This is a genomic window from Microcoleus sp. T3_B1 (genome assembly GCF_036700445.1).
Classification (GTDB): Bacteria; Cyanobacteriota; Cyanobacteriia; order Cyanobacteriales; family Microcoleaceae; genus Microcoleus.
On the sequence record NZ_JAUBOX010000007.1, the window covers coordinates 11,400 to 69,070 of the forward strand.

44 protein-coding genes and 2 pseudogenes are annotated in these 57,671 nt (G+C 46.1%); 27 read left to right on the forward strand and 19 right to left on the reverse strand.

What is annotated here, in order from left to right:
- The first annotated feature begins 245 nt into the window (after positions 1–245).
- Complete coding sequence (locus QT990_RS06130; protein WP_333139156.1) at positions 246–1,295, forward strand: chemotaxis response regulator protein-glutamate methylesterase; 1,050 nt, start codon at positions 246–248, stop codon at positions 1,293–1,295.
- Between the two features lie 84 nt (positions 1,296–1,379).
- Positions 1,380–2,906, forward strand: a complete 1,527-nt coding sequence (locus QT990_RS06135) for a response regulator (protein ID WP_333139158.1) — start codon at positions 1,380–1,382, stop codon at positions 2,904–2,906.
- 1,010 nt (positions 2,907–3,916) lie between these two features.
- Here QT990_RS06135 and QT990_RS06140 read toward each other — a convergent pair.
- Together QT990_RS06140 and QT990_RS06145 are read right to left on the reverse strand one after the other, a co-directional pair.
- Positions 3,917–5,593 (reverse strand): mechanosensitive ion channel, encoded by a 1,677-nt coding sequence (locus tag QT990_RS06140; protein ID WP_333139161.1) that lies wholly within the window; start codon positions 5,591–5,593, stop codon positions 3,917–3,919.
- 101 nt (positions 5,594–5,694) lie between these two features.
- Positions 5,695–6,894, reverse strand: coding sequence for a transposase (locus tag QT990_RS06145; RefSeq protein ID WP_333139163.1), 1,200 nt, complete (start codon positions 6,892–6,894; stop codon positions 5,695–5,697).
- A gap of 147 nt (positions 6,895–7,041) precedes the next feature.
- Between QT990_RS06145 and QT990_RS06150 the strand changes: the two genes are divergently transcribed.
- Positions 7,042–7,506 carry an SRPBCC family protein gene (locus tag QT990_RS06150; protein WP_333139165.1) on the forward strand — a complete coding sequence of 155 codons (465 nt, stop codon included), beginning with the start codon at positions 7,042–7,044 and terminating at the stop codon, positions 7,504–7,506.
- A gap of 311 nt (positions 7,507–7,817) precedes the next feature.
- Here QT990_RS06150 and QT990_RS06155 read toward each other — a convergent pair whose 3' ends face one another.
- From QT990_RS06155 to QT990_RS06190, 8 genes are all read right to left on the reverse strand, one after another.
- The gene (locus tag QT990_RS06155) at positions 7,818–8,504 is read right to left on the reverse strand and encodes an alpha/beta hydrolase (protein WP_333139167.1); all 687 of its coding nucleotides are present in this window, start codon (positions 8,502–8,504) and stop codon (positions 7,818–7,820) included.
- Positions 8,505–9,103: 599 nt separating this feature from the next.
- Complete coding sequence (locus QT990_RS06160; RefSeq protein WP_333139169.1) at positions 9,104–9,928, reverse strand: SirB1 family protein; 825 nt, start codon at positions 9,926–9,928, stop codon at positions 9,104–9,106.
- A gap of 401 nt (positions 9,929–10,329) precedes the next feature.
- Complete coding sequence (mutL, locus tag QT990_RS06165; protein ID WP_333139172.1) at positions 10,330–12,228, reverse strand: DNA mismatch repair endonuclease MutL; 1,899 nt, start codon at positions 12,226–12,228, stop codon at positions 10,330–10,332.
- Positions 12,229–12,410: 182 nt separating this feature from the next.
- The gene (locus QT990_RS06170; protein ID WP_333139173.1) at positions 12,411–13,520 is read right to left on the reverse strand and encodes an ATP-binding protein; all 1,110 of its coding nucleotides are present in this window, start codon (positions 13,518–13,520) and stop codon (positions 12,411–12,413) included.
- A 335-nt stretch (positions 13,521–13,855) separates the two neighbouring features.
- Complete coding sequence (locus QT990_RS06175) at positions 13,856–15,169, reverse strand: beta-ketoacyl synthase N-terminal-like domain-containing protein (protein ID WP_333139175.1); 1,314 nt, start codon at positions 15,167–15,169, stop codon at positions 13,856–13,858.
- Between the two features lie 247 nt (positions 15,170–15,416).
- Positions 15,417–16,202 carry a peptidylprolyl isomerase gene (locus QT990_RS06180; protein ID WP_445252062.1) on the reverse strand — a complete coding sequence of 262 codons (786 nt, stop codon included), beginning with the start codon at positions 16,200–16,202 and terminating at the stop codon, positions 15,417–15,419.
- A gap of 316 nt (positions 16,203–16,518) precedes the next feature.
- The gene (locus QT990_RS06185) at positions 16,519–17,085 is read right to left on the reverse strand and encodes a photosystem I assembly protein Ycf4 (RefSeq protein WP_333139179.1); all 567 of its coding nucleotides are present in this window, start codon (positions 17,083–17,085) and stop codon (positions 16,519–16,521) included.
- A gap of 32 nt (positions 17,086–17,117) precedes the next feature.
- Positions 17,118–17,288 carry a hypothetical protein gene (locus QT990_RS06190; RefSeq protein ID WP_333139181.1) on the reverse strand — a complete coding sequence of 57 codons (171 nt, stop codon included), beginning with the start codon at positions 17,286–17,288 and terminating at the stop codon, positions 17,118–17,120.
- 124 nt (positions 17,289–17,412) lie between these two features.
- Here QT990_RS06190 and psbD point away from each other — a divergent pair, with 124 nt between their 5' ends.
- The 3 genes from psbD to QT990_RS06205 all read left to right on the forward strand — a co-directional run bounded on the left by psbD (position 17,413) and on the right by QT990_RS06205 (position 24,383).
- Positions 17,413–18,471: a photosystem II D2 protein (photosystem q(a) protein) gene (gene psbD, locus QT990_RS06195; protein ID WP_333080069.1), complete on the forward strand. Its 1,059-nt coding sequence runs from the start codon at positions 17,413–17,415 to the stop codon at positions 18,469–18,471.
- Positions 18,472–18,627: 156 nt separating this feature from the next.
- Positions 18,628–20,007, forward strand: coding sequence for a photosystem II reaction center protein CP43 (gene psbC / locus QT990_RS06200; protein WP_333139183.1), 1,380 nt, complete (start codon positions 18,628–18,630; stop codon positions 20,005–20,007).
- 515 nt (positions 20,008–20,522) lie between these two features.
- On the forward strand, positions 20,523–24,383 hold the full coding sequence (locus QT990_RS06205; RefSeq protein WP_333465039.1) for a GAF domain-containing protein: 3,861 nt from the start codon (positions 20,523–20,525) through the stop codon (positions 24,381–24,383).
- Between the two features lie 415 nt (positions 24,384–24,798).
- Here the strand turns inward: QT990_RS06205 and QT990_RS06210 are convergent, their stop codons facing one another.
- The 4 genes from QT990_RS06210 to QT990_RS06225 form a co-directional block, all read right to left on the reverse strand.
- Positions 24,799–30,798, reverse strand: a complete 6,000-nt coding sequence (locus tag QT990_RS06210; protein ID WP_333465040.1) for a response regulator — start codon at positions 30,796–30,798, stop codon at positions 24,799–24,801.
- Positions 30,799–30,948: 150 nt separating this feature from the next.
- Positions 30,949–31,353: a hemerythrin family protein gene (locus tag QT990_RS06215; RefSeq protein ID WP_333139192.1), complete on the reverse strand. Its 405-nt coding sequence runs from the start codon at positions 31,351–31,353 to the stop codon at positions 30,949–30,951.
- A gap of 18 nt (positions 31,354–31,371) precedes the next feature.
- On the reverse strand, positions 31,372–32,385 hold the full coding sequence (locus tag QT990_RS06220; RefSeq protein ID WP_333139194.1) for a PleD family two-component system response regulator: 1,014 nt from the start codon (positions 32,383–32,385) through the stop codon (positions 31,372–31,374).
- 348 nt (positions 32,386–32,733) lie between these two features.
- Entirely contained in the window at positions 32,734–32,907 is a 174-nt protein-coding gene (locus QT990_RS06225; protein WP_333139196.1) for a hypothetical protein, read from the reverse strand.
- A 312-nt stretch (positions 32,908–33,219) separates the two neighbouring features.
- Here QT990_RS06225 and QT990_RS06230 point away from each other — a divergent pair, with 312 nt between their 5' ends.
- The 6 genes from QT990_RS06230 to folP all read left to right on the forward strand — a co-directional run bounded on the left by QT990_RS06230 (position 33,220) and on the right by folP (position 37,110).
- Entirely contained in the window at positions 33,220–33,600 is a 381-nt protein-coding gene (locus QT990_RS06230; protein WP_333273341.1) for a hypothetical protein, read from the forward strand.
- 75 nt (positions 33,601–33,675) lie between these two features.
- Positions 33,676–34,341, forward strand: coding sequence for a hypothetical protein (locus tag QT990_RS06235; RefSeq protein ID WP_333411442.1), 666 nt, complete (start codon positions 33,676–33,678; stop codon positions 34,339–34,341).
- 100 nt (positions 34,342–34,441) lie between these two features.
- Entirely contained in the window at positions 34,442–34,627 is a 186-nt protein-coding gene (locus QT990_RS06240) for a PCP reductase family protein (RefSeq protein ID WP_006633749.1), read from the forward strand.
- A 68-nt stretch (positions 34,628–34,695) separates the two neighbouring features.
- Entirely contained in the window at positions 34,696–35,421 is a 726-nt protein-coding gene (gene tpiA, locus QT990_RS06245) for a triose-phosphate isomerase (protein WP_445301036.1), read from the forward strand.
- Positions 35,422–35,543: 122 nt separating this feature from the next.
- Entirely contained in the window at positions 35,544–36,104 is a 561-nt protein-coding gene (locus tag QT990_RS06250; protein ID WP_333139206.1) for a Uma2 family endonuclease, read from the forward strand.
- Between the two features lie 136 nt (positions 36,105–36,240).
- Positions 36,241–37,110 carry a dihydropteroate synthase gene (folP, locus tag QT990_RS06255; RefSeq protein WP_333139208.1) on the forward strand — a complete coding sequence of 290 codons (870 nt, stop codon included), beginning with the start codon at positions 36,241–36,243 and terminating at the stop codon, positions 37,108–37,110.
- On the opposite strand, the gene QT990_RS06260 is transcribed toward folP, so the two are convergent.
- Positions 37,101–37,937: a stomatin-like protein gene (locus QT990_RS06260; RefSeq protein WP_333139210.1), complete on the reverse strand. Its 837-nt coding sequence runs from the start codon at positions 37,935–37,937 to the stop codon at positions 37,101–37,103. The genes folP and QT990_RS06260 overlap by 10 nt on opposite strands.
- Before the next feature lie 196 nt (positions 37,938–38,133).
- Here QT990_RS06260 and QT990_RS06265 point away from each other — a divergent pair.
- The 3 genes and pseudogenes from QT990_RS06265 to QT990_RS06275 all read left to right on the forward strand — a co-directional run.
- Positions 38,134–38,739 (forward strand): annotated as a pseudogene (locus tag QT990_RS06265) (IS607 family transposase); the annotation flags it as partial.
- A complete protein-coding gene (locus QT990_RS06270; RefSeq protein ID WP_333139377.1) occupies positions 38,681–39,820 on the forward strand; it encodes a transposase in 1,140 nt (379 codons plus the stop codon). The pseudogene QT990_RS06265 and the gene QT990_RS06270, both read left to right, overlap by 59 nt.
- 106 nt (positions 39,821–39,926) lie before the next feature.
- A complete protein-coding gene (locus tag QT990_RS06275; protein ID WP_333139212.1) occupies positions 39,927–40,697 on the forward strand; it encodes a tetratricopeptide repeat protein in 771 nt (256 codons plus the stop codon).
- A gap of 96 nt (positions 40,698–40,793) precedes the next feature.
- Here the strand turns inward: QT990_RS06275 and aroB are convergent, their stop codons facing one another.
- Entirely contained in the window at positions 40,794–41,888 is a 1,095-nt protein-coding gene (aroB, locus tag QT990_RS06280; protein ID WP_333139214.1) for a 3-dehydroquinate synthase, read from the reverse strand.
- Positions 41,889–42,057: 169 nt separating this feature from the next.
- On the opposite strand from aroB, the pseudogene QT990_RS06285 reads away from it, so the two are divergent.
- Both QT990_RS06285 and petL read left to right on the forward strand, forming a co-directional pair.
- Positions 42,058–43,249 (forward strand): annotated as a pseudogene (locus tag QT990_RS06285) (RNA-guided endonuclease InsQ/TnpB family protein).
- A gap of 496 nt (positions 43,250–43,745) precedes the next feature.
- Positions 43,746–43,847 carry a cytochrome b6-f complex subunit PetL gene (petL, locus tag QT990_RS06290; RefSeq protein WP_333139216.1) on the forward strand — a complete coding sequence of 34 codons (102 nt, stop codon included), beginning with the start codon at positions 43,746–43,748 and terminating at the stop codon, positions 43,845–43,847.
- A gap of 181 nt (positions 43,848–44,028) precedes the next feature.
- On the opposite strand, the gene QT990_RS06295 is transcribed toward petL, so the two are convergent.
- On the reverse strand, positions 44,029–44,442 hold the full coding sequence (locus QT990_RS06295) for an SET domain-containing protein-lysine N-methyltransferase (protein WP_333139218.1): 414 nt from the start codon (positions 44,440–44,442) through the stop codon (positions 44,029–44,031).
- 284 nt (positions 44,443–44,726) lie between these two features.
- Positions 44,727–44,960, reverse strand: a complete 234-nt coding sequence (locus QT990_RS06300; RefSeq protein WP_333139220.1) for a hypothetical protein — start codon at positions 44,958–44,960, stop codon at positions 44,727–44,729.
- A gap of 135 nt (positions 44,961–45,095) precedes the next feature.
- Between QT990_RS06300 and QT990_RS06305 the strand changes: the two genes are divergently transcribed.
- On the forward strand, positions 45,096–45,308 hold the full coding sequence (locus QT990_RS06305) for a helix-turn-helix transcriptional regulator (RefSeq protein ID WP_333139222.1): 213 nt from the start codon (positions 45,096–45,098) through the stop codon (positions 45,306–45,308).
- 210 nt (positions 45,309–45,518) lie between these two features.
- On the opposite strand, the gene QT990_RS06310 is transcribed toward QT990_RS06305, so the two are convergent.
- Positions 45,519–46,715 (reverse strand): transposase, encoded by a 1,197-nt coding sequence (locus QT990_RS06310; protein WP_333139224.1) that lies wholly within the window; start codon positions 46,713–46,715, stop codon positions 45,519–45,521.
- A 382-nt stretch (positions 46,716–47,097) separates the two neighbouring features.
- Here QT990_RS06310 and QT990_RS06315 point away from each other — a divergent pair, with 382 nt between their 5' ends.
- From QT990_RS06315 to QT990_RS06355, 9 genes are all read left to right on the forward strand, one after another.
- A complete protein-coding gene (locus QT990_RS06315; RefSeq protein WP_333139226.1) occupies positions 47,098–47,310 on the forward strand; it encodes a helix-turn-helix transcriptional regulator in 213 nt (70 codons plus the stop codon).
- 222 nt (positions 47,311–47,532) lie between these two features.
- The gene (locus QT990_RS06320) at positions 47,533–48,123 is read left to right on the forward strand and encodes a chromophore lyase CpcT/CpeT (RefSeq protein ID WP_333139228.1); all 591 of its coding nucleotides are present in this window, start codon (positions 47,533–47,535) and stop codon (positions 48,121–48,123) included.
- 110 nt (positions 48,124–48,233) lie between these two features.
- Positions 48,234–49,382 (forward strand): NAD-dependent epimerase/dehydratase family protein, encoded by a 1,149-nt coding sequence (locus QT990_RS06325; protein WP_333139230.1) that lies wholly within the window; start codon positions 48,234–48,236, stop codon positions 49,380–49,382.
- Between the two features lie 377 nt (positions 49,383–49,759).
- Positions 49,760–50,404 (forward strand): DUF4291 domain-containing protein, encoded by a 645-nt coding sequence (locus QT990_RS06330; protein WP_333465041.1) that lies wholly within the window; start codon positions 49,760–49,762, stop codon positions 50,402–50,404.
- 10 nt (positions 50,405–50,414) lie between these two features.
- Positions 50,415–51,548: a glycosyltransferase gene (locus tag QT990_RS06335; protein ID WP_333465042.1), complete on the forward strand. Its 1,134-nt coding sequence runs from the start codon at positions 50,415–50,417 to the stop codon at positions 51,546–51,548.
- An 852-nt stretch (positions 51,549–52,400) separates the two neighbouring features.
- Positions 52,401–52,616 carry a hypothetical protein gene (locus tag QT990_RS06340; RefSeq protein ID WP_333139235.1) on the forward strand — a complete coding sequence of 72 codons (216 nt, stop codon included), beginning with the start codon at positions 52,401–52,403 and terminating at the stop codon, positions 52,614–52,616.
- A gap of 14 nt (positions 52,617–52,630) precedes the next feature.
- Positions 52,631–55,303 (forward strand): GAF domain-containing protein, encoded by a 2,673-nt coding sequence (locus QT990_RS06345; protein ID WP_333465043.1) that lies wholly within the window; start codon positions 52,631–52,633, stop codon positions 55,301–55,303.
- Positions 55,304–55,453: 150 nt separating this feature from the next.
- A complete protein-coding gene (locus QT990_RS06350; RefSeq protein WP_333139239.1) occupies positions 55,454–56,596 on the forward strand; it encodes a hybrid sensor histidine kinase/response regulator in 1,143 nt (380 codons plus the stop codon).
- Positions 56,597–56,746: 150 nt separating this feature from the next.
- A complete protein-coding gene (locus QT990_RS06355) occupies positions 56,747–57,577 on the forward strand; it encodes a GUN4 domain-containing protein (protein WP_333465044.1) in 831 nt (276 codons plus the stop codon).
- Positions 57,578–57,671 lie beyond the last annotated feature (94 nt).

Sequence of the window (57,671 nt, forward strand, 5' to 3'; positions counted from 1 at the left end):
AAGTTCAAGATCCCTGATTTATCTGTGGGGTAAATCTAAAATCTAAAATCTAAAATCTAAAATCGACTGATGACCCAGCCCAAAAACGGATACCGTGCCACGTACTTAAGCCGTGGAAAGATAAAAAATTTAGACCAAAGTTCAAGCTTCCTGATTTTTCTGTGGGTAAATCTAAAATCTAAAATCTAAAATCTAAAATCGACTGACTCATCCGTGTTTTACGTTTAATTTAGGGGGATTTGCTGATGAGAATTGCAATTGTTAATGATTTGGCGATCGCAACTGCTGCACTCCGACGGGTTTTGCAGACAGTTTCTGACTACCAGGTGATTTGGACTGCACGGGATGGAGCCGAAGCAGTTGCTAAGTGCGCTCAAGATACGCCAGACATGATCTTAATGGATTTGTTGATGCCTGTCATGGATGGAGTAGAAGCAACCCGTCAGATTATGAAACACTCTCCCTGCCGTATTCTGATTGTTACAGCCAGTGCTGATAAAAATCTTGCAAAAGTTTATGAAGCGATGGGATACGGCGCTTTAGATGCAGTTGATACACCTGTTTTGAGTGGCACAGATACCGCTAATACAGCAAACGCGCTACTCGCTAAAGTTGGCACAATTCGCAAACTGCTAAAACAGCCTTCTTCAACAAAGATACAAGCAAAAAAGTCCATTTCATCGCTGGAATTGGATCGACGAAGTGGACTTTCATCTACTGTATCTACTGTCCCGTTAGTGGCGATTGGATCGTCTACAGGTGGCCCGAAAGCATTAGCAACCATCCTTTCGCAGCTACCTGCTAGTTTTGGTGCAGCGATCGCGATCGTCCAACACATAGACGATCAGTTTTCTAGTGGATTGGTTGATTGGTTGAGACAACAAACAGTATTGCCCATAAGAATTGCGGTTGCGGGCGATCGATTGGAAAAGGGAACTATTTTAGTGGCAGGTACTAACGATCATTTGTATTTAAAACCGGACTTGACTCTCGGCTACACCAAAGAGCCGATTAATTATCCCTATCGTCCATCAGTTGACGTATTTTTCAAGAGTGTTGCTCAACATTGGACGCGCAAGGGAACTGCGATTCTGCTAACAGGAATGGGTAGAGATGGGGCGGAGGGATTAAGCGTATTGAAGCTTCAAGGTTGGCACACGATTGCTCAAAATAAGGACAGTTGTGTGGTATATGGAATGCCTAAAGCAGCGGTTGAGTTGAATGCTGCTGTAGAGGTTTTATCACCAGATGCGATCGGCACTACCCTCCGCCAAAATCTCATACTAAACCGCTAATTAAGTAAATACATCTAATAAAACGTCAAACACGGATTAGTTAAAAGCTGGCTCTCTATACTGACTTTATTCTTTTTACCACTTATGACAACTTTGATACACGAGCAAATAACAGTTTTATTAATTGACGATCAACCCATCATTAGTGAAGCCATTCGTCGAATGTTGGCTTCCGAACCGGACATCGTATTTCACTACTGTAGCGATCCAACTCAAGCTTTTGACATTGCGGAGGAGTGCCAGCCAACTGTCATACTGCAAGACCTGGTTATGCCCCAAATGGATGGCTTGCTGTTAGTTCGATTTCTACGATCCAAAGACAGTTTTACCTGTAATATTCCGCTAATTGTGCTGTCCAGTAAAGAAGACCCTACTATCAAAGCTAAGGCCTTTGGACTTGGCGCCAATGACTACCTAGTGAAACTGCCAGATCGCATGGAACTGATCGCTCGCATCCGCTATCACTCCAATGCCTATTTGAATTTCCTCAAGCGACAGGAAGCTGAAGGACTTTTCAAAGCTGAAATTTTACGTCAAGCAGCATATATTGAGCAAGTTGGTAAGGTGACAAGTGCTGCTTCTGAGGTGGAACGAGATGCTTTTCAACCGGATGCACTAACAGAGGTTGCTAAACGCAGTGACGAACTAGGACAACTGGCACGAGTCTTTACTCAGATGGTCAATACGGTCAAAGCACGAGAGAAGGAATTGACCAGGGCAAATCAAAATTTGGAAGAGCTGCTGACAGCTTATGGTCGCTTTGTTCCTCATGATTATCTGCGTTTTCTGCGGAAGAAAAGTATTACTAATGTGCAATTAGGGGATCATGTCAGCAAAGTTATGGCAGTGATGTTTTCTGATATTCGCTCCTTTACTACGCTGTCTGAAAAAATGACTCCCAAGGAAAATTTTGCTTTTGTCAATACTTATTTGCAGAAAGTTAGTCCAGAAATTCGTACTAATCATGGTTTGATTGTCAAGTTTCTGGGGGACGGTATGATGGCTGTTTTTCCAGATGGAGGCAATGATGCTTTGGCGGCGGGCGTTGCTATGTTTAGAGTCGTTGAGCAATTTAATCAGGGGCGACTTCAGGCAGGTGAGCAACCTATTAAGATTGGGATTGGTATTCATGTGGGTCACATGATGCTGGGCATGGTCGGCGAAGAGAACCGGATGCAGGGTGATGCTTTTTCTGACAATGTTAATTTAACGGCACGGTTGGAAGGGCTAACAAAGTTTTACGGCGTTTCTCTTCTGATTTCTCAGCAAGTGCTAGACGATTCAACTAATGCCGATGAATACCAATTGCGCTTTTTAGACCGGGCGATTGTGAAGGGACGAAATGAGCCGATTGCGGTTTATGAGGTCCTGGATGCAGAACATGAGGATGTCAGGGTACTGAAGTTGAAAACCAAACTGGATTTTGAACAAGGATTGGAATTATATCGGCACAAAGATCGGCTGGAATCTGCGAGAGAAAGTTTTGAGAAGGTGATTGCTGTACATCCTGCTGATAAAACTGCTCTCCTTTATTTGGAGAGGATTGAGCAATTGATGAGGGAGGGTGTGCCTGATAACTGGAATGGTGTTTGGAGTTTTACAGAAAAGTGATTTGTGAGGATTGAATTAAATTTATCTGAACGTAATAAATACTTCCTTAATTTGATGGACCTGAAAGTTGAAAAAATTGTCAAAAAGCGGCCTAAGAATGGTTGAGTTGCTCTACCTCAACTTTTGCGCTGGTCAATCTAAAATCAAAAATTACCCAACCCTCCCAAAGGCTCGCTCCAAACGGGCTAATAAAAACCACTGATTATGGTGATTTGACACTCCCCACGGCTGAAGCCTGGGGATTCTCCAAGCTAAACTTGGAAGGGACAGGCAAAAGTCCCCCTAGACGCTCAAAACAATACCCGTATCAAAGATATTGCAATTGCGCTTACTTTTAGAGTTTTTCTTACTTTCAGAGTCCATCGCACGAGCCAGATAGGTACGCTCCTCACCCTGCCATTATTCGCCCTTTAAGTATTCCGCATCAAAGGCGGATGTCTCCGTTGCCGGGATTTCTCCGCACGCTTGATGATTCTTCGCGTAGATGGTTATTCTTACTTGCTGTTTGAATTATATCAAAAACTGAAGGCGGTTGAAACCGCTACCGACTTATCCCCCCGTCTAAAGCCAGGGGCCAGGCGGGCTCGTTCTTCGGTCAAAAATGCTGAGGGTGTCTTACTGCCCGGAATTTCACCGTTCTAGGAATGGTTCAACACGTAGTTGATACGCCTACTTGTTCCGCATTGTTAGATTATAACACAGATTACTCGCAGCCTAAAGGCTGCAACTGCGTTTCATACCCTGCGGGAAAGACCGGGGTTCTCACGCGACGCGCTATAGCAATCCTAAATGATTCAGATAAATTTGTACGGGTAGTGCTAAGAGTGCCTACCCCCTATCTATCGGGCAACCGGGCGTGGGATTGCCCCTACAATAATTATGCAAATGATGCGAGGATTGCTATAGCTGTATCCTCAAATTCAAAGGCTTTGCGATTGGTTCGCGACCCTTACAATGAAATTAATCATAAAAAAATGGCGTTTGTACTTGACAAACGCCATTTTATAGAGTTACGAACGCGGCGTCTTATCTTGTTTAAACGACGCTAACAATTCGCGAATTTGGTCGGCCGCAATCTCGCGCCCGCCCAAACCAAAAGCTAGAGCAATACCAACTGCGATCGCCCCAAGCAGCAGCCCGAAAGCCAAATTCACAATATCGCTGCCAATGCCCATCTGTTGCAGCGCCAAGGCCGAAACAAAGGCAATAATAGCAATCCGAGCCGCTTGGCCCAAAAGCCGCGCTTGACGAGTTCCAGAACTGGCAATCAAACTAAACGCCAGATTCGCCAAATACAAGCCGATCGCAAATACCACCAAACCGGCGAGCACCCGACCTGCAACCAGGACAATACCGCTAACAATCGCCGTCAGCGCGGGAATTTGCAGCACGTCGGTAGCTGCCACCACAGCAAACAGGATGATGCCCACCTGCACCACAATACCGACAAACTCAGAAGGTGTGCGGGCCGGAAGTTCCGGTTCCTGAAGAATCGTTGCCTCCGGATCGATCGAACTTGGCGGTAGCCTCAGCGACTGTTTCGGTGCCTGCACTCCCAACCAAGAAAAGACATTGTTAAAGCCAATTCCGGTCAGGATATTAGTAACCAAATCGCCTACCCAGCGCCCCAAAATGTAAGCAAGCGCCAGAATCAGGGCTGCCGTGAAGATTTTGGGTACCGCGCCCAAAATGTCGTTGAGCATCGCGATTGCCGGCTGCGAAATCGCTTGAATGTCCAAAGCGTTGAGAGCTGCGATCGCGGTTGGAATCAAAATCAAAACATAGACGATCGTCCCGGCAATCCACGACAGCGATTGTCCGCCAGAAGTCCGCGAAATTCCAAACCGAGCGCCCAAACCGTCCGCCCCAGCAGCAGCCAACAGATTCGTGACAATCCGCCGCACCACCATAGCCAGTAGCCAGCCCACAAACCCAATCAGCACAGCTTCCAGAATTTTCGGAATTGCCGCCAGAATTTGGTTGAGTAAATTATTAACCGGCAGCAGAGCCTGCTGCATTTCCAGTGAGTCGAGAATCAGCGGCAAAAACAGCAGAAAAATGAACCAGTACAGCGCATTCGCCACAGTATCGCTCAGCAGCAAAGGGCGCTCAGTGGGCGCTGCGCCCACCTCCTGATTCAAGCGCTCGTCTACGCTAAAAGTCCGCATCACGCGCGATACGGCCATTTTGGCGACTGTCGCCAACACCCAAGCAATCCCCAACCAAATTAGCGCGCCGGCTAACTTCGGCAAGAAACCGGTAATTTGATTGAGAAAAGTATTGAGCGGTTGCGAGACAGCCGTTAGATTCAGGCGATCGAAAAAGGCAATTAGGAAAAAGATAAAAATGATCCAGAACACCGCTGTGGAAATCCATTTTTCCACTTGCGGGGTTTCAGCTCCTTCCGGGCGGCCGGTAATCCAAGCCGCCAGCCGATTGTCGATCGTCGTCTTCTTGAGCAATCCCCCGACTATAGATGAGACGACGGCTGATACTATCAAGCCAACTAGCAGGATACCGACGGCCCAGAGGAGATTTTCAATGTTTGAGCCCTGAAAGAGATTGTTAATTCCGCGTTCGGCTTGTGCCAGCGGATTTGCGGGCTGGGCCTGTGCCAAAAGGCGATCGGACAAAGCCGCTATGGGGCCCGATATCGGTTGAGTTATTTCTTGCCAAGTTTCATTCATTTTTTTCTCAGGTTAACGTCACATTTGACAAGGAGAAGACGAAACTTTAATAATAGTTCCAAAAAATCTAGACATCGCCTAAATTTAATGTTTGTACACTTTTAATGTACTGGGTTAACTACAAAACCCTCTATCGAATTTGGGATCAACCCATCTCCGACTGCTTTTGTGCCAATATTCAAAGAACCGTTTACATCGGCCTTTATGAAGTGTCCAGTTTGGGTTCTGAACAATCCTCTTTTTACCCTACTGCCAATGTAGTCGGAATGTTGTTGAATTGGTTCCAAATCCCAAGCTGAACATTTGGATGTGTAACTCTCCTCAACTAACACAACTTTAATTCCCGCAAGTTGTCCTTTGTACTGCAACATTTGCACGAATCGGCGATGGGGAATACAGGCAAAATTTTGATTATTAACCTTACCAGTATTAATCCCATCTTGAAAATCATGGTTCCAGCCTATCGCTAGCAAGCCCCTTTGATGATTAACGAGTTCTTTAATAATTGCGGAACTCGTCGTGTGGAGGTAGTAATCCACTTTACAGTTAGGCTTGTGCCACAATGGGGCAAGTTTTTTACTGTTTTTTTGCGCTGCGGGCAGCAATGATTTCAATGCCGATGAAACTTGATTGCAGTATTGGTTGGTTGACTTAACAGCCCGTCCATCGAAGATTGTCGGTACTAACCCAGGAACATTGTAAGTTAATGTTGCCAGATTGTTTAATCCTAAATCTATGGCTGCTGCTCTCTGATTAACTTGTAAAGGCTGTTCTAACTTTTCATAGACCACCTCGACAACATAACAACCTACTTTGGGAACAATCCGGATTTCCAGAATCGAGCTGACTTTTGAGGGCAACCAAATATTAGTCCCAGAGGGACGAGCATATCCTTTTTTTAAGGCTCTTTTGCTGACAGCTTGACAATTAAATACAACTACATAGCGCCCGTCCTCTCTTTTTCGCTCTCTTGAACCTTTGTAATGAGGGATTTTCGGGGCGGCTTTAAATTTAGTTGGGTATTCCTGATAGTTTCGCACCGCCAGATAATAGCTAGTCCATGCTTTGAGGACTAAGCCGATCGTGCTTTGTGCTACCTTTGCGGGCAGTGCTTTGTAATCAGGACTTATTTTGAGCGCGAGATAAACAGCCAGAGCATTTGTTTGTTGGCTGGCGAAAAAGTTTTGACGGTAGATGTAGTTAGCGCTATTGTAAAGATTTTTGCACAGCCAAGACAGTCGATCGCCTTCTCGATAAAACCTATGATTTGGTTTAATGATGTGCCTTTCGACTAACTCCATAATCAGTATATATACTTTATTTGAAGATGATACACTGTATTTATGAGTGTGTCAATCTTTTAATTTCTGGAAAAATTGACGTTACAAGTAAATAAAGGACTATCAAGTAAGCAAAGTTTTGTAATACCCTCGTTGTTGCAGGTTCTCATGTCAATTCGTCAAGTTTTCGAGCAATCCATTGAAATTCAGGCTGCTGCTACTCTGGTGGAGCGCTGTATAGTCGATCGTACTTTAATGCACAAGTGGCTCAATCCCTTGCTACGCTGCGATCCCCAGGGCGAATGGGATACTGCCGTAGGAAGTCGCAGCTTGTTTATCATAAAAATTCCTGTTTTGCAACCCTCTTTAGAGAGTGTTGTGTTGGAGCGACAACCAGGTTTAATTGTTTGGGGGTTTGACGGATTTTTCAAAGGATGCGATCGTTGGGAATGCCAGCCGCAAATCCAAGGAACTCTCTTGATTAACCGCTTTGAATTTCAAATTCCCAATCGTTTAATTAGATTTGGTTTCAATCGCTTTGCCGCCCCTTGGACGGAAAAAGATATGAAAGACCAACTCCGCCGACTCAAGCGGGTAGCCGAGCAACTATCTCAAAGAATGGGTAAGGGGTAATGGATAATGGGTAATGGGAAACGGGAGCATCTCAATGAAAGCAGCAAAGCTCGAAATTGGAATTAGGAGTCAGGAGTCAGGAGCCAGGAGAAAAGAGTCAGAAGGAAGAAGAAAGAAGTGTTTTTGCAAATATGAGATGCTCCCTGGGAAACTATTACCCTCGCGTAGCCGAATAATTGGTAATTGGTCATGAGTAATTGGTAATAGCTGAAAGCTAGAGCTAATAGGAAAAAAAGCACCAATTCCCAATTCCCAATTCCCAATTCCCAATTCCCAATTCCCAATTCCCAATTCCCTCCAACTTCAGTTATTTATTTCGCACTTCCTGATGGACTGGGCTGACAAATCATTTGTCGGGCCGAATTCACCGCTTGGCCGGCGGTATTTTGCAAAGCAGGGGAATTCTGATACATAGCTTGCAAATTTTGCAAGTCTTTAATCACTCGTTGGTAAATAGCCATAGCTTGATTCCCGTCAACTTCTAAGGCCGCAGGGCCGTAATTTTGCATCACTTCAATCAGCGATATTTTGCCATCTTTGGAAGCTGCGACTAAAGCATCGCGCAGTGCGGGCGCGCTTTGAAGACGAGTGGCCGGCGTATAAGCAACCTCCCCCAATTGTTTGAAAACAATTTCCCCAAAATAAGTATTTGCCAGCCCCGCTACTAATTGGGAATCTAAAGGGACTTCTTGCGTTAATATTTGGCGCACCGACTCGGGAGTTTGTTTCGCAAGACTCAGAACGCTTTGCAGTTGAGATGATGGTTTGCCGGTTTGTGCAAAGCTTTGTAAGTCGCTCATCGGTAATGTTACGTCAACAGCACCGTATTTTACGGTGACATTATCTAATGCCAAGGCTTTGCCGCTGCTTAGGAATACTGCACTTGTTCCCAACAAAAGCGCCAAACCAAATGATAAAGACTTTGACATTCTTTTGGTTAAATTGGCTGACAGCGGTTGCATTCCGTTGAGATAACCTTGTTGAAACTGAAAGTTCATGAGTTTGTGCCTCTTTACGTCAAAATACTTTTTCGATCGCTCGTCATTGCGGGTATCAGTGCAGGTATCAGTGCGGGTATCAGTCGGGAAAGTGGACTCGGAAGTTCGGTAAATGACCTATGATTTTACAGTCATGTCAAGCAAATTTAACCTATCAAAAGATAGGTATTAATTGAGAATTAATATGTTATAATTAGCTGTTTGACAATTTTAGATACCTTTGCAAAAATTATAAAAGCGAAATTTGGTCGTCGGTCAGCAGTTTATTGAGTCTCACTTTTATGTCTTATAGTGTGCTGTGCGACATATACCAAATTTAACTACCAGCCGGGAAGTCCCGGGCGTATATTTAGAGGGGATTAATCTGAGCGCGGAGCCCCGTAGCCCGAATAAATTACGCCCGCGTGATGAAAGGCTCGTCGGGTGTAGGGACCCAAAGCGACAATTATTCTTTTATACCCCTTCATGATCGGGAAATACTCTGATACTATATTAGCAAGTGGGGGTGGAACTACCTCACTATAAAAAGCATGAGAAAAAAAAGGAAAAAGAAGCCTGCAGTCTAACTGTACTCAGTTGACCGTCAGGTTTGTTCACGTTCACAGATCCCGATCGAGCCGATCGACCAATTGGCGAATTCTAGCAGCATCAGGAGCATTCGGAGCATTTCTCAGGTATAGTTCCAAATCGTGGCGCGCTTCGACCAAGCGTCCCAGTTGATAATAGAGAATTCCGCGATCGCGCCGTTCCCCCAGCGCCTCGGGAAACAGCAGCAAAATCCTTTCGATCGCCCAGAGTACCCTCACAGCATCTCCCTGTTGCAAGTAAATCGCCTTCAGATTTCCCAGCATTCGCCCCAACAAATGTCGGCGACTTACCGGGGCGAGAAAAGCCGGCTGCAACTCCATAGGTTGACCATAAATTTGAGAAAGTCTGGCTTGACAATCTTCAGGAAACAAGATTTCGCCGCCGTTAAACGCATCAACAAAAATACCAGCATCTTCAAAATCCGGTCTAATTAAAAAATGTCCTGGCATCCCAATTCCCACCATCGGAAAATCAATGCGCTTAGCAACCTCCAAATAAACCAAAGATAAAGAGATGGGAATGCCAGTACGCCGATCGATCACTTCATTCAAAAAGCTATTGCGGGGGTCGTAATAATCCGCATCATTGCCCCCAAACTGCAACTCCCCGTATAAATAGCTATTAATAGTTTGAATAATCCGCAGCGGATAATTCTGTGCCGGCAGGCGTGAGCGCACCTCATCTGCGATCGTGTCGAGAGCGTTGAGATACTCGTGTGGATCTAAATTTGGGTATTCTTCCAAAGCCATGTAAAGAGCAGCTTTCGCCAGGTCAATCGAGCCATCAGGCTGATTTATTTCTCGATAAAAGAGTTGTCGGGCGATCGGAAAATCCATATTTATTGATTTATTTTTAATTTACTTATTGGACTAATATCATGAACAGGCAAGATGCCTGTTCCACAACAAAGATTATTCGGGTAAATCGGCATTTTTTTGTAGTATAATTAACCTTTTTCATGGTAAAGCAGGAACTTTTTCTTGTGGAACAGGCATCTTGCCTGTTGCAGCTTTTTGTAGTACAATGAAACTTTTTATGCTGGTAATAGAGGCATTTTTTCTTGTGGAACAGGCATCTTGCCTGTTGCCCAAAAGATATTAAAAACACTGCATTATTTAAATTTTAATATATTCTAAGTTGTTTTATCTAAATCAGCCCCTATTTTTAATAAAGCTTCACGATGTTTTTTTCGATCGAGCCAGATTGACGTGAACGCCCTCGGATGTCAAATGAACTTTCAAATCCCGTGACTTTTACCAATCACCCAACTGCGGCGAAAAATCCGAGCCAGAGTCGATTCTTCCAAAGCAAAATAGATAGGGCGGCCGTGAGGACAAGTGCGCGGATTGCGAGTTTGCTGCCATTCATCCAACAAATTTTGCATTTGGGAAAGACTCAAAGGAGTACCGTTTCGCATAGCGCTACGGCAAGCAGTCGCAACTTGAGCCGCTTGTAAATCTGCGACTTTACTGAGCTCAAACAGCGCATCCGCACAGTCATCTCGCTCGGCTAACAATTCAGGAACTTCGCGGGCAGCCCATAGCTGTTCGCCAAAACTTTCTACTTCCAAACCCAAGCGGGATAAATTCTCAATTTGCAGCGCCGATAATTGACTGAGAATTACTGGTTTTTCCAGATATTTTAGCTGCCAAGCCGCGCATAATTGCTCGTATAAAACGCGCTCGTGAGCGATGTGTTGTTCCACCAACCACATGCCGCTGGAATGTTCTGCAACAATGTAAGTATTGTGAACTTGAGCGATCGCCCTCAATTCCATCAATCCTATTTTATTAGCTTTTTCCTGTTCGTCGCCTTCCTCATTTTGTATAGCCGAAATCCCGACACTGTAAGCACTTTTTTGTTCCGATGCCTTCAGCAATTTTCCCACTCGATCGGGAATTGGGGCAGACGGCAAAACTTCATCGTTCAGGTGCAAAGCACGAGCAATTGCCGCGCTAACTTGTTCTTGCCAAAAACTCGGATCGTGCAGATAAATTTCAACCTTAGCCGGGTGGCGGTTCCAGTCGATTTCCGAAGGGGAGATTTGCAGGTGAACAAAACACACGGGATAGCGATCGCGCGGACAAGTGCGGGCAAAGGCGCTGAGAATAGTTTGCTCTAATTCGGGCGATCGCACAACTCGCCGATTTACCCCAACCTTCACCCAATCCGGCCGCCTGCGGTGACAGCGATCGGGCAAACCAATTACTAATTCTAAAAACTGGGAATTGGGAATTGGGCATGGGGCATTGGGCATTGGGCATTGGGCATCGGGAATTGGGCATGGGTAACTCGGCTGTGTTTTTGACAAAAACAATTGCGTGTGTGCGAAATAATCTGGCGATTTATTCCTTTCAGGAAATGAAGGCAAATTTACTTTTAAATACTGCAAATCATTCAAGCGAATTCCCCGCACGAATTGAGGTAAAAGTTGTTCCGCTGTGCTACCAGGAGTTACGTGCAAACAAGGCGTATTTCCTTGACGCAACTGCCAATTAACGTGCGGGTGACAAATAGCAATTTGCTGAAGGGTTAATTGGATCGATCGCATTTGCTGTGCCGGCGACAAAAAACTGCGGCGCACAGGCCAATTGCCAAACAAATTATCAACAGTCACCACCGTACCAGGAGCGATCGCCGCTGTTTCCAGCTCTACAGCAACGCCTGCGTTATTGTAAACCACCCGCCAGCCCGATCGAGCATTTTCAACTCCCCCCTTGTTAAAGGAAGATTTAGCGGGGGTTTGCGCCGAATCTCGATTTTCCGAAAAATCCCCTAATCCCAAATCATTCGATCGGCTCAAAACCTCCAAACAGCCCAACTGAGCTAAACTGTGCAAAGCTTCCCCACGAAATCCCAAAGTATCAATTTTGTAAAGGTCAGCTTCAGTGGTAATTTTGCTCGTACTGTGAGGGGAAGCCGCCTGCCGCAAATTTTCCAGATCCATTCCTGTACCATTATCTGCAACTTGCACCCGCCACTGTTCGGGCCAGACAGAAACAACGATGCGAGTTGCGCCAGCATCCAGAGAATTTTCAACTAATTCTCGTACCGCTGCGGCGATCGAGTCAATCACTTCGCCGGCGGCAATTAAATTGATAACTTCTGTGGGTAAGGTTTGAATAGTAACTGGCATCAGATTTTTAGCATTTCGTTAATTCAATTCTACTTTATTCTGCAAGTCGCTACACAGTATTAGGACTTACGCTCTTCCAGCCGGTTTCTTAGAAAAATATTGTTTGATTACAAAATATCTACTCATCAACCAAGTCTCTGAGGCTTAGTGAAAAAGTCCTCAGTATATATCTTCTAACCTACTTAATTTTGATCTGCTAAAGCCTCGGTTTTCGGCAAGCGGATGTAAAAAGTTGTCCCTTTTCCGTCCTCCGACTCATAAGTAATTTGCCCTTTGTGAGCCTCAACCATCGACTTAACAATTGCCGTTCCCAACCCAGTACCAGTCCGTTTACCATAGGTCACAAACGGTTCAAATAACTTTTCCTTAATTGCAGGTGGAATGCCGGGGCCGTTATCGTAAATGCTAATTTCTGCCCAATCCTCACTTTGCCACGCAGCAATCTCCACCCGCCCCCCTCGTCCGCCAAAAGCCTCAACAGCATTCCCAACTAAATTTTGTAAAACGCGCAAAATCTTATTTTCATCCGCTTCCACTATCACTTCTGTCACCCGTACTACCAAATCTACTTTTGCTGCTTCAAAATAAACTCGGTTCAACTTTTGAAACTGCTGCAACGTCTGAATTAGATTAACTGGTTTTTTATTTAATACAGAATTGCCGCGCGAAAATTCTAACACTTCTTCAGCCATCCCCAACATTCGCTGAACCTGCAATTGAATAAGTTCGCACCACTCCTGAGTTTCCTCATCCGGGTGCATTTCTTTGAGCACTTCACTGGAGAGTTTAATTCCGGTAAAAGGACTTTTGAAATCGTGAATAATTGTACTCACCATTTCTCCTACCAATACCATTTTTTGTTTGTGTACCAACTGGCTAACATATTGATCCGTGGTATCCCGTAAATTTTTAGTAATGAAACTAAACATTTGCAGTACCGAACTGCCTTTAGCAAACTGGAGAGTTGTTATTAGTTCTTCACGGTCTATTTTGGCCAAAGTCGAGCCGGTAACTGCCACAGCTCTAGCACTGCGAGGCTCTCCGTCTAAAACTCCGAGTTCGCCAAAATAATCGTCTGGGTTAGCGACAGCAACAGTTTGATATTTATGATTTTCGATCCGCTTGCTAAACTCGACTTTACCTTCTAAAACTAGATATAAAAAATCCGCTGTTTCTCCTTCTTCAAAAACCAGCGTTTCCTCAGCAAAACTCTCCAAAACAGCTATTTGGCAAAGGTGAGCAGCTTGCTCTGGTTCAAAATAAGACATAAATCGATGAGAGGCCAGATCCATGTGAAAATACCTGAGACTTAATTTAAACAGTTTCTTTCTTCTATTTTCGCTGATCACCATCGGTGCGTTAATAAAATACAATACTGCTTTAATCTGGCTCTCTTTTCTAGCCTCCGAGGCTTTGACGCAAGGATTAGCGTCGGGATGCAGAGCCAGACTAGCATAGCAGCACCAGCAATCTCACCAAAATTCTCAGTTAATTGACTAAAATACATAAGTATTGTAGTATTTTTGAGATTTAAATTGGATGTGCGGGGGTTCTCCGGCCTCCTCAGAAGATTTTAACTGTAGAGAGATCGTGTAATTTAAATGCCGATCGACCGAGTTTACAAAAATTAACGATCGCCCGCTAAAACGATCGCAGCATTCTGCCCGCCAAAGCCAAAACTTAAACAAACCGCATTTCTGACAATAGCCGATCGCGCACAGCGAACAAAATCTAATTCAAACCCCGGTTTTTTCATTCCCACGCAAGGCGGCAACATCTGATATTTAATACTCATCAAACAAAAAGCCACGCCCAAAGCTCCCGAAGCTCCCAAAGTATGACCCGTCGCCCCCTTAGTCGAACTAACAGCAACTCCTGGGTGAAATAACTTCTCAATTAACAGTGCTTCGTGTCGGTCGTTTAACTCAGTTGCAGTACCGTGAGCATGAATAAAATCTATATCAATCGCCGATAAATTGCTGCGTTTCAAACATTGATTTACCGCCGCGATCGCACTTTTCCCCCCCAGCTCCGGGGCATTAGCATGGCAAGCATCATTTGTCAAGCCAAAACCGGAAACTCGACCGTAAATTTTAGCGCCACGACGCCTTGCCAACTCGGCAGATTCTAATACAAATAAAGCCCCGCCTTCACCGAGCACAAAGCCTTCCCGATTTTCATCAAAGGGATAGCACCCATTGTTTGCCAAAGCACCCATCCGGCTAAATCCAGCCAGAGTAAGCGGTGTGATAGGCGCTTCCACAGCACCTGCGATCGCCCGCTGACACTCACCAGTGCGGATTAAATCAACAGCACGGGCGATCGACTGTAGGCCGGTCGCACAAGCAGCCATCGGCGCCAGCACCGGCCCCATTGAGCCAATTGCCCTCGCCGCCGCCATCGCCCCCATGTGAGGCAAAAAATTCACAAATTGAGAATTGGGAATCGGGCATAGGGCATGGGGCATGGGGCATAGGACATGGGGCATAGGGAATTGAGAATCGGTAATTGAGAATTCTCTTTCCTCTTCCTTCTCCCCTCTTCCTTCTTCCAACTTCGGTCTTCCAACTTCGGTCTTCCATCCATCCGTTACATCTTGTACAGTGCTCGTTGCTGAACTTCCTTCTTCCTTCTTCCCTCTTCCTTCCCTCGCCAACAGTTCCAAATTTGCCTGGAAACCTCGGCTAGAACCGATCGCAATCCCGCAATCTGGCAAAGGCAAAGTCAAATTAGCATCTTGCAAAGCATCTGCTAAAACCTGCCGAATTAAAGTTATTAAATCCGCAGGTTTTGTGCGAATTAAAGCCAAAGGTTGCGGCTCAATTTTTAGAAAAGGTTGATGTTCCCGAATTCCCGACTCTGCAGACAGCAGTCTTATCCAGCTAGTTTCCAGACTGCCTAAACTCGAAACTAGACCAATTCCAGTAACAACAACATCCATTCACTAATGACTAATGACTGATGACTAATGATATCTATTCCGGTTACACCGGAATGGTATAGAGGACACGGCAGTGCCGTTTCTTGCGCGCCAGATTAATTGTAGGGACACGGCAGTGCCGTGTCCTGACTGTGGGTAAGATTAATTCCGATGCTACCGGATTTGATATGACTAATGACTAATGACTAATCACTAATGACTAATCACTAATGACTAATCACTAATGACTAATCACTAATGACTACCTTCAGCTAACCGGCTTAAAATTTTCCAAACCCTGAGTAACAGTAGCCTTCTCAATGCGATCGCCCGCTTCAATCTTATCAATCACATCCATCCCTTGCTTCACGTACCCAAAAACCGCATAGCTACCGTCCAAAAACGGTACATCGGTCAAAGTAATGTAAAACTGAGAAGAAGCCGAATCAGGACTTTGCGATCGAGCCATAGCAACAGCCCCACGACTGTGCATCAACACGGGTTTTTCCTTAACCCCAGCTTCTTGTAGCGTCGCGCTGTAAGTCGGATTGGCAGCACCTTTAGCTTTAATTTCCAGAGGAATCCTGCGTTCTACAGTAGTTTTCGGGTCAATAAAACCACCAGTTCCCAGCCGCGCCGTAGGGAATTTAGGGTCTTTACCCTGGGGGTCGCCGCCCTGAACTACAAAAGGCTGAGGTTCCCGCACGACTCGGTGAAATACCAGCCCGTCGTAGACTCCTTTCTGAACCAAATCGACAAAATTGCCCGCAGTAATTGGCGCATTTGTGCCGTCGAGCTCGATCGTAATTGGAGCACCTTTAACCGTCATCACCACCGTTGCTTTTCCTTGCAATCGTGGCAAATTGCTAAATTGCGAACTCGCCGCTACAGCAGCAGGAGAAGGAGACGGAGACAAAGAAATATTTTCACCCGACACCGGATTCGGTGTCGGAGTCGAGTTTGCCACAGGGGAACTACTGCATCCTCCGACAAACAACGCGCCAATTATTAAAAGTGAGAACAACCACCGCTGAATTTTGATTTGCATTTGCATTTGTATTTTCACTTTGAGTCAATTACGGACTTTGCAACTAAAGATTTTAATTCAATAGTCCGAACTGTTTTTAGTTCGTAGTCTAAAACCAGCGATTTTCCTTGGATAGCGAACTTGCTTTGGAGCCTTGAAACCCTTATTCTACGGTTTGCAATCAAAAACTTTCGCAAGTATGGTTAATTGATAGATTCCAAAATTGGTAACGGGCTTACTCGCCGATCAATCTTTTTCACTTACCAGGTAGGTAAGGTGCGCGGCCCGGCGCACCCTACGAGACATTACCAATCTCAGATATCAAATCGCCAATCGAAAATCCCTAAAGTCCTTCTAGGGGAACTTGCAAAAATCGAGCCAATTCGGCCGCTTGATTTTCCACTTCAGACAAAGCAATCGGCTGTCCGACTCTAGTCAGGGGAAACTGACGGCGGTCTTTGAGCTTAAGATAAATACTGCGGCGGGGATTGAGACCTTCTTTAATGTCCACCCGCACAGATTGCACGTCCGATGTCTTGCAAGTAAAATCAACTTTGCGGTTTTTGCCGGGAAATCCCCAGCGAAAGATCCGAATGTTACCAGTTTGTCGATCGAACTCGTTGTAACCGCCACCGACATCCCAGAGAATAGTCAGCCACAGGTAAAGCGCCAACAGCACGCCACAGACACCGTAGAAACCCATCGCAATGCCTTGGGGGATGAAAACAAGCTGAGTCGGGTCAGCAAAAGGCAGCAGGTTAACGTGCAAGTAGCTGGAAATGCCCGACAGCAGGAAACCAGTCCCTCCAATGCTGACCACCGTCGCCCACCAGTAATTGCTGAAGCGGCGGGAGCCCAAAACCGGGTAGCGCAGGACAGGATCGATCGAGGTCATTGTTTTTGCAGTCATAAAATTAAACAGCCTTAAAGCCAAATCTTAATTCAATTAGTCCACCGAGCGTGACGCTTCGCTGAGGCGATCGCGATCGACTGATCGGGATTGTGTATCAACTCCTCAACCACCGCCACCTCGCCGCTTGGCGACGAAGGGTCAGTTGGATTGTTGCTGAGCATCGTCAACCAAGATGGCCTTCCTCTCAACCACGCTTTCATCGACTACGCCTCTAGTGGGGGAACTCTACTGTTCTAGTTGAAAAATTATGAACTTCTAATATATAGTTATGTTAACTTTAATTAGAAACCTTGGTCTTTTAACAAGCAAAAGGATTTTACCCCAATGACAATCGCAGTCGGACGCGCCCAGAACGAAAGAGGCATCTTTGATGTCCTCGACGACTGGCTCAAACGCGATCGCTTCGTCTTCGTAGGCTGGTCTGGCATCCTGCTATTCCCCTGCGCCTACCTAGCCATCGGTGGCTGGTTAACAGGCACCACCTTCGTCACATCTTGGTACACCCACGGTTTGGCAAGCTCCTACCTCGAAGGAGCCAACTTCCTCACCGTAGCAGTCTCCACCCCAGCCAACAGCCTCGGACACTCCCTGCTGTTCCTGTGGGGCCCCGAAGCACAGTGGGACTTCACTCGCTGGTTCCAACTCGGTGGGCTGTGGACATTTGTCGCCCTCCACGGCGCCTTCGCACTGATCGGCTTTTGCCTGCGTCAGATTGAAATCGCCCGTTTAGTCGGCATCCGTCCCTACAACGCCCTAGCATTCACCGGCCCCATCGCCGTGTTTGTTTCGGTGTTCCTGCTTTACCCCTTGGGTCAATCAGGCTGGTTCTTCGCCCCCAGTTTCGGCGTCGCAGCAATTTTCCGCTTTTTGCTATTCCTGCAAGGCTTCCACAACTGGACGCTCAACCCCTTCCACATGATGGGCGTTGCAGGCATCTTGGGCGGTGCGCTGTTGTGCGCTATCCACGGTGCAACCGTAGAAAACACCTTGTTTGAAGACGGCGAAGGCTCAAACACCTTCCGCGCCTTCAACCCAACTCAGTCAGAAGAAACCTACTCGATGGTTACAGCTAACCGCTTTTGGTCGCAAATCTTCGGAATTGCCTTCTCCAACAAACGCTGGTTACACTTCTTCATGCTGTTCGTACCTGTCACAGGCTTGTGGATGAGCTCCATTGGCATCGTCGGTTTAGCATTAAACCTGCGCGCCTATGACTTCGTATCACAAGAATTACGCGCTGCTGAAGATCCTGAGTTTGAAACGTTCTACACTAAGAACATTCTGCTTAACGAAGGCATTCGTGCTTGGATGGCTCCGACAGACCAACCTCACGAAAACTTCATCTTCCCTGAAGAAGTTCTGCCTCGCGGTAACGCACTTTAAAAAAATCAGGATTTGGATTTCAGATTAATTTACTTTTTTTAAATTAATCTGAAATCCAAATCCCAATTCCCCGGCGCAGGTGCGGTACTCCCGTGTCCTACTGGGGAACAAAAAAACCCAAAATCCAAAATCTAAAATCGTTGGAGGTTCTACCGGGTGGTAACGCTCTCTAATTCCTACGCAAGCGGTCGCGACCAAGAATCCTCCGGGTTCGCTTGGTGGTCTGGCAACGCTCGTTTAATCAATCTCTCCGGCAAACTGCTGGGCGCACACGTCGCTCACTCTGGTTTGATCGTGTTCTGGGCCGGTGCAATGACTTTGTTTGAAGTCGCTCACTTTATCCCAGAAAAGCCCATGTACGAACAGGGCTTAATTTTGATGCCCCACGTCGCTACTTTGGGTTGGGGTGTAGGCCCCGGCGGTGAAGTCACTGATATCTTCCCGTTCTTCGTAGTCGGCGTTCTTCACTTGATTTCATCTGCAGTTCTCGGTTTGGGCGGCATTTATCACGCCGTTCGCGGCCCGGAAGTTCTCGAAGAATACTCTTCTTTCTTCGGCTACGACTGGAAAGACAAGAACCAGATGACCAACATCATCGGCTATCACCTAATTTTGTTGGGTGGCGGTTGCTTGCTGTTGGTAGCTAAGGCCATGTTTTTCGGCGGTGTCTATGACACTTGGGCTCCGGGCGGCGGCGACGTGCGTATTATCACGAACCCCACTCTGAATCCGGCTGTGATTTTTGGCTACTTGGTGCGCTCTCCTTTTGGTGGCGAAGGCTGGATTGTCAGCGTCAACAACATGGAAGACATCATCGGCGGTCACATCTGGCTGGGCCTGATTTGTATCGCTGGCGGTGTTTGGCACATTTTGACCAAGCCTTTCGGCTGGGCTCGCCGCGCCTTAATCTGGTCTGGCGAAGCTTACCTGTCTTACAGCTTGGGCGCTTTGTCCCTGATGGGCTTCATCGCTTGCTGCTTTGTCTGGTTCAACAACACTGCTTACCCCAGCGAATTCTACGGCCCGACGGGCCCGGAAGCTTCTCAAGCGCAAGCTTTGACCTTCCTGATCCGCGACCAACGCTTGGGTGCTAACGTCGGTTCTGCACAAGGCCCCACCGGTCTGGGTAAATACCTGATGCGCTCTCCTACTGGCGAAATCATTTTCGGCGGTGAAACGATGCGTTTCTGGGATTTCCAAGGCCCTTGGTTGGAGCCCTTACGCGGTACTAACGGTTTGGACTTGAACAAAATCAAGAATGACATTCAGCCTTGGCAAGCTCGGCGCGCGGCTGAGTACATGACTCACGCTCCTTTGGGTTCTTTGAACTCTGTGGGCGGTGTGGCGACTGAAGTTAACTCGTTTAACTTCACTTCTCCTCGTTCTTGGCTGTCCTGTTTCCACTTTGTGATGGGTTTCTTCTTCTTGGTCGGCCACTTGTGGCACGCTGGTCGCGCTCGCGCGGCTGTCGCTGGCTTTGAGAAGGGTATCGATCGCGAAAATGAACCAGTGCTGGCTATGCCAGACTTAGACTAATCGATCGAATTTATTTCTGATTTGATTGTCTAATCAAAAAAGGCTCCTGCTTAACGGCAGGAGCTTTTTTTTGATCTAAAAATATCTGAAAAAGCTGCGGATTGTCGATCGACCTTTCTCTGAGTGACATCGTTTCCGGTTGGATGGGAACGATCAAGTCAAAGTCAATAATTCCACATTCCCCCACTCCCCACTCCCCACTCCCCACTCCCATCATTCCGGTGCAACCGGAATTGATATGACTCTGCAAGTCTTGAAACTTGACAATTTTAATCCGTTGGGGTAAAGATATTGCAAGGCAGGCTCTACAAAGTTTATATTTAAAGTACAAAAGTTGTAATCCCACACAATGGAAAGTTGCAATTTTAGGGCAGATCGCTACAGGTGCAAAACTAATCGACGATCGCCCTCAGCATATTTATATTTTATTAAATGGCTGTGCTTGCCGAATTTTTTAACAGGCACAAAAGTTTTGGGCAGCTTACTATTATTGCTAGGAAAGCAAAAGATTAATAATGGACTCATTAAAGATCGAAAATGTCAAGGTGAGGTTCGATCGAGCAAATTTGCTCGAACGCATCGCCAAGCGCATTCGCCACTCTCTAGAACTACCCGAAATTCTGAGCGCAACAGCAGCCGAAGTTCAATCGTTCTTGGGAACAGACAGAGTAAAAATCTACAAATTTCATAGCGACGGTAGCGGTGAAGTGATTGCCGAATCAATTAACGGCAACCGCTTGCCATCCCTATTGGGGCTGCATTTTCCCGCAGACGATATTCCCCCTCACGCCCGCGAAATGTTCGCGCAACTACAGGTGCGATCGATCGTCGATATAGATTCCGGGCTGCTAGGCCAAAGTCCGCGTCGCGAGGGGGTTTCCGGCCAACTGCTGCCCGACGACGAAATGCGCTTTCGCGCGGTTGACCCCTGCCACGCTGAATACTTGACTGCACTGGGCGTCAAGGCTTGCTTGGTAATACCAATTTTTCACGGCGAAGAATTCTGGGGGTTGTTGGTATCTCACCACTCCGAGTCCCGGAGTGTGGCAGAAAACGAACTCCAAGGCGTTCAGATGGTGGCAGATCAGCTCGGCGTCGCCATAGCCCAATCAAGCCTCCTCGCCCAAGCAAGGGCGAAAGCCCAACGGGAAGCTGCCGTCAACCGCGTCGCCGCAGCCCTTAACTCCCCGCCGGCGATGGAACTCCAAACAGCTTTGGCAGAATCGGTAGCAGCACTAGATGCAGCCGGCGGCAGGCTGTGCATTTTCGCCACGCCATTCGTTTGCGACAGCAGCAAAGTTACGAATCTAGTTCCCTATTCGGATAACTCGAATCGGGAACTCACAGTCTACACTTGCGGCTCAGGGCCGAAGATGCCAATTTCGGCCAAATACCCGCAGGTTGAGCAATACAGCGTCTGGCACGAATATTTTAAATCCGGCGAGCAACAGGTTTGGGCAATTCCCGATTTGTACCAAATTAGCAGTTTGAGAAGCCTGCAACCTGCATTTCGATCGACCAAAATTCGCAGCATTTTAATCGTACCGCTCATAACCCGCCAGCAAATATTCGGTTACTTGACCATTTTTCGAGAAGAATTTGACACCGAAACTCTCTGGGCTAGACAGTTTGATAGCGACGAGCGGCTCGCCCAATCTCGGATATCTTTTGAAGCGTGGAAAGAGTCAAAAGCTGCCCAAATTCGCGAATGGAAGGCTGAAGAAATTGAATTGCTCCAAATTTTGGGCAACCACTTTTCTAATGCTATTAACCACTACCAACTCGATCAACAAATAGAGGAACTTAACACAAATTTAGAAAATCAAGTTCAAAAGCGCACTGCTCAACTACAGCAGTTGACCCAACACCAACGAGTGCTGTTTGAAGTGGTGGCAAAAATGCGGCAATCCCTCGACTTAAACAAGATTTTTAGCACGATGTCCCAGGAAGTGCGGCGGGCTTTAAATGCAGAGAGAGTGGCAGTTTACCGCTTCGATTCCGCATCAGAATTTAAGGACGGCGAATTCGTTGCCGAAGATGTTTTGCCAGATTTTCGGTCAGCAATGGCAGTCAAAGTGCACGATCGCTGCTTTGGAGAAAACTACGCCAATCTCTACTCTCAGGGGCGAGTTCACGCCATGTCTGACATCACACAAGCCGGACTGGAAGATTGCTTTGAGCAAGTCTTGGAGCAATTTCAGGTCAAAGCTACTTTAGTTGCACCGATTATGAAAGGCAACGACCTTTGGGGGTTGCTGTGCGTACACCAATGTTCGGCTCCCCGCAACTGGGAATCTTCCGAAATTAAGTTTGCTACCCAAATTTCGGCTCAGCTAAGCATCGCTTTAGAACAAGCAGATTTGCTCGCTCAAACTCAGCAGCAAGCAGTTGAGTTGCAGCGGGTAGCAGAGCAGGAGCGAATACTGTTTGAGGTAGTTGCTAAGATTCGACAATCTCTCGATTTAGATACAATTTTTCGTACTACAACTACAGAATTGCGGCGGATATTAAAGGCCGATAGAGTTGGCATTTATCGCTTCGATCCTAGTTTAAACTTTAATGAAGGCGAATTTATTACCGAAGATGTTTTGCCTGGTTTTTCTTCGGCAATGAATGTAAAAGTTCGCGATCATTTCTTTAGCGAAAACTATGCTAAAAAATATAGTCAGGGACAGATTCAAGTGCTACAAGATGTCGAAAATGCTGGACTTTCAGACTGCCATGTTGCTCTTTTAGCTCAATTTCAAATTAGAGCTCAGGTGATTATGCCACTGATGAATGGCAGCCAACTTTGGGGTTTGCTGTGCGTGCACCAGTGCAGCGGTTTGCGCCATTGGAACACTTCGGAAATTCAGTTTGCTACGCAAGTGGGAATTCAGTTGAGTGTAGGATTAGAACAAGCAGATTTGTTGGCTAAAACGCGGCAGCAATCAGTTGATTTGCAGTGGGCAGCCGAGCAACAGCGGATACTGTTTGAAGTGGTGGCTAAGATTCGAGAATCTCTCGATATCAACGCGATTTTTCAGACTGCCACCCAAGAAGTGTGTCAGTTTATGCAAGTTGATAGAATTGCTGTCTATCAATTTAATCCTGATTGGAGCGGCCATTATGTGGCAGAGTTTGTGAAAGATGGCTGGATAAAATTGGTAGGGGAAGGTATCAGTACGGTTTGGCAAGATACTTATTTGCAGTCAAACCGAGGCGGCAGATATGCCAATAATGAAACTCTAGCCGTTGACGATATCTATCAAGTTTGCCACTCGGAGTGTGACCTTGGTATTTTAGAGCAATTTCAGGTGAAGGCTTATGCGATCGCGCCGATTTTTGTAGGACAAGAACTTTGGGGTTTGCTGACAGCGTATCAACATTCTGGGCCACGCTATTGGGAAAGTTCAGAAGTCAACTTTTTAGCTCAGATTGCCAATCAATTAGGCGTTGCTATCCAACAAGCCGATTTGCTGGCTCAAACCAGACGCCAAGCAGAACAAATCGCTCAAAGTTTAAAAGATTTGCAACACACTCAAGCTCAATTGATTCAAACTGAAAAAATGTCGGGTTTGGGGCAACTGGTAGCCGGGATTGCTCACGAAATTAACAATCCGGTTAATTTTATTTACGGCAATCTCAATCACGCTAGTGAATATACTGCTAGCTTACTGAGTTTGCTGGAACTTTACCAGCAGCAATATCCCGATTATAGTCCTGAAATAGAAAAATTGAGTGAAGATATTGACTTGGAATTTCTGCTAGAAGATTTGCCAAAATTGCTATCGTCAATGAAGGTGGGAGCCGATCGCATCCGTCAAATAGTTCTGTCTTTAAGGAATTTCTCTCGTCTTGACGAAAGTCAAATGAAGGCGGTTGATATTCACGAGGGCATTGACAGCACGCTGTTAATTTTACAGCACAGACTGAAATCTAATGCGGACGGTGCAAACATTGTGCTAGTGAAAGAATACGGCATTTTGCCTCGAGTTGAGTGTTATGCTGGACAGTTGAATCAGGTGTTTATGAATGTAATCGGGAATGCGATCGATGCTTTGGAATCGCACAAGTTGCTCGCAGGTCAATCTGGAGCTCCTCAAATTAAAATCTCGACTGCTGTCGGTCAACTTAATGGTACTATTCCTAGCGCGGTGATTCGGATTTCTGATAACGGTACTGGAATTTCGGAATCTATGAGACAACGCATATTTGACCCTTTTTTCACGACTAAGGCAGTGGGAAAAGGTACTGGATTGGGCCTGTCAATTAGTTACCAAATTGTGGTAGAAAAACACGGCGGTGTTTTAAAATGCAATTCGGAAGTGGGGAAAGGTACTGAGTTTGCGATCGAAATTCCGCTTCGACAGCAGTCATTAGTCATTAGTCATTAGTCATTAGTCATTAGTCATGAGACCTCTTGCAAAAATAATTAGGACGGGCTCTGGGGCCCATCCCACAAGAAAAAATAACTCTTGTGGGATGGGCCCCAGAACCCGTCCCATCAATTGAGGAAAAGGATTTTTGCAAGAGGTCTATTATTTTAAAATCCAGCCAACAGTCAACACTCAACAATCACGCAGGGTGCAGCCGGAATTGATCTCATTCATCTGCGTTAATCTGTGTTTATCTGCCCTCATCTGCTGTTAAAAAAAGAAAATTTCTTAACCGCAGATGACAATGGATTGACGCCCATTTACGCAGATGCAGATGCGATCGCATAACCCGGTTGCGGCATCGCGTGTGACAGTTGCCTAAGTCCTGATGCCAAAAGATGCCTATTTAAGTGACTTTCATAGATTAGTTTCGCTATGCTTGTAGTTCTTGTTGGAGAGTATTCTTGACACGATCGTACTCAACCTCGATTTGAGCAAATAGGGAGGAGGCTCGATCGAGTTGACCAGAGGTACTGATGACTTCTAACGTGGCACAAAGGTGGGCCAGAGGAGCCGCGCTTAGATTCGCACTACTGCCTTTGAGGGTATGGGCCGCTCGGTTTAGGGCTTGAGTATCCCCTTGGGCGATCGCTAATTTCATAGCTTCTAGCAACTTTACGGCTTCCTCCAAGTAGCAGTTAGCTAGCAAGCTCAAAATCTCGGTTGAATCTTGATCGATGCTGCTACAGAAGGCTTGCAGTTCAGTGAGGTTAACCGCTGGCCTATCAATTTTTGGCTTGTTACTATCTGATTCCTCCTTTTGGGCCTGTTGCGGTTCCGGGTTGGGTTGACACTGACTCAGCGCTTGGTTGAGAGCCTCTAGTCGAATTGGTTTACTGATATAGTCATTCATGCCAGCATCAAGACAAACTTGGCGATCGCCCTGCATGGCATTTGCCGTCATTGCAATAATCCAGGGACGAGTAGGAGCCGGCCACTCCTGGCAAATACGACGGCTGGCTTCTAGTCCATCCATCTCTGGCATTTGTACATCCATCAGCACTACATCATAAGGCTGGCGATTCAGGGCTTCCAAAACTTCCAATCCATTGGCAGCAATATCGGCCCGGTATCCCAAACGCTCTAACAGCAGCAGTGCCACCTTCTGATTTACCAGATGATCTTCTGCTAAAAGAATTCGCAGTGGGAGTCTCTGGGCAAGTTTCATATCATCCTCCACAGATATAGGAAGCTGTTGTTGAACTTTTTTCGGTTGAGCTTGTAGCACATGGATCAGTATTTGATAGAGCTGGGATTGTTTGATCGGTTTGCTTAAAAAAGCCGCAAAGTGGGTGGAGAGCGCTGAAGAACTCGCTTCTGGGTAGCCCATTGAAGTCAGCAACACTAGGGGTAAACGGTGGCACTTAGGATGCTGGTGGATGGCTGAGGCGAGTGTGAGGCCGTCCATTTGTGGCATTTGCATATCTAAAATAGCCAGATCAAACGCTTCTCCACTCTCAAGCCAGTTGAGCGCTTCCGCACCCGATGGGGCAGCCAGACTCTGCATCCCCCAACTCTCTGCTTGCAACGTCAGAATTTGTCGGTTAGTGGGCTGGTCATCCACGATTAATAAACGCTTGCCAGATAGTTCTGGTAGCATTTCCATCGGTTCCGCTAACTCAGTAGCAACAGAGGATGCGACAATCGTGAAGTAGAAGGTGGAACCCATTGTGACTCGATTAAGCTTAGCGGCTTGCCATTTTGGTGAAGGGGTTCCTCCGACGTGGCCTCCGCTCTCAACCCAGATCGTGCCGTTCATCGTTTCACTAAGTCGCTTACTAATCGCCAGACCTAAACCAGTCCCTCCATACTGCCGAGTCGTCGAAGCATCTACTTGACTAAAAGACTTGAACAGTCGATCGAGCCGATTGGCGGGAATACCAATGCCTGTGTCTTGAATGGCAAACTGGATTTCGTACAAGCTTTCTGACAAGTTCCCAGGCTCAGAAATTGTTTTGTCAGAATCAACTAGAGAGGCTTCCACGGAAATGGTAACTTCCCCAGTTTCAGTAAACTTAATCGCATTGTTGAGCAAGTTAACTAGAATCTGACGGAGACGGGTGACATCACCCAAAATGAACTTAGGAGTCTGAGGCTGGATGAGGTAGCCCAACTCAATATCCTTCTCATCTGCTTTAACTGCAAGTTGGTCGATCGCACCTTCTATGCAATCTCTCAAGCTCAAGGGATGCATTTCTAGCTCCAGCTTGCCCGACTCAATTTTGGAGAAGTCCAGGATGTCGTTGATGATACTCAGCAGGGTATCCCCACTATTGCGAATCGTCTCGATAAAGTCTCGCTGTTGAGCCTTGAGTTCTGTATCCAGCAGTAGTCCCGTCATACCAATAACCGCATTCATGGGAGTGCGAATTTCATGGCTCATCATCGCCAGAAACTCAGTTTTGGCTCGGCTCGCTGCTTCTGCTTCCCGTCTAGTTTGCTCCAGGGCAAAGTTTTTCAGAGTTAATTCTTCTCGTTGTCGAGTTTCTTGCTCTAGTAATTGGGCTTGAGCTAGGGCAATTCCTACTTGAGTCGCCACTGATTCTAGCAACTCCACTTGATCGGCAGTCCAACGACGGTAGCGATCGCACTGGTGCAAACAAATGGCACCATTCGGTTCTCCTTGGTAAGAGGTTCGCACTGCTAATGTCGATCTCAAATTGAGACTGGTACAAATTGAATGAGCACAGGTGAGCAATGAATCGCAGTAGACATCCGGGGAGGCGATCGCTTCATCTTGAGCCATCAACCGTTTTGTATAAGCAGGACTGGCCGCCAGAATGTCATGCTCCCCGCTGGGCCCATATCCCACTGCTAGATACTCTGCAACGACAGGAAACTGAGGCAGTGGATTGTCCTGGTATGTGCTAATTAAGCAGCGACTGACACCAAAAGTTTGCCCAATCTGAATAGCAGCCGTTTCAAATATCTGCTCAGCATTGAGGCTTTGACGAATTTCTTGGGTAATTTGCTTCAGCAGTAGGGCTTTTTGCAATTGTCGTTGTAGTGCTTCTTCTGCCTCCTTGCGATCGGTAATATCCTTCATGAAGCAGTGATGCCCCACAAAGACATTTTGCTCGTCATAAGCAGAAACCATCACCAGTTGTTTATAGAAGCTAGAGCCATCTTTTCGGATTCCCCTAGCTTCCGCTTCGACTCTACCGTCTCTCAACATTTGCTCATAAGCAGCCACCATCTTCTCAACATCTTCAGGATGAACGGTGTTTTGCCAGTCCCTCCCTAGCAGTTCTTCAGGCTGATATCCGCAGATGGCAGCATAAGTCACATTGACAGAGATATAGCGTCCTTGAGGGTCAAGCCTAGAAATGCCTGCCACGGCATTTTCTAGGGCCGCACTCATTTGTTGCAGTTCCGCTTCGGCTCGTTTGCGATCGCTAATTTCAATTAGAATGCAACCCACTGCTATACCCTGCTCTGCATCCTTGAAAATGGGAAAGTGAGAAACGAGCCAGTGGCGCTTGACACCCGTTTGACTGGATAGTGCTGTGCTAATTTCCAAGTTGATCGAAGGTTTTCCTGTCGTTAAAACTTGTTGTAACAGTGCATTTACACTAGGCGCAAATTCTCCCAAAATATCATCGGTTGTCTTATCTAAGTGAGCCTCCACAGAGTGGCCATTAAATTCAGCTAGTGCCTCATTGATTTGTAAAAATTTAAACTGCCGATCGTGGATACACAGCCCCACCCCTGCTAGGGAAGCTCCTTTAAAGAAAGCATTCAATAATTGCTCTCTTGCTTGAATTTCCTGCTCTAAGTTTTTGCGATCGGTAATATCGCTCTGAGAACCAGTCATACGGACAACTTTGCCCGCTTCATCCGAAAGCGCCTGCCCTCGAGCCAGAATCCACTTGTAGCTCCCATCCTTACAAAGAACTCGATGTTCTGTAATATAAAAAGAAGTTTTGCCCTCAAAGTGATCTTGAATTATTTGCAAGACGCAACCGAGATCATCGGGATGCACCCGCTTGCTCCATTCGTCCAGGTGATGGGAAATTTCATGGTCTTCGTAGCCCAACATTTCTTTCCAGCGAGCCGAGAAGAATACTTCATTAGTGTTGACGTTCCAATCCCATACCCCTTCATTACTACCACGTAGGGCGAGTTCCCACCGCTCTTCACTCGCTTGCAGAGCGACTTCTGCCTGATGCCGTTCGATTTCACTACCAATCCACTGAGCCATCAGCTTCAGTAATTCCACATGGGCAGATTTAAAGCTGTCTGCACGGGGAGATTTACTAGAAAAGCTGAGGGTACTGTAGACTTTGCCTGCAACTAAAACTCGTGTTCCAATATAAGCTTCCATGCCAAAGGCAAGATAGGCAGGATGGTGACGCCATTTTGAGGTGCCTGTATGTTGGATGGTTAGGGGTTCATTTGTGTCTAAAGCTTCACAGCACAAAGTTTGCTTAATATCAAAGACATCACCTGGTTTCAGGACTTCATCGGGCGATCGCACAACCATCACTTCATAACGGTTATCTTGCACACGAGCCAAGACGCCACTTTCCAGCCCAAAATTCTGACATCCCATGTCAATCAAAGCTTGAATGCGCTGCTCAAAATTGAGATTTTGGGTAGCAGTGACTTCATATAAAGCTCGTATCGCCGCCTCTCTCGTTCTTAGTTCAGTTTCGGCTTGTTTACGTCTCTTAATTTCAGCTTTCAGAGAGCGATTGATTATGGATAATTTTTGCGTTCGTTCTTGAACCCGCTGTTCTAATGTAGCGTTGGCGTGTTTAATCTCCCTAAATTTTTGATAAAGCGCGATCGCCATCAATTGAAAATTGCCAGCAAGCTCATTGATTTCACTAACAGAGCTATGTTTCCATTCAAATGTTTCTTCTGAAAGCTTGTTGGGTAAGTCAGTAGTCGCACGAGCTAAATAGGATAATGGCTGGACCAGTCGTTCGCTAACCAGCGTTGCAAACAAAAATGCCAACATTGTGACGAGGAGTAGAATACTCAAGTCAGCCTTGTAGCGATTTTGTAAATTTTCTACATAGGGATCGGCTGGAATTTCTAAGCGTAATTTCCAGTCCAGAGCGGGGCTAATGGTAAATTCCTGTATATACAGAGAATTTTTCCAACGGATCATCGGATTCTTGCCCTTGCTAGGAAGCCACTGCTGCAAGGTTCCCTCTAAGGTGCGAGTGCTGCCGTCCTTTGACCCCGGAACACTGGTCAAAAGCTTTTGGTCGGATTGATTACTGGCAATGACTCGGTTGTTTTGATCTAGCAATGTAATGCCTAGTTGCTGATTGTTTCTCTGGAAAATGTAGAGAGCTTTGATCTGGCTCAATCCTAATGAACCGTGGACCAGCCCAAGAAAATTACCTTGAAGTTGCAGGGGTACATTCAATCCTACATGAGGTTCGTCCAGTAATATATCTTTGTGGATAGGAGTCATCCAAGGTCTCAACCGCTCTTGAGCCAGGGGAATTAGAGATTGATGTTCCGTGCTTTGTTCCATCAACCGCCGGCGGGTTGGATTTAAAAGAGAAGAAGTAGCTAAAATGGTTCCCGATGAATCGGCAACATAAATTTTGTCGAAATCTGGCAACACCTGCTCGATCAGGCTAATGTTTTGTTGTAGATCCTCGGATGATTTAATCGCTGTATTAGCAGCAGTGCCGGCTTCAGGCATGAGCGATTTTTCAGCTAATGTATTCAAAGCTAAGAGATGTCGCTGATGCCATCTAGATATTGCGCTAGTGAGACTTTTTGCGTTTGTTCGTAACTCCGTTTGCACCGTCGTTTGGATTTGACCTACCAAGGATCTACCATCAAAAACTAATAGCATCAGTCCTGGAAGAAAGACAAAAGCTACCAACAGATGAAAAATAGTTTGTTGTAAAGAGAGGGCGAGATGCTTTGAAGCACCAATCCACCGATAAATCGGCGCATACGAAATGATTAAGCTGGCAACTAAGGCATTAAAAATGCCGTTGACTGCTTGCTTGCACATAACGAGGATGGTCTGATTCGCCTCCATGTGCATCATTTGACCGTAGAAAAGCCAGAGGAGGGGCATTCCAATTAAGAACCAGTAAATCCCATCGAATAAAAGGATATTTGGCTGTTTGCGCTTCTTGCAAAGAAACCCTACAAACAGAGCCTCAATTACCAAAATAATCGTGGCGTATGGATGATGCCACAGGATATAAGTATAGCTGCCTGCAATTAGACCAGCCAAGCCTCCCCAGCCCAAGCCGAAGTAGTAAGTAATAATCAGTATGGGAATACTGCCAAAGAGGAAATCAACCCCAAAGAAAAGAGACAAACTGAAATAGTTGCCCAGAATACCCGCACCAGTGAGAAGGGCGATCGCACCTAACCATCTTTTATTACGCATTGAGCTAGCCCCTCCCATAAACTTTTATAATCGCTAGTTGCTGAATATGACCTGATTCCGATAAAAAAAGCGCCATAGAGCCGATCTGTTATTTACCTGACAGTTTCCCTGAAGATCGCACCACCGATTATTTAAGCTTTCAAGCAGCAATCAAGGCTTACTCATACACGACTTGAGTTCTCGATCGACTTTTTTAATATGGTTCACGAACCAATCTAGCAATTGTTCATTAACCTTAATGGCTAAGGAAAGGCTCGACCCTTTGGTTTGTAGCTCTTGTTTAACTTCACTCAGTGTTTTAATAAATTTGGTATGCCCCGCTGCATTGTTAGATGCAACTGGGCATTTGTATCTTTGCATACAATTTTCTTCAAATCCGAAATGTTGGGCTACATACAAGTCTAAAAAATCTACAATACCTTTTATTTCTTCCTTCCCACGGTTTGCCAACATGGCATCCACTAAGGTATTGAGTTGATCGATCAATTGTTTATGCTGGCGGTCTATTTCGGGAATACCAATAGTTAACGAGTCATTCCAAATGACGAGAGGCATAGTTTTTACCCTTAGGATTTAACGGGTGAATTCATTAACTGTATGAATGTTGGTACAAAAAGTATTACGACCTTTGTCTTTGGCTTGATAAAGTGCTGCATCGGCAGCAGTAATTAAAGTTTCTGGTAAGCTTTCTTGGTTAGGAATCACACTGGTAATACCGAAGCTGAGCGTAATACAATGATGCGGAGAACTCTTATGAACTATTGCTAAATCTTGGATGCGAGCCTGCATTTGCTTAACGATTTGGACGGCTCCCTCAAGCTCGGTGTCCGATAAAATCACTACAAATTCTTCACCTCCATAACGTGCTACTAAATCTCCCGCTCGATTAATACTGCGATTGAGAGCTGTCGCAACTTGCTGTAAACATAGATCCCCTGCTTGGTGTCCATAAGTATCGTTGTAAGGCTTGAAGAAATCGATATCACACAAAATCAGTGACAAAGGAGTTTGCTGCCTCGTCATGCGTCGCCACTCCTCCTCTAGCTGTTGGTCAAACTGACGGCGATTGGCAATCTGAGTCAAACCGTCAATTGACGCGAGGTATTTTAATTGTCGATTGGCGGCCTCTAGCTGGTTGTAAAGTAGGGTTTGTTGCTGTTGCAAGTGGAATTGCTTAATCAACCGTCGCACTCTCTGTCGCAAAACAGCCCAGTGAATCGGCTTAGTGATATAGTCAGCCGCTCCCGCTGCAAACGCTCGATCGACAGATTCTTTGTCTTCTAAGCTAGTAATCATCAAAATAGGTGGGCGAGCGCTCTCAGGCACTTCAGATAATTTTTGACAACAAGCAAAACCATCCATAGTAGGCATCACTGCATCTAGCAGGATGAGGTCTGGATGTACTTCCTCATAGGCTACTAGCCCTGTCAACCCATCTGTAGCTTCGGCCACTCGGTATTTTTCCTTCTGTAAATACAGTCGCAGTTGCAAACGAATCAAGGCATCGTCATCCACAATGAGAATTAGAGAGGACGGTTCCATAGATGGGTTAGTCGAAATGGCTGAGTCTTCTAATGATTGATACATACGTCATGGTGTATCTTAAGCTTTGGAAACATTCTACCCTAGCATATTTTGAGGTTGGGATGGAAAGTGAAAATTTGGCAAATATGTCATAAATTATACACCATCTAAGCTTCCGCCACAACCTTTTAGGCAGCGTCCGGTTTGTTAAACCAACAGCCACAGTCTACTTAAAATTTATAGCTTTTTTTCGGAGATATAAAGTCTGGTAACTTGCGCTAATTTTTGTAAATATGTCATTATTTTTGGGGGCGTTAAACAGTTTTTACAACGCCGAGCGAGCTTTGACGAACGATCGCCAGTTATCCCGCGATCGTCGCTGGGATAATAGGCTATATTTCTCAACTTAATTCAGACTTTTTCAGGTGCATCAAATTCCTGCCTCATATTTGAGCGATCGTCCGCTCTATTTTTGGGAAATACATCTGATGTCACACTCTCACGTATAGCTTCGCCCTGGGTTGAGCGTTTGTTCGCACCAGGAAGCTCTGACTGCACAAAAGCGTAAGCTTTGTTAAGAAACATTTACAGCATTCTGCGCGCTCTGGGATAGGTTTTTGGTCTCTTTTCTCCCAATAATTCCCTAGATAGTGTATAAACTCGTGTCTTTGGGCTTGAGTAGGGAACACATCGTCAAAGCGTTGGCACCATCTTTCAAAGCATGGGGGTATGGAAGCTATACTATAGCAATTCTCGCATCATTTGTGAATTTCTTACGGACTCCCCGCGAGTTCGGGGAGGGTTGGAGTGGGGTAAAAAATTTATGACTCCTGCAAGCATTGCTATATACTATAATCACTGGGAAAGAGTCAATTAACTTGATGGAGATCACTTACTATGGCAGTAGCACTCCCTGATTTTTCTCAAAATTTTTCTCAAAGCGTTCAAAAAACGAAAGAAGTTTGGACGGAACAAGTCGGAAAAGCAGTGAATTCTGTTTCCGAAGCAACAGCAGAAGCTAAATCTTCGGGAGCATCTCACCTTTGCAGCCCTCCGCTAGAAATTGGAGTTTTGAGGCAGGAGGCAGGAGGCAGGAGGCAGGAGGCAGGAGGCAGAAGGAAAGAGGCAGAAGGAAGGAGCCAGAAGAAGTATTTTTACAAATATGAGATGCTCCCAAATCTTCTCTCTCCGAAACTGAATCTCAGGCAAAAGAAGCTCTCACTCAAACTACGAATTCTGCCGTTAATACTGTTAATCAAGCTACGAACAATGCTTTAGGTACTGTAGCGGAAAAAACAGAAAAAACTAGAATTTCTATATCGGAAGTCGCGAATCAAGCAGTTAGTCGCGTCAGTGAAAGTACCAACAAAGCTGTTGATGCTGTTTCTCACTCTGTGGCAACAGAAGAAAGAAACTATTAATCAAACTACTAACTCTGCGGTCAATACTCTGAATCAAAGCACTAGCCAAGCTGTAGAGAGTGTAAATCAAGCTACAGAAAAGGCTAAGGCTTCATTAGAAGATAGCATTAACAAGGCGGGAAATATGAGTGATGCCGCTTCCAATGCCATCCAAAGTGCTATCAATGGTAATATTAAAGATTGGATTTATTCTCACCCTCTCGTCTTCTGGTTGGTGAATCACCCCTTGGTATCTTTAGCAATTTTGCTGCTATTTATATTGAGTATCTTAGGTTTTTTTCAGGCTTTAGGTAGCTTGTTTGCAAAAGGCTGGTTATTTATTCTGCAAAGGCCTGGAAAATTTATGCAAGGGGTTTTGAGTGTCGGCTCTAAATCTGTAAGTAATTTCGGTGGAGTGGCTGTAAACTCATTGGTTTCAAAGAATCCCGAATACAAAAATAATTCAGGTTTACAATTGAGGGGAGTTGAATCAAACAGTGTGGAGTCTCAAGAACGACTTGCTAATATTTTGACAAGGTTGGAGGCAATTCGACAAGAGCAGAATCAGCTTTTACAAGAGGCGTCGGCGATTTTAGGCAAGCAATGGAATGCAGAGTGAGAAGGTGTGGCGCGATCGCAACTCGTGGTAAATTTAATACATCCAGGCTTTCCATCAAAGCCTGATACATGAAGGCTTGTAGTCGATCGCTCAAAACGCCATGCCCGATTCCGAATTTTCCGATGATCTAAAATGGACGCCAGAAGCCAAGGCGAAGCTGAAAAATATTCCCTATTTTGTCCGGGGACAAGCTCGCGTCCGCATCGAGCAGTTGGCCCGCGAAGCCGAAACCGAAGTCGTCACCGTTGACTTAGTTGAGCAAGCTCGAATCGAGTTTGGGCAATGAAGGATCGAAAGGTACGCTAAAGCTTTAGACTATAAATTGCGTTGTAAGGACAAGGACTGAAAGAAATAGTGCGGAAAATAGTTATAGCTGGCAACTGGAAAATGTACAAAACTAGGGCAGAATCCCTAGAGTTTCTTCAAGGATTCATGTCCTGCCTGACGGAAACCCCAGAGGAACGGGAAGTCGTGCTTTGCGTTCCCTTCACTTCCTTGGCTGTCCTCTCGAAAAATTTGCACGGCAGCCGGATCAGACTCGGTGCTCAGAACGTTCACTGGCAAGAGTCTGGAGCTTTTACTGGGGAAATTTCCGGGCCAATGCTGAGTGAACTTGGTGTCCGTTATGTCATTATCGGCCACAGCGAGCGGCGCCAATATTTTGGGGAAACTGACGAAACGGTGAATTTGCGGCTGAAAGCGGCTCAGAAATACGATTTAATTCCGATTCTGTGTGTTGGGGAAACCAAGCAGCAGCGAGATGCAGGCGAAACTGAAGCTCACATTTTTTCTCAGTTGGCAAAAGATTTGGTTGATGTTGACCAAAATAAGTTAGTCATTGCTTACGAACCGATTTGGGCGATTGGCACTGGCGATACTTGCGAAGCTAAGGAAGCTAACCGAGTTATTGGTTTGATTCGCAGTAAATTGACTAATCCTGACGTGCCAATTCAGTACGGTGGCTCTGTTAAACCGGAGAATATTGATGAAGTTATGGCGATGCCTGAGATTGACGGGGTTCTGGTAGGCGGTGCGAGTTTGGAAGCTGCGAGTTTTGCTCGAATTGTCAATTATCAGTAATTAGGTAATTGCTAATGGGTAATTGTTAATTGGTAATTGGAACAAGGCAGCGGGAATTAAACAGCGATCGCCTACAATTGTGATGTGCCGTTCAGTGTTTCTCGGATCGGGAGAATTAACCTATGACTGCGATCGTTAAACCCAAACCCGCCTTAGACGAGTTCCTCAAACTTCCTGAAACTGAACCGGCCTCAGAATTTCTTGAGGGACAAATCATTCAGAAGCCCATGCCTCAAGGTGAACACAGCGTACTTCAAGGTGAGCTCTGCAAGACTATCAATCAAGTAGCGAAAACTCGGAAAATTGCCAATGCTTTTCCCGAGTTGCGCTGCACTTTTGGCGGCGCATCAATCGTGCCAGATGTAGCAGTATTCCGATGGGAAAGAATTCCTTTTTTGCCGTCTGGTAGAATTGCTAACCGCTTTGACATTAATCCCGACTGGTCGATAGAAATTCTCTCTCCAAACCAAAGCCAAACAAAAGTGCTGAGTAACTTACTCCACTGTTCGCGAAACGGCACTGAGTTGGGGTGGTTACTAGATCCAGAAGAAGAGAGTATTTTGGCAGTATTTCCAGGACAAAAAGTAGAACTGTATAAAGGTGCTGCTCTGTTGCCAATAATTGATAAAATTGAATTAGAATTGACAGTTGATACTGTTTTTAGCTGGTTAAGTTTTGGTTGAACAGTCTTGGACGCATTAAGACTCAAAGAAACCGGGTTTTTTACAGAATCTGTGGGTGGCAACGAAATATTGTCGTGAAAAAACCCGGTTTCTGGCTACCCGTGCGTTCAGTCAGATATCAAATCCCACGATCGCCATGACACATAACCCAAAAATTACACTTAGAAATCAAGCTTTCGAGTGGGGGAAACGCACTTATTTAATGGGCGTTTTGAACGTAACCCCTGACAGTTTTAGCGACGGCGGAGATTTCAATACCATAGAATCTGCTTTAGCGCAAGCGGAAAATATGGTAAAGTCGGGGGGGGTAGATATTATTGATATTGGCGGTCAATCTACTCGGCCTGGTGCAGTGGAAATATCCTTAGCAGAGGAGATCGATCGCGTTATACCTCTCGTACAAATACTGCGACAAAAAGCCGATATTTTTGGCTCAGTTCCTATTTCGATCGATACTACCAGAGCGCAGGTTGCGAAAGCTGCGGTTGAGGCGGGAGCGGATATAATTAACGATATTTCGGGAGCAACTTTTGATTCGGAAATGCTGTCAACCGTTGCTCAGTTAAAAGTTCCAATAATTTTGATGCACATTCGGGGCACTCCCCAGACGATGCAAAAACTGACAGATTATCGCGATTTAATGGGGGATATTGGGGAATTTTTCGAGAGTCGAATTGCGGCAGCAGTTGCTGCGGGGATTGACAAATCTCAAATAATTCTCGACCCTGGTATTGGCTTTGCTAAGAATTACAGTCAAAACTTAGAAATTCTGCGAGAGTTGCGAAAATTCCGTGTTTTAAACTGTCCGATTTTAGTCGGAGTATCGCGAAAAAGCTTCATCGGTCATATTTTGAATCAGCCAGAAGCGAAACAAAGAGTTTGGGGGACAGCGGCGGCTTGTACAGGTGCGATCGCAAATTTGGCCGATATCTTACGAGTTCACGATGTCAGAGAAATGCACGATGTTTGTCTGGTTGCCGACGCTATCTTCAGAAATCAGTCTTGAGAAGTGGGAGTATCAATAACTTTCATTTCCCCGCCCTCAGAATGAACCACATCGGGCATAGAACCCATCAGCTCGCCCAGAGCTTCGCTCATGCTCCGGGGGTCCATAAACAGAATTTTGGCATTGTCGCTTTCGCCCAATTTTTGTTGAGCGTCTAAGTATTTTTCCGTTACTAAGTAATTCAAAACTTGCTTGCTATTCGGATGGGAGTCTAAAGCTTCAACTAAGAGCCTCATATACTCCTTAGTGCCGATCGCCTTATTGACCATTGCTTGCCACTCGCTCTTGGTAGCGCGCTCCAATTCCATAGCTTCTTGCACCCTTTTCGGAGGTGTAATGCTTTGAATTTCTACCCGAATTACTTTGACACCCCAAGTTTCGGTAGCTTCGTCCAACTTCTTGAGTAACTTTTTATTCATGTCATCTCGGGAACCCAAGATGTCTTGCATGGGCAATCGACCAATTTCAGCGCGAAACGTCGTTAAAACTAAGTTGGCGATCGCATTTTCAATTTGATCGATTCCATAATAAGCTTTCTGTAAATTCACAACCCGCCAATACACAACGGCATCGACTTCGAGAGCCACATTATCTCCCGTGATTGCTGACTGAGGTTTAATGTCTAAAACTCTTTCACGGCTTGTGTCCACGCAGACGACTTTTTCGACCAGGGGACTGATAAAGTGGAATCCTGGCTTGAGGGTGCGCTTGTATTGACCCAAACGTTCCACTAAAGCTTCGTCGCCACCGCTGACTATTTTGACGCTTGAGTTAACAGCGTAGCCGAGGATGAGCGCAAAGAGCATGGTAAGAATAGACTGCCCCATTTCTATTTTCCTGCTAAGGTTGACTGAGAATCGATCGGAATTCTACTCTAATTTAACTCAAACTCGACCCCACAGTGCTAAAATATCTCGACTGTTGCGACAAGGTAAATTATTTTTTGTAAATTCCCGGAACAACCCGACCAAACAGGATACCATAGGAGATGCCAGCAAAAAACAACCATCATGACTCGCTTGAGTCACCCCCCGAGAAGCCTGTAAACTCCTCTCGGTTTCCCAAAAGACCCTTAGAAACTGGGACGAAGCAGGGAAAATCAAGACAATTAGAACTCCTACCAACCAGCGACGTTACGACATTGACTCAGTGTTCAGTGACGGACTCCATCCAAGAATCACCGCCCTCTACTGCCGAGTTAGCAGGGCCACACAAAAAGAAGACCTCAACCGACAAATCAGCTACCTCCAAGGAATCTACCCGCAAGGCCAAGTCTTCAAAGATATCGGAGGGGGACTCAATTTCAAAAGAAAAAGTCTTCTTGCCCTTTTGGGACAAGTCATGTCAGGAACTATCAGCCCAATTGTGGTCTGCCACCTTGACCGACTCGCAAGGTTTGGTTGTGACCTCATCAGAGGGGTGTGCGAACAAAACGATTGCAAACTCGTGGTTCTCGGTCGCACAGAACTATCTCCAGAAAGAGAAATCATTGAAGATATCCTTGCCATCATCCACGTATTCAGTTGCCGATTGTACGGACTCCGCAAGTACAAATCTACTATCAAAGAAGATCCGAGTTTACCCGGAAACGAAATTAGCAGCAACCTGGAGAACTTGGATAGCTGCTAGTCGGTGGTGTTACAACCAAGCAATTGCTATCCTCAAAACCCAGAAAATTGGTAAATACGCTCTGCGAAAGCAGATTATGGATAGCGCGCCAGATTGGGTAAAACTACAACCTTACAATCCCAGACAGCTAGCAGTATTTCAAGCATTTGAAGCCCACAAAGCTGCTAAAAAGTCGGGAGGTTCAGCTAAATTCAGAACCTGTCGAGATACGTCTCAAACCATTAGATTTCAAACTGACAACTGGAAATCAAGTACGTTTTACCCTCAAGGGACCAAAGGCTTAAGCTTTAAGTCAGCAGAACCAATTTTGGATGTCATGCAGCACGAGCCAAGCCTAAGCTTAATTAACGGTCAGTGGTTTGTAAGTTATGCAGTCAAGGAAAGCAAGCCTGCTGCGACAGACTCAAGACTGGCTGTGGCACTCGACCCCGGTGTAAGAACTTTTATGACGGGTTTCGACGGGCAGGAGGTACTAGAGGTGGGCAAGTATGATATTGGCAGAATCTACCGTCTTGCTAGGCATCTAGATAAAATAATGAGTCGAATCGGCAACAGCAAGGGGAGAAGTTTTAAACGACTTCGCTATTGCTTGAGAAAAGCTGCATCTAAAATCAGAAACCAAATTAAAAATTTGGTTTCTGAATTGCACAAAAAAACGGCGAAATATCTGTGTGACAAATACAAGGTAATCTTTCTGCCGACTTTCGAGACTCAGCAGATGGTGAAGAAAGTCAAGCGTCGCCTGACTGCGAAAACAGCTAGAGCGATGGTGACTTTGAGTCACTATAAATTCAAAAAAACGTTGAAGCATCAAGCAGCCAAACATGGTTGTGTTGTAGTAGACGTAACAGAAGAGTATACATCTAAGACCTGTTCAAAGTGCGGTCACATTCATACAAAACTAGGAGGCAAAAAGCATTTTGCTTGCCCCTCCTGCGGTCACAAACTAGACCGGGATACCAATGGCGCTTTTAACATTTTGTTGAAAGCTTTGAGAGATACCTCTTTGACTGGAATTCTTGCTGATTTCCAAGTCTTACCATACTCAGCAATCTCGGACTTCCGGGAATTGCCGGGTTAAATGTATCTGTTAATAACTAACTATTTCATCGGGTGGGCCCCATCGGCTCCGACTCTTGCGGCGCTAGTGAAACCCAGGATATCAACAACACGTTTCCACAAAAAACATGAAAAACGATCGAGAGTTTCCCTGGTTCAAACCTTTGATGTGGATTGCCCCAAGCATTTTGGTGGGTGCAGGAATCTGCAGTGTCGCAGTGGCCGAACCGGCCGGGGCTGAGACAATCGCCCTGCAACTATCGCAAAACTTGCACTCGCAGAACTTGCAACCACAGCGCCGAGGCCCTGCTGTTCGGGAAGTTATGTCCTACGAGATGAAGGGAGACGAACTCAGGATTTGCAAGCAGGAAGGCAACTCCGAGAAAAAGTGCCAAGTTGTAGGTAAAGGCTACACGATGGGTTTGAGAACTGCCAACGACCTTTACGGTCAAGGAAATGCTGTCAATGCCGAAGCTTTGTACCGGCAACTAATCGCTCGCTATCCCAAAGAAGCGGATGCTTATTACAAGTTGGCAACTATGCTGTCGGGGCAAGGTAAAATGAGCGATGCGATCGCTCTATTCCAAAAAGCAATTGAAGTCAACCCGCAGCACGCCAAAGCTCACAACGATTTAGGCGTGGCGATGGCAAGTCAGGGGCAGTTGCCAGAGGCAATTGTTCAGTGGAGACAAGCCATTAAAATTAACGATCGATATCCCGATGCTTTAAACAATTTAGGAGTCGGTTTGTACCAACAAGGAGACAAGGAAAACCAAGCGGAGGCAGTAGCCAGCCTCACAAAAGCTAAAGAGTTATTTATCAAGCAAGGCAGAACTCAAGCCGCTAACAGAATAGATAAAATTTTGGAGGAAATTAATTCGCGATCGAGCGGTTCCTAAACTCCAGCGCCGATCGCCGATTGAAAGAAAAAACATCATTGGCGATCGGCGTTAATCAGCATTCAGCGGCGGTTAAACAGCCCCAAAAACCGCAAGCTAAAGCATTTCCTTCAAAACTTGTATAATCAAATCCCCATCCACCCGATCGCTCACAGCAGCCTCACCCAAGCGCACCGGCAGCACAAACCGCACCTTGCCATCCTGCACCTTCTTATCGAGTTGCAAAGTATGCAAAATTTCCTCAACATCCACACCAGCCGGCAATTTGGCAGGTAAACCCGCTTTTTCAATTAAAGCAGATTGACGGCGATCGCACTCAGCATCCCACATTCCCAACTCCACAGCCAACCGGCTTGACGCAGCCATGCCGATAGCCACTCCTTCCCCGTGATTGATCACCTTGTAATTGGTCAAACTTTCCACAGCATGACCGATGGTGTGTCCGTAATTCAAAATCGCCCGCAAACCCGATTCCTTCTCGTCTTTGCTTACCACCTCAGCCTTAGCTTGGCAAGACCTGCTCAAAATTTCTGCCAACAAATCCGCCTTCACATAGCGCATTTGATCCAAACGCTTGCAATTCTCCAACTTCCCGAAAAGTTCAGCATCCCAAATCACCCCGTACTTGATGACTTCCGCCATCGCCGAACGAAACTCTCTCGCCGGCAGAGTTTTGAGTACATCCGGGTCAATTAACACCAAGCGTGGCTGGTGAAAAGCCCCGATTAAATTCTTCCCTAAAGGATGATTTACCCCCGTTTTGCCACCAATAGAAGCATCAACCATCGCCAGCAGCGAAGTCGGAACCTGCACGACATTAATTCCGCGCAGCCAAGTTGCCGCCGCAAAACCCGTCATATCGCCAACCACCCCGCCGCCCAAAGCCACCATTGTCGAGGAACGTTCTAAGCGGTTTTCCAAAGCCGCACCGTAAATTTTCTGCACCGAATTTAAAGTTTTGTACTGTTCTCCCGGTGGTAAAATGCAGCTACTGACTTCCAGACCGGCCGATTCGATGGCCGCTGTTGCTCTTTCGCCGTACTGCCGAAAAATCGACTGATTCGACACCAGCAGCACTTTTTTGCCCAAACTTAGATCGCCCATCAGACTGCCGAGTTCGTCTAAACCGCCCGATCGCACGCAAACATTGTAAGATTGTGGCCCCAAGTCAACTTTAATTATCGATTGCATATTTATCTAATTTAGATATTAGATTTTAGATTATAGTTCTTATAGGTCTTTTTATCAGGAAATTGGGTTAAAAACCCCGTCCTTCGCTTGACGGCTTTAATTGTAAAGTTTTAATAAGTCACGGAACATCCTATGCTGAACATAGTAGCATAAGGTGGGAGGTAAAACCATGCTAGTTTTCGAGTTTAAAGCATACGGAAAATCAAATCAGTTTACTGCCGTAGACGAAGCAATTCGTACCGCAAAATTCGTCCGCAATAGCTGTATAAGGTATTGGATGGACAACAAAAAGGTGGATAAATATGATTTGAATAAATACTGCGCTGTACTGGCGCGTGATTTTTCCTTTGCTGACGAACTCAACTCAATGGCTAGACAAGCTAGTGCAGAACGAGCATGGTCTTCTATCTCCCGATTCTACGATAACTGCAAGAAGGGTGTTGCTGGCAAAAAAGGCTATCCACAGTTCCAGAAAGATTGCCGATCTGTTGAGTATAAATCAACTGGATGGAAACTTGCCGACGACCGAAAATCCATCAATTTTACCGACAAGAAAGGGATTGGGCGGTTAAAACTCAAGGGGACACGCGATTTGCATTTCTACCAAATTAGCCAAATAAAACGGGTGAGATTGGTAAAACGTGCGGATGGCGTATACGTTCAGTTTTGTATTGATATTGATCGAAAGGAAAACATAGCCCCCTCTGGGAACACCATAGGCTTAGACGTAGGATTGAAGGAATATTACACCGACTCAAAAGGAATTACGGTTGAGAACCCGAGATTTTTGCGAAAAGGTGAAAAAGTCCTTAAACGTTGTCAACGTCGGGTGTCCAGGAAAGTAAAAGGTTCAAACAACAGGGACAAAGCTAGGCGGATTCTAGGCAAACGCCATCTCAAAATAAGTAGGCAGCGTAAAGACCATGCAATGAAGCTTGCACGGTGCGTAATCTCATCAAACGATGTAATCGCTTACGAAGATTTGAGAATAAAAAATCTGGTGAAGAATCATTGTTTAGCTAAGTCTATTAACGACGCATCTTGGTATCAGTTCCGTGTCTGGCTTGAATACTTTGGAAAAGTATTTGAAAAGATTACGGTTGCGGTGAATCCGCAATATACCAGCCAAGAATGCTCTAGCTGCGGTGTAATTGTCAAGAAAACGCTATCTACTAGAACGCACGTGTGTAAATGTGGGTGTGTAATGGATAGAGACGAAAACGCGGCTAGAAATATCCTCAAGGAGAGGATTGGGTACGGTAGGGCATACCGGAACTTTTGCGCTTGACGCAAGCAACGCTTTAGGAGAATCAATCTCTACTTTGGCTGGAGAAATCCTGCCTCAGCAAATTGGCTCGTAGATTAAAGAATCCCGGTGCGTTTACGCGCCAGGAGTGTCAATGATTGTTTTGGAGAAATTGCAGTCAGCGCCCCGCACTGAAGTAACGGGCTTGATGCCTACAACTTCAGTTAGTTGACCAGCCAAGCGTCTTAACTGACTAAGTTTTTTGAGTCACGACAGCGGGAGAATGCGTAGCTAGTTCCCCGCTCTGTCGTCAGTGGTTAAACAGTTTTACTCTTAGGTAAGACAGCGCTGCTGACCTAACAAGCTCACTAAACATTGGCGCGTGCTAACATTACCCCGAAAGGAGGCTCTAAGAAAGAGCAAACCATTATGCGTACAGGGTGAAAGGTTTGAAGCAGTAATTGTCCTGTTGAAAGTTTATTACAAAAGAACCCGGAACTAAGTAATTCCAAGGCGGTAAAGGTGTAAATTATTTAAGGCGGTTGAAACCGCTCGTATCGTTTCCCTCTCAGGTCTAAAGACGCTGAGGAACCCACTTACCGAGGATTTTTATGACTCTTAGCGGAATAATAACTTATTTCGGGCTTTTTGGCGGCATGATCGGCTTGGCGACAGTCCTGATGTTTGGTCTGCGGGCTGTCAAACTCATCTAATTTGCTAATTTAGATGCCTCAACCAGAGGATTTAATCTCTGGCAAAAGTATCGTTTGGGCGAAGTATTTGCGCGAAAAATCTCTAGTTTTATCTGTAGATAGATCGCGCAAGTGCTTCCTCCTATAAAACTTTATGCTAGTATTAACTAATTCAATAAATCCAGTACGCAATTGTAACACTTTAACTAGATTGTATGGTGCGTGTCAGAGTGATTTCCTGAATGCCAAGACGTATAAAATAAGTATCATCATAACAGTTATAGTTGCAAACAAGTTCTTCTCCCTCGTAGATGTCAACTGCTGCAACGTCTCGTCGCAATGTCGAAAGAATATTAGGAGACTCCGAACAATGATTGATGAAACGTTGATCGTCAAAGCAAAGAACATATCTACAGAGGATATTGTCAAAATAGGCATATTTTAGGAACTGTTCTTTTGCTGAAGGAGACATACGTTCAACATCAGCCTCTTCATAAGACGTATCGAAGTATGGAGAGTATTCCCAGGTAACAGTACCTTTGGGAATAAACTGCGCTGCGAAAAGACCAATAGCATGAATAAAACTGATGCCAAGTTTTGTCTTAACCAGTAGCATACCGTTTTATTCTCCTGTTATGAAAATAAGCAACAAAATGCTGCTTAAAACTATCAACACCACAACTCTATCACCTACATCCAAATGAAGAAACTGGCCGTTCACTATAGCGCTTCTAATTGAAATCGGAAATATTATAGAGTATAATAGAGTAAAAAAAAACGAAAAAAAAATTATCCGCTTAAGGATGATAATTTTAGCGTGGAGTCTGGCTAGGGGCTGACTTCTGGGTTATAACACAGGAGCGATCGCACTTGCTATAAAACACGATCGCTCCTGATTAATTACAAGATTCGTTCTAATTGAGTCGATCGCACTTCTGCCAATTTCTCAGCCCCTGTCGTATCAAAAACGATCGCGTGTTTAGCCGTCGGCAACAACCGCCGTAAAATCTGTATGTATCCATCCGCATCGCCCCGGCGGTGGAACCGAGCAACCACCAATCGCTGCATATTTGGCAATTGTCGCACGATACACCAGGGATGAGTGTTTAATTTGGGCTTGGATGTTGGTATCATAGGGTAATCCTTCCCCGCAAACGCGGGGTGTGATAGAAAAGGCGATCGCCCTTAAGTTTTCGAGGCTAGGAGGGCGATCGTTTTTAGTGTACATAGATATCATATGTTGCATACGCATCAATGTCAAGTTAAAACATGGGATACGTTAGACTGCGGATTCGAGAACTAGCTGAGCAAAAGGGTTGGACACTAAAGCAAGTTGCGGATCGATCCGGAGTTAATTACAACACTGTCAGAAGCTACGTTCAGCGCGATGCTTTGAATACAGCCGATCTTTCTGCTGTTTACAAAATTGCCCGCGCCTTCGACGTGACAATGGAAGATTTGGTCGAGATTTTGGAAGATTGAGGGCGCACCAATGGGGCGAGTTCGACTAAAGATTCGAGAGTTGGCAGAAGAAAAGGGCTGGACGCTGCAAGACGTGGCAGATCGCCAAGAGGGTCAATTACAACACGGTTAAAGGGTACGCTAGACGCGATGATGGGATGAGTATGGTCGATCTGAGTGCCGTTCAGAAGATCGCCCTTGCTTTTGATGTCATGAGTCAACTACCCAGCATCAAGCGGAGTACCGCCGGAGATGTGGGCTTGTATCTGAGCTCCACCGCAATTGGGACAATCTTTGCAGAATCTCAGCTTTAGTTTCACGGCCCGACACATTAGGGGATGCTGACAAGCTCCCCGTACTCGTCCAGTCCTGCCGGACAAGCAACGTTCTCATGGCAATATTCCGCGCACCCACCAAATCAGCATGAAGCTCGTGTCCGCAACATTCACAGCGAAACAATAGCCCTTTTTTTGGTCTATTGCCTGCTGATGTGTGTCCGCACTTTGGACAGCTTTGCGAAGTATAATGAGCTGGGACTTTAGTAGCTAAAGAGCCGTTCAAATTAGCTTTGTAGTCAATATAGCCGTGCAATTCGGCAAACGACCATTTAGCTTTATTTCGATTAGCTCTTCGCTGTTTCTTGCTAGCCTTTTTACCAGACTTGGACTTCATTCTCTCCCGAACTCCGGTTAGGTTTTTCAGTCCAATCAAAGTATTAGGTTTGGCAATATCCTTGCTAATTTGGTGGTTCACGTCAGCGATAAACCGTCTTTCTCTTCCCGACAAAGCAATTAGTCTGCGCTTTGCCGAACGAGTGTCTTTACGCTGAAGAGTTTGTCTAGCTTTATGATAGCGGTTGGCTTTATGTCTAGCTTCTGAACCTGAGTAGAAATTAGACTTGTTTTGTAAGTCTGTTTCTACGGCTAAGTAGCGCATCCCCACGTCAACGCCAGAAATTCTGGTTATTTTCAGTGGGTCGAGCTCAGGGGTTTCTACCTCAATACTTACCATCAAATAGTAAACCTTAGAGGAACGCTGATAGACAATTTTAGCTGCTCCAAACTTGGAACCCTTGGCAATCAAATCCAGATGCTTGTTGTAGCCATCATACGAAACTACTATTCTACCAGCTAGGGTAATAATACTCACCCTCTGCTCGGATTTGAACGAGTAGTCGCGCTGATAATTCAAGGTACAAGTTCGAGAAATATACTTAGGGGGCTGGTCTAGTCCTTTGTACCTTTTCTTGGTGTACCCTTTGGCAATAGCATCGTTAGATTGTTTTACCTTAGTCCAGAGTGTTTTGTAGGTTGCCGACACTTGTCTGGGTACATTGCAAGCCATCTGAGCGCCCAGCCCAAATCGAACACGCAATTCGTTGTAAACAGCCTTTTGCAACGAGAGCGCCATTGCTGGTTTTGTTCGCATCAAAAGCAACTCGCGAAGTATGATTCAAGGCATCGCGATAAGCCAAGGTAGTCTGAGACACCAAACCTTTGTGCTCGGCATTCAGGTTTAGTTTTAGCTTGGCGGTGATTATTTGAGGCATCACTTTCACGAACGCTGAGAAAATTATATCTCGTGAAGATGGCAAAAGCAAGTGGTGTAGCAAAAATTATTTGTTCGCTCATCGACCGCCCCTCACCTTCGGACACATAAAGTCATCGGTTTGGTTCGGGGCGGCTCTCCTGGCTCACGCAAATTCCTCCCGACGCTCGACGCTCACCTGGGTACAGGTAGAGCGCGGGACTCCTTTTGGTTTAGTTGAAGATTTGGTCGAGTTTTTGGAATAGTAAGGGCGATCGCGCTAATGGGATATGTTAGATTGCGGATTCGAGAACTAGCTGAGCAAAGAGGTTGGACGTTCAAAGAAGTTGCCGATCGCTCGGGAGTCAACTACAACACAGTAAAAAGCTACGGGAGGCGCGATGCTTTGAATACAGTCGATCTTTCTGCTGTCTACAAAATTGCCCGCGCCTTCGACGTGACAATGGAAGATTTGGTTGAGGTTTTGGAAGATTGAGGGCGAACCAATGGGGCGAGTTCGACTACAAATTCGAGAGTTGGCAGAAGAAAAGGGCGATCTCGCTAATGGGATACGTTGATTAATGCCGTACTTATCGCCGCAGTTTCTTTACTTGTTCGTAAACCATATAACTACCTTCTATAGCCGATCGCCCGCTATCCCCTAAAATAATTTCTACTCCCTCAATCCAAAATCTAAAATCCAAAATCTAAAATCGAAATGACTCATTCCACCGATATCGTCACCCTCGCCCGCTGGATGGCCGCCGACTTCAGCAACCAAGCCCAAGCCTTTGAAAACCCGCCCTTCTTCGCCCACATCCGCGTGTGCATGAGGCCTTTGCCCGTCGAAGTTCTGGATGGGCTCAGCTTGTACCTAGAACAAGCCTACGATATTGAACTGAATGTACCGTACCGAGTCCGAGTCTTAAAATTAATCCCGGTGGGCGATCGAATCGACATCGAAAATTATGCCATAGAAAACGAAGAACAATTCTACGGCGCTGCCCGCGACCCGCAACGGCTGCAAGAAATCAAAAAAGAACAACTGACACTACTTCCCGGCTGCACCTTTATTACGCAGTGGACGGGCAACAGCTTCAAAGGGTCTGTCGAACCAGGAAAAGGCTGCATGGTGGTCAGAAAGGGCAAAAAAACCTATCTAGACAGCGAATTCGAGATTGACCAAGACAAATTTATTAGCCACGATCGCGGACGTGACCCAGAAACCGACGCCCATGTCTGGGGAGCCCAGGCCGGCCCCTTTGAATTCACCCGCCGGGCCAGTTTCGCCGACGAAATTCAGGTTTAATCAAAAAAAACAGACTCCTTCCTAGGCGAACACGCTTGATTAAAGGTTCAGAATGCACCATAACCTGATACATTAACCCAGTATTGGCAAGCAAGATTCACCGTTGATTTATGAAAGTCCTGGTTATTGGTGGCGATGGCTATTGCGGTTGGGCAACCGCACTCTACCTTTCTAACAAGGGTTACGAAGTTGGCATCCTCGACAGCTTCGTGCGGCGGCACTGGGATCTAGAACTGTGCAGCGACACCCTCACTCCCATCGCACCGATTCAGCAAAGACTCCAGCGATGGCAAGATTTAACGGGCAAGTCGATCGACTTGTTCGTCGGTGACATCACCAACTACGATTTTCTCAGCAAAAGCATGAGAAAATTTGCACCAGAGGCGATCGTCCATTTCGGCGAACAGCGTTCGGCACCTTTCTCAATGATCGATCGCGAACACGCAGTCCTCACTCAAGTCAATAACGTCGTCGGGACACTCAACCTGCTGTACGCCATCCGCGAAGACTTCCCCGACTGTCACCTAGTGAAATTGGGGACAATGGGCGAATACGGCACGCCGAATATTGACATTGAAGAAGGCTACATTACGATCGAACACAACGGCCGCAAGGATACACTACCCTATCCCAAACAACCAGGCAGTTTCTACCACCTGTCAAAAGTCCACGACTCCCACAACATCCATTTTGCTTGCAAAATCTGGGGTTTAAGAGCCACCGACTTAAATCAGGGCGTCGTCTACGGCGTGCTCACAGATGAAACAGGCATGGACGAACTGTTGATCAACCGTTTGGACTACGACGGAGTATTCGGTACAGCCTTGAACAGATTTTGCATCCAAGCTGCGATCGGTCATCCTTTGACGGTTTACGGCACTGGCGGACAAACCCGCAGCTTCTTAGACATTCGGGATACCGTGCGGTGCGTGGAATTGGCGATCGCCAACCCTGCCGAAGCCGGACAATTCCGTGTCTTCAACCAATTCACCGAACAATTCAGCGTCGGCGACTTAGCCTCCTTGGTGCAAAAAGCAGGGATGGCTATGGGATTAAAAGTAGAAATCAACCACCTCGAAAATCCCAGAGTCGAGAAAGAAGAACATTATTTCAATGCCAAAAACACCAATTTGCTAGACCTCGGTTTGCAACCGCACTATCTCTCAGATTCCCTGCTCGATTCTCTGCTGAATTTTGCTACAAAATATCAGCACCGTGTCGATAAAAACCAAATTTTGCCGAAGGTTTCTTGGAAGTAAGTTCGGGCCTCTATCTGCGGGGAAAGAGCTTTTTAACGAACCGCGAAGGCGCGAAGGGCGCGAAGTAAGAGAAAAGAAGGGAAGAGAGGAGAAGGGTTCGCAAGTTCTGAATGGATTTGGCTGTATATTACGATAATCTATCTTTTTTATCTCTTTCTCTGTGTCCTCTGTGTCCTCTGCGGTTAATTAAAAAATTCCATAACGAAGCCCCATTTGCCTCTGGAACAGAAATATTAATTGCCAGAACAGCAAAGGAAATTCACAGAATTAATTGCTTTGCCGAAGGTGTGGAATTGCTTTGAGGCGGGATAATTGTAGGGATAGGAATTCACGGAGTTTGTATGTTGCCCCCAGAAACATCACGAGAGTAATTAGTTGTGGTGAAGCTGCTAACAGAGCCCTACTTAAACCAGGCAAGTAAATGGCCGAAAACAGGTCGTCACATTCTGGCACAATTTGATGAACATACGGTCGTAGTGTACCAAGCCTACCGTCCGGCGATCGGTCTTTTTGCAGCGGAACAAGGTTATTTCGGTGGGGAATTTAGTCTGAATCGCATGAGTTGGATTAAGCCCAATTTTCTATGGATGATGTATCGCTCGGAATGGGGAACAAAACCCGGACAAGAAGTAATTCTGGCTATTTGGCTGAAGCGCTCGGCTTTTGACGAAATTTTAGCATCTGCTGTCCATTCTAATTTCGTTCCAGCAGTGTATGGAAGCGAAAAAGAATGGCAACAAGCTGTTAAAAATTCGGCTGTACGGCTGCAATGGAACCCGGACCATCACCCAAATGGATCGAAAATGGATCGGCGGGCAATTCAACTCGGTTTGCGCGGCAGTGTTTTAGCTCGTTACGCGCGAGAATGGATTGTTAAAATCGAGGATATTTCCCAATTCGTACAGCAACAGCGTCAATATAATGGAGGCGATAGCACGCAATTACTGACTCCCTGCGAGGCAGTGTATCCTGTCATCGACCCCGACATCTTCCAGAGGCTAGGATTATCATCGGTTTCCTAAACAATTTATTATGAGAATCGCTCTTTTCACTGAAACTTTCCTGCCGAAAATAGACGGCATTGTCACTAGACTGATTCACACTGTAGATCACTTGCAGCGCGCGGGCGAACAAGTTCTGATATTTTCTCCAGATTACGGGATTAAAGAATACAAAGGTGTCCGAGTTTACGGTGTGGAGGGTTTGCCTTTGCCGATGTACCCGGAATTGAAAATGGCACTTCCTTCTCCGGCTGTCGGTCGCCAATTAGAGCAGTTTAAACCTGATATTATTCATGTTGTCAATCCCGCTATTTTGGGATTGGGCGGTATATATTACGGGAAAAAGTTCAACATTCCGATTTTGGCTTCTTATCACACGCATTTGCCCAAATATTTGCACCACTACGGTTTTGGAGTCCTCGAACCTTTATTGTGGGAATTGCTCAAAGGTGCTCACAACCAAGCAGAACTGAATTTATGTACTTCTACAGCAATGGTAGAAGAATTGAGAACCCACGGCATTGAGCGGGTAGATTTGTGGCAGCGGGGTGTAGATACTGAAATGTTTGTCCCGGAATTGGCAAGTCGAGAAATGCGATCGCGCCTTTCTGCAAATAACCCAGACAGCCCCCTGCTGCTGTACGTCGGCCGCCTCGGTGCAGAAAAAGAAATCGAACGCATCAAACCAGTCCTCGCAGCGATTCCCGATGCCCGCCTCGCCTTAGTGGGAGACGGCCCGCATCGGCAAACCCTGGAACAATATTTTGCCGGTACACCCACCAATTTTGTCGGCTACCTCAAGGGGCAAGAACTCGCCAGAGCTTACGCATCCGCCGACGCCTTCATTTTTCCCTCCCGCACCGAAACCCTGGGCTTAGTGCTCCTAGAAGCAATGGCTGCGGGGACGCCTGTAGTGGCGGCGCGCAGCGGCGGAATTCCCGATATCGTCACCGACGGTGTTAACGGATATTTATTTGACCCCGCCGACGAAGAAGGAGCACTAGCCGCCACTAAGCGTCTGTTTGCGAATCCCGAAGAACGGGAAACCCTGCGCCACAACGCTCGCCGAGAAGCCGAACGCTGGGGTTGGGCCGCCGCCGCCGCACAACTGCAGCGGTACTATCAATCAGTGGTGTTTGCCGAGTCTATGCCCAGAGCGGCCTAAATGTCAGGATCTGTAGCACCTTTAAACATCGCCGCCAGCTTAGCTTGGCTGTTCGATCGTCAGTTGGTATTGAATAGGGATGTTTTCAAAGACCGATCGAACTTTTTTGCTGCATAAATTACCGTCGTTATCCTGCTGTTTTCGTATAGTAAACGAATTCTTGTAAACTCTTAGAAGATAGCGGTAGACATTGGTAAGCTGTTAGTCATTTAAATTTATTGCCTCAACCCCTTGCAGTATGGGGTCTGGCCCACAAATAGTGCAGTTTGAATGTCGAACAGCTTAGTATGTAATAGGATAGGCTACCGTTTAAAACCAGCGCCGAAGCATCGGACTAAGCGAAAAAGTTTCGTAGTAAGCGTAACGGATCAGCCCCCAAAAGCGTAACGCATTGAATAGCGCTTTCAATATTTTGTTGAAAGCTTTGAGAGATACCTCCCTATTAGGGATCGCTAAAAGCGATGCCTGATCTGCCATACACAGTATATCGAGGCGCAATCCTGGATTTACCGGGTTAAATGTATCTGTTGCGTTTACCATTAAACTATGAGTAAGCTCTGTAGGAATGCCTTGCGCGCTGCTTTCATAGCGCCCTTTACCTGACCGGATACGGTCGCCGAGTGCGCTAAAACTGTCACACCGCGCGCTGGGGCCGAGCACAGAGCGTCAAATCCACACTGCACTCTCGATCGAACTAAAGCCTGTCACCTAATTTTCAGGCCTTCTGTTTTGCGAACTCAAGTTCAGCTTGAATTGACGAACCCTCATCAGTAAGCTGTCGCGCCTTTTAATTGCATATTCAGGGCGGGCGGGACGCCCAACCCCTACTCCCCACAAGAGTTAGATTGTTTTTTGACAGACAATTTAAATGCCGCAACAGCTTATCGAGGTTGGAAAAAAGATCGATCGAGCATACAAAACAAGCAAACTGAAGTTGCGTGCGCCACTTTTGAACTCACGATTCATCAAAACGACAAGCGAGTGCCGATGCGCTGGCAAACAAATTCAAGAGTTTGCACCGCCGCCGAATCTAGCGCCGATCGACCTGCGGTCAGTCTACCCCTCTGAGCAAGCAGTTAATCATGACATTCTCCAATACTGGTAGCGTTCTGGCTACACTGACTCAAGTCAATTTTATGGGGGCATTGACCTCCCGTGTTAAGAGCCTGCCAGTTCCTGAATTAGTGTGCCTGCTGGACTTTATCACGGCTGAATTTCAGCAATTTATCCGGGCGATGGACCTGATTAACAATGAAGCACTCGAAAGTCTCTTAGAGCAACTTTTAGATGCCTTCACTGTCAAAATTGGCCAAATTTTGCAAGCAGACCGGACAACAATTTTTTTGGTTGACTCCAACAAAAATCAACTGTGGCACAAAACACTCGATCCACTGACGGGCGAGGAGGTAGAAGTACGCTTGCCTATGGATGCAGGCATTTTAGGCTACGTAGCAACAACCGGAAAATCTATTAATGTCGCCGAAGCTCGATCGCACGAGTATTTTAATTCCGAAGTAGACGAACCACCGGGCTACCACATCGAGACCATGCTGTGTATGCCAATTTTTAGCAGCAAGAGCCAACAGGAACCCGTGGCGGTGGTCAGACTGTTAAATAAAGCTGGCAAAGTCTCCTTTAGCGAGGAAGACGAACAGCAGTTCCAGGCTTTTGCAGATTCGATCGGGATTATTCTCGAAAGCTGTCAGTCTTTCTACGTCGTGGCCCGCAACCAGCGAGGGGTTGCCGCACTTTTGAGAGCGACCACGACTTTGGGTCAAAGTCTTGACTTGGAAACCACTTTGCGCTCTGTCATGGATCAAGCTCGCGACTTGATGCAGGCCGATCGCAGCACGCTATTTTTGTTAAATCGGGAAACCAACGAACTTTGGACAAAATTAGCTAAGGCTGACGGCACAACGATGATGGAAGTCCGCCTTCCTGCGAATAGGGGAATTGCTGGCTACGTGGCTTCGACTGGTCAACCTCTAAATATTACAGATGCTTACGACGATCCCCGCTTTGATCCCTCTACAGACCAGCAAACGGGATACCGCACTCGGACTGTCTTGTGTATGCCGGTGCATAACGCTAAAGGTGAGCTGATCGGGGTAACTCAGCTAATTAATAAGAACCAAGGTACGTTCACCCCTTCCGACGAAGAGTTTTTGCGAGCGTTTAATTCCCAAGCGGGAATGGCGCTGCAAAATTCTCAACTTTTTCAGAACGTGATGGTGGAAAAGCAGTATCAAAAAGATATGCTGCAAAGTCTTTCAGATGCAGTAATTTCCACCGATTTACAGGGGCGAGTTGTAACGATTAACGAAGCGGCGCTGGAATTGTTGGGCTGTCCGGTAAATCCAGATAAAAGCAAACACAATCCCCAGATTTGGGAAGAAAAACTTGTGAATCGCTATGTTTGGGAAGTTGTACCGATCGAAAATTTGCAATTTCGACTCGAAGACAGTCTCAACAATGCTGCCAGACATTACGTTCCCGAACAAAGTTTAACTGTGGGACTGTTGGTAGAAAAAACGCTCAATTCTCAACAAAAAGAAGAAGAAGAAGAAGAAGAAGAAGAAGAAGAAAGTTATATTTTGGCCGTGCCCGATCGCACTGATCCTAATTTATATTACGCTTGGGGCGAAAACCGCGCGTGGACTGAGGAAGTAGCGCTGGCAGAATTAGCTAATGCCCAATCTCTATTTGCGCTGCGAAATTCTGCCCTGTATCACCCTTATTGTCCGCTGCCCATCCCCGCCGCTCGAATAAAAGTAATTGAACGTAGTTTGAATTTGACTGTCAACCCGCTGCTCAATCCAGAGGGCGGCGTGCGTGGCGGTTTAGTGGTACTCGAAGACATCAGCCACGAAAAGCGGATGAAAAATACGATGTACCGCTACCTGACTCCTGGAGTCGTAGATAAAGTGATGGCCTTGGGTGAAGGCGCCCTGATGGTGGGCGAACGCAAAGAAGTGACTATTTTATTTTCCGACATTCGCGGCTATACCACGCTGACCGAAAATTTGGGAGCGTCCGATGTGGTATCCCTGCTGAACGAATATTTTGAGACGATGGTGGAGGCCGTTTTCCACTACGAAGGCACTTTAGACAAGTTTATCGGCGATGCTTTAATGGCGGTTTTCGGCGCGCCCCTGCCACTGAATCCTCCGGAAAGTCACGGTTGGATGGCGGTTCAGTCGGCTTTAGATATGCGCCGCCGTTTGAAAGAGTTTAATGATTCTCGCCCCGGTGCAGATCCGTTTCGCTTCGGAATTGGGATTAGTTCGGGAGAGGTGGTTTCGGGAAATATTGGTTCCCAAAAGCGGATGGATTACACGGTAATCGGGGATGCGGTGAATTTGAGTTCGCGCTTGGAACAGCTTACAAAGGAGTACGGCTGCGATATAATTTTGAGCGAATTTACATACAGTTTGTGTCGCGAAGGGATTTGGGTGCGAGAGTTGGACAAGGTGCGGGTTAAGGGAAAAAATCAGCCGGTGGGTATTTACGAGTTGCTGCAAAATAGTTCTGAACCCATTGATGGGGAAACCGTTCGGTTTTTGGAACTTTACAGCAACGGTCGGGATGCTTATATTGCTAGAAATTTTCACAAAGCTATTAATTGTTTTGAAGCGGCTTTAGCTATGCGACCGAACGATCGACCTGTGGAAGTTCACCTCGACCGATCCCTAAGCTATTTGGAAGTACCCCCGCCCGATGATTGGGACGGCGTGCATACTATGACAACCAAGTAGTAGATTATATTACATCCGAGTGCTCAAAAGTAAAAAGATTTGATAAACTTTTGATATATTCCTTATGACAGAGTTAAGAAGTGGAAAAATGTGAAAACATAAATCGGATGCCATATTAAAGTTAGTATTTATTTCCAGGCTAACAATTAAATGAGTTATTTATCTGTTCCGAATGCCACAAAAGCCGATCGGATTCTGGTGGTAGACGACGCACCAGATAATGTTTTGTTGGTTCAGACAATCCTAGAAGAAGAAGGTTACGAAATTAGCACCGCCGAAAACGGCTTTTCTGCCTTGAGTCAAATTGACAAGTCAGCCCCGGATTTGGTACTGCTAGACGTGATGATGCCGGGAATGGATGGTTACGAAGTGACTAAACGAATCCGAGAAAATAAGGAATTGCCCTTTATGCCGATTTTGCTGATCACTGCTCACGACAGTGCGAGCGTAGTGCAGGGATTGGACATGGGAGCAGACGATTTCATCCGCAAACCAGTCGAAATGGACGAACTGCTGGCGAGGGTACGATCGCTCCTGCGGCTAAAACACAGCGTAGACGAGCGCAACTCGATCGCCATCCAGCGCGAAGATTTTGTCTCCCGGCTCGCTCACGACTTGCGGACGCCGCTGGTAGCAGCCGATCGAATGCTAAGTTTAATGCAGCAGGGAGCTTTGGGAGAAATTTCGCCTCAGATGCGCGACGCTTTCGGGACGATGGTTCGCAGCAACAAAAACCTGATCGCGCTGGTAAATATGCTGCTGGAAGTTTACCGCTACGAAGCAGGCCGCAAATCCCTAACTTTTGCTGCCGTGGACTTGCGCCAGCTTATTACTGAGGTAGCTGAAGAACTAGCTCCCCTAGCGGATGCTAAAGGTTTGTCGATAAATTTAGACTTGACAGAAAGTGCAGAAAGTGCACCGATTGCGAAGTATCCGGGCGATCGTCTGGAACTGCACCGCTTGATGACAAATTTAATCGGAAATGCGATTAAATTCACCGACAACGGCTCAATAGATGTCAGCTTAAAAGCTGCTAATTCACCTGCTTATACTAGCTTCAAAAACCAACCGCTGGCATGGGTAATCATAGAAATCAAAGACACCGGTGCCGGCATTTCGCCCGCAGCACAAACGAAGTTATTTGAAAGGTTTGGGCCGGGAACTCACTTGCGGTCTGCTACAGGTTTGGGACTACACCTCTGCCGCCAAATAGTCGAAGCTCACCGCGGCACGATCGACGTAAAATCAGAGTTGGGCAAAGGCAGTTTGTTTACTATTCGCTTGCCTTGTTAGACCGGTATAAATAACTCTAACTTTGGGGTGCGAAAAGCGCACATTACTACAGATAAACTGTAATTGTAGGGTGTTCCGTGCGTACCTAATCGAATTAGGGTTAATTTACCAGATGTCCTATAATTACTTGGCAACCGAATTGATGGCGATATGTCTAACTGTCCAGTGTGCGGTGCTGAATACATAGAAGAAAAAGCAGAGTTTTGCTCGATTTGCGGCTGGGATGTGACTCCCTACCCGCAACGTGCTAAGCCTTCCAAAACTTATTTAAAAAAAGAACAAGTTAGATTGCAGTGGGCAAAACAAATGTGGGAATTGGCCCGCACTCAACAAAATTGGTCAGCTAAATTTGATGAGTTGCATGGGGAATTGCAGCAAGGTGCGATCGCCCGCACGTACCTGCAATCTCAGTTAGAATGGGTTCTGTACCGCCTCGAACAACTAAACCCCGAATTGATTGTCAGCACTCTACTGCGACTAGAAGACAAAATCGGCGGTATACCTGCCACAACTCCGGCTATTTCCGAAGTGGGGATGGACTACCGCCAACTGACAAAGCTATTAGAAACTGGAAAATGGCGCAAAGCTGATGAACACACTTGGGAAATCTTGCTGCAAATCGCTGTCAGGGAAGACGAAGGCTGGCTGAGTGCAGCCGATATTGACAGTTTTCCTCCTACAGACCTTCGCACGATCGACAAACTTTGGCAACAATACAGCAGCGGGCGGTTCGGGTTGAGCGTGCAGCAGCAGATTTGGGAAAGTACCGAGGCAAATTATACTGAATTTTGCGATCGCGTCGGCTGGCGAGTCAAGGAAAATTGGAAATATTACAGCGAGCTCTCCTTCAACGAAGATGCTCCCCTGGGACATCTCCCCGTCACCGCATGGAGACAGCGCGCCTGTTACGGTGCTGGTAAACTCACCGCAGCAGAAAACTTTGCCCGCATCGCTGCGAAACTCGCAACTGGCGATCGGTAATCATCAAAAAAAAATCAAAATCGACATTAACTGCTATAATCAAAACGGTTTAGCAACTGGGGCTGTGGCTCAGATGGATAGAGCAAGCGCCTCC

Excerpts from the sequence above, each read along its gene's own strand:
- QT990_RS06130 (WP_333139156.1), top strand. The coding sequence starts at position 246 with ATGAGAATTGCAATTGTTAATGATTTGGCGATCGCAACTGCTGCACTC.
- QT990_RS06135 (WP_333139158.1), top strand. The coding sequence starts at position 1,380 with ATGACAACTTTGATACACGAGCAAATAACAGTTTTATTAATTGACGAT.
- QT990_RS06140 (WP_333139161.1), bottom strand. The coding sequence starts at position 5,593 with ATGAATGAAACTTGGCAAGAAATAACTCAACCGATATCGGGCCCCATA.
- QT990_RS06145 (WP_333139163.1), bottom strand. The coding sequence starts at position 6,894 with ATGGAGTTAGTCGAAAGGCACATCATTAAACCAAATCATAGGTTTTAT.
- QT990_RS06150 (WP_333139165.1), top strand. The coding sequence starts at position 7,042 with ATGTCAATTCGTCAAGTTTTCGAGCAATCCATTGAAATTCAGGCTGCT.
- QT990_RS06155 (WP_333139167.1), bottom strand. The coding sequence starts at position 8,504 with ATGAACTTTCAGTTTCAACAAGGTTATCTCAACGGAATGCAACCGCTG.
- QT990_RS06160 (WP_333139169.1), bottom strand. The coding sequence starts at position 9,928 with ATGGATTTTCCGATCGCCCGACAACTCTTTTATCGAGAAATAAATCAG.
- mutL (WP_333139172.1), bottom strand. The coding sequence starts at position 12,228 with ATGCCAGTTACTATTCAAACCTTACCCACAGAAGTTATCAATTTAATT.
- QT990_RS06170 (WP_333139173.1), bottom strand. The coding sequence starts at position 13,520 with ATGGATCTGGCCTCTCATCGATTTATGTCTTATTTTGAACCAGAGCAA.
- QT990_RS06175 (WP_333139175.1), bottom strand. The coding sequence starts at position 15,169 with ATGGATGTTGTTGTTACTGGAATTGGTCTAGTTTCGAGTTTAGGCAGT.
- QT990_RS06180 (WP_445252062.1), bottom strand. The coding sequence starts at position 16,202 with ATGCAAATGCAAATCAAAATTCAGCGGTGGTTGTTCTCACTTTTAATA.
- QT990_RS06185 (WP_333139179.1), bottom strand. The coding sequence starts at position 17,085 with ATGACTGCAAAAACAATGACCTCGATCGATCCTGTCCTGCGCTACCCG.
- QT990_RS06190 (WP_333139181.1), bottom strand. The coding sequence starts at position 17,288 with ATGAAAGCGTGGTTGAGAGGAAGGCCATCTTGGTTGACGATGCTCAGC.
- psbD (WP_333080069.1), top strand. The coding sequence starts at position 17,413 with ATGACAATCGCAGTCGGACGCGCCCAGAACGAAAGAGGCATCTTTGAT.
- QT990_RS06205 (WP_333465039.1), top strand. The coding sequence starts at position 20,523 with ATGGACTCATTAAAGATCGAAAATGTCAAGGTGAGGTTCGATCGAGCA.
- QT990_RS06210 (WP_333465040.1), bottom strand. The coding sequence starts at position 30,798 with ATGCGTAATAAAAGATGGTTAGGTGCGATCGCCCTTCTCACTGGTGCG.
- QT990_RS06215 (WP_333139192.1), bottom strand. The coding sequence starts at position 31,353 with ATGCCTCTCGTCATTTGGAATGACTCGTTAACTATTGGTATTCCCGAA.
- QT990_RS06220 (WP_333139194.1), bottom strand. The coding sequence starts at position 32,385 with ATGTATCAATCATTAGAAGACTCAGCCATTTCGACTAACCCATCTATG.
- QT990_RS06225 (WP_333139196.1), bottom strand. The coding sequence starts at position 32,907 with ATGTTTCTTAACAAAGCTTACGCTTTTGTGCAGTCAGAGCTTCCTGGT.
- QT990_RS06230 (WP_333273341.1), top strand. The coding sequence starts at position 33,220 with ATGGCAGTAGCACTCCCTGATTTTTCTCAAAATTTTTCTCAAAGCGTT.
- QT990_RS06240 (WP_006633749.1), top strand. The coding sequence starts at position 34,442 with ATGCCCGATTCCGAATTTTCCGATGATCTAAAATGGACGCCAGAAGCC.
- QT990_RS06250 (WP_333139206.1), top strand. The coding sequence starts at position 35,544 with ATGACTGCGATCGTTAAACCCAAACCCGCCTTAGACGAGTTCCTCAAA.
- folP (WP_333139208.1), top strand. The coding sequence starts at position 36,241 with ATGACACATAACCCAAAAATTACACTTAGAAATCAAGCTTTCGAGTGG.
- QT990_RS06260 (WP_333139210.1), bottom strand. The coding sequence starts at position 37,937 with ATGGGGCAGTCTATTCTTACCATGCTCTTTGCGCTCATCCTCGGCTAC.
- QT990_RS06275 (WP_333139212.1), top strand. The coding sequence starts at position 39,927 with ATGAAAAACGATCGAGAGTTTCCCTGGTTCAAACCTTTGATGTGGATT.
- aroB (WP_333139214.1), bottom strand. The coding sequence starts at position 41,888 with ATGCAATCGATAATTAAAGTTGACTTGGGGCCACAATCTTACAATGTT.
- petL (WP_333139216.1), top strand. The coding sequence starts at position 43,746 with ATGACTCTTAGCGGAATAATAACTTATTTCGGGCTTTTTGGCGGCATG.
- QT990_RS06295 (WP_333139218.1), bottom strand. The coding sequence starts at position 44,442 with ATGCTACTGGTTAAGACAAAACTTGGCATCAGTTTTATTCATGCTATT.
- QT990_RS06300 (WP_333139220.1), bottom strand. The coding sequence starts at position 44,960 with ATGATACCAACATCCAAGCCCAAATTAAACACTCATCCCTGGTGTATC.
- QT990_RS06305 (WP_333139222.1), top strand. The coding sequence starts at position 45,096 with ATGGGATACGTTAGACTGCGGATTCGAGAACTAGCTGAGCAAAAGGGT.
- QT990_RS06310 (WP_333139224.1), bottom strand. The coding sequence starts at position 46,715 with ATGCGAACAAAACCAGCAATGGCGCTCTCGTTGCAAAAGGCTGTTTAC.
- QT990_RS06315 (WP_333139226.1), top strand. The coding sequence starts at position 47,098 with ATGGGATATGTTAGATTGCGGATTCGAGAACTAGCTGAGCAAAGAGGT.
- QT990_RS06320 (WP_333139228.1), top strand. The coding sequence starts at position 47,533 with ATGACTCATTCCACCGATATCGTCACCCTCGCCCGCTGGATGGCCGCC.
- QT990_RS06325 (WP_333139230.1), top strand. The coding sequence starts at position 48,234 with ATGAAAGTCCTGGTTATTGGTGGCGATGGCTATTGCGGTTGGGCAACC.
- QT990_RS06335 (WP_333465042.1), top strand. The coding sequence starts at position 50,415 with ATGAGAATCGCTCTTTTCACTGAAACTTTCCTGCCGAAAATAGACGGC.
- QT990_RS06345 (WP_333465043.1), top strand. The coding sequence starts at position 52,631 with ATGACATTCTCCAATACTGGTAGCGTTCTGGCTACACTGACTCAAGTC.
- QT990_RS06350 (WP_333139239.1), top strand. The coding sequence starts at position 55,454 with ATGAGTTATTTATCTGTTCCGAATGCCACAAAAGCCGATCGGATTCTG.
- QT990_RS06355 (WP_333465044.1), top strand. The coding sequence starts at position 56,747 with ATGTCTAACTGTCCAGTGTGCGGTGCTGAATACATAGAAGAAAAAGCA.